Source organism: Mycolicibacterium pyrenivorans, from assembly GCF_025821625.1.
In the GTDB taxonomy this organism is placed as follows: Bacteria; Actinomycetota; Actinomycetes; order Mycobacteriales; family Mycobacteriaceae; genus Mycobacterium; species Mycobacterium pyrenivorans.
The window spans coordinates 1-57197 of record NZ_JACKSH010000046.1 but is presented as its reverse complement, the minus strand read 5'-3'; the positions used below and the strand labels follow the sequence as shown (position 1 = coordinate 57197).

Here is a 57197-nt window from a genome sequence, read left to right as displayed (position 1 = left end):
ACGACACCAGACCTTCGACATGGTCGTCGAGGTTGGCTCCCACTCCCGGGGCGTCGACGCGCACCGGGATCCCGATCTCGCGCAGATGTGCGGTCGGCCCGATCCCCGACAGCATCAACAGCTTCGGGGTGTCGATCGCCCCGGCGGTGAGGATCACCTCGCGGCGGGCCCCCACGGTGTCGTATCCGGTCAGGTCGGGCCGCTGGTGACGAACCCCGGTGGCCCGCAGCGAGTCGTCGAAGAGGATCTCCGAGACCCACGCATCGGTGCGAACCTCCAAGTTCTTGCGAGACCCCATGATCGGGTGCAGAAACGCATGTGACGTCGACAGCCTGGTGAGGCGGTCCTTTTCCACCGCCGCGTTGATCTGGAACCACCCCGCCCCGTTGCGCACCGTCTCACCGCGGTTGAACGCCACCGTCGGCAGGCCCACCATCGCTGCTGCCTCCAGAACCGCTGCACCACAGGGGTCTTCGGGCGGAACGTCGCGCAGCAGCACCGTTTGTGTCAGCCGCTCGACGAGCGGGAGCACATCTGCTGCGCCCCAGCCGACGGCACCCATGCGGACCCATTCGTCCAGAGCTTCGGCGGGCGGCCAGAACGCGATGCACGAGTTGTGCGACGAGCAGCCGCCGAGCACTTTGGCTCTGGCGTGCCGCATGAACGAGTTGCCACGCTCCTGCGGTTCGACCGGATAGTCCCAGTCGTAACCGGAGTCGAGCAGATGCATCCATGCGGACAAGTCGAGGATCGCGTCGTCGCCGACATCGGATGGTCCGGCTTCGATCAGGCACACGGTGACGCCGGGGTCCTCCGACAGCCGGGCGGCGAGCACGCACCCGGCGGTGCCGCCGCCGGCGATCACATAATCGAACTCCGCGGTGCCGAACTCACGTTGCTCAGCCATCAGCGCCCACCTCGGCGACCGTCTCGGCGACATGCGAGTTCAGTGTGCCGATGTGGTTGCGGCCCTTGACGAAATACCACCCCAGCCCGGACCCGAGGATGATCCCGATGTAGACGAAGGCCCCCCAGGTGTTGTACCAGGGGTCGCCGTAGACCGCAGAACGCGGCCACGCGAGATTCAGCGCCATGCTCACACCCCAGACGACGGCCACGATGTTCACCGGCAGTCCCCAGCGACCCATCGTGAAGTAGCCCCCCTCCTCGAGATCCTTCGGCGGCCACTGGTGTCCCGGGTCTCGAGCGACGCCAACCGCTCTTTGTCGCGTTGCAGCAGATCGGCCACCCGATCCAGGAGTTCCGAACGCTCGGTCACCGGCGTGGCCCGCCAGGCGCCGTCGTCGAAGGCCGACCGTGCTGCTGCCACCGCGGCGGTTGCGTCGTCGGGGGTGGCCTCGTCGACGACGGCGGCGACACTCCCGTTGGCAGGGTTGATGATGTCGCGGGTGCCGCCGTCGGACGAATGGCGCCAGGTGCCACCGATCCAGAGGTCAGGCTCGCCGTCCATCCGAATCTCCCGTCGCTTCGCTCGCCCCCATCCGAATCTCCCGTCGCTTCGCTCGCCCCCGGCCGATCTCCCGTCGCTTCGCTCGCCCCCGGCCGATCTCCCCTTACTCGTCAGCCGAGACGGGACACTACCCACTCATGGAACTCCGCGATGTGGTGTTCGGTGGGGACGAGGACGCCGCCCTGCCGGTAGGCCCGCGACGACATGGCGGGTTGAGTTCGCTCGCACGCGGCGAAATCCTGCTCGTTGACCCGCTGGAACAGCTCGACCGAGTGGGACAGGTCCTGGTCGGATCCGAGAACCTCACCGGTGTAGAGCCAGTCGCATTCCACGACCGTGCGCTCCGCCGACATCGGGTACATGCGATGGAAGATGACGTGATCGGGCACCAGGTTGATGAAGACCGTCGGTTTCACCGTGATGGCGTAATAACGCCGGTCCTGCTCGTCGGTGATACCCGGCAGCCGGTCGAACCCGGCTGCGCCGTCGATCGTGAATCCGGCTACCTGCGGGCCGAATTCGGCGCCGACACCGACGTTGGCCTGTGCGGCCACGCCGCGCGCGAACTCGGGAAGCACCCCGACCAACTCGGGGTGGATGGAGCTGCAGTGGTAGCACTCCATGAAGTTCTCGACGATCAGCTTCCAGTTCGCCGCGACGTCGTAGACGATCCGGTGGCCCACATCAAGGCCGCCGATCCCGTACCGGTTGATGGCGTCCGCGTCGCCGAGCGTCCTGGTCGCCTCCACCACCACCTCCTCGAAGGGCGGTGGGGTTTCGGCCAGGCACACCCAGGCGTAGCCGAGCCATTCGGTCAGCGCCACCGGCACCAAGCCGAACTCGTACCGGTCGATCAGCGCGCCCGCATCGTCGGTCAGCGCCCCGATGTTGGGCGCGGCCGTGAGCCTGCCGTCCAGCGCGTACGTCCAGGAGTGATACGGGCAGCGCAGGCTGCGCCTCACCTGTCCCTCGGCCTCGGTGCACAACTGGGCTCCACGGTGTCGACAGATGTTCAGGAACGCCCGGAGTAGTCCGTCACGCCCGCGTACCAGCAACACGCTCTCGCTGCCGATCTGGACCTTCTTGAACCTGCCGGGTAACGCGAGGTCCGATGACCTGGTCGCACAGAACCACATGGCCTCGAAGATGCGCTCCTGTTCAGCGGCGAACACGTCGGGGCTGGCGTAGTAGGCGCCGCCGAGGGTGGCACGAAGAGCCGAGGGCGGCTGGACCAGCGGTGGAGGATCCGCTGTCATGTGGTCACCAACCTGCGGGGGTCGAACAACGAGATCGGGTGCGCCGTCGAACCCGTGATCGCGAGGTCGGCGAGGATCTCCCCCACCACCGGGACGAACTTGAAGCCGTGACCGGAGAACCCGCACGCGACGGTGACGTTCTCGCTGCCGGGATGCCGGGCGATCACAAAATGCTGATCGGGGGTGTTCGAGTACATGCACGTCGCCGAGTGCAGGCACGGCCCGTCCAGCACGGGAAGCAGTTCTGCTGTGCGCTCACGCATTTCGCGGATCTCGCGGTCGTACACGGTGCGGTCGATGGTGTCGGGGGTGCACACCACGCCCTTGCGGAAGAATGCGACCTTGACGCCGCCCCGCGCGCCGTCGATGGCGGGGAACCCGTAGATCTGCATACCGTCGGCACTCTCGTCGATGAAGATCGGGTGATCGACGAACGGCGCGGTGCCCCCTGCGGGGTCCAGCCAGTAGAGCACCTGGCGCTCGACGGTGATCGGGATGCCGAACTCGGCCAGCAGCTGCGGCGCCCACGCGCCGGGACAGATGACCAGCTGACCCGCCGTATAGGTGCCCCGGTCGGTCTGGACGGTGACACCGGCTGCGGTCTCGGCCCATTCGAGAACCTGCTCGCCGAATTGCAGTGTAGCGCCGGCCTGTTCGGCCAGCGCGAGGTGAGCCTGAACGGTCAGCTCCGGACGGGCGAAACCCGCCTTGTCCTCATAGAGCGCGATGTCACCAGAATCGGGGGTGAAGTTCGGGAAGCGGGAACGGATTTCGGCGGCATCGAGGACCTCGTGCGGCAGTTCCCACTGGCAGCTGGCCTTGAGGCTGCCCGCCACGGTCAGGCAGTCCGGCGGGCCGATGAACAACCCACCCGTGATGCGGTACACCTCTTGCTGCGAGTCGGCGGCCAACGCTGCCCACAGCTCGTAGGCCCGCAACAGCAGCGGCACATAGGCGGGGTCCTCGAAGTAGGACTGCCGGATGATGCGCGAACCGCCATGGCTGGAGCCCCTGTCGTGGGCCGGCGAGAACTTCTCCAGCCCGAGCACCCGCTGGCCGCGCGCGGCGAGGTGATACGCCGCGGCACTGCCCATGCCGCCGAGCCCGATGACGATGACGTCGTGAACCATCGGCGCTACCTCTTGATCCGCAGCATCTCGGGGTCCACCACCGGGTCGGCGTGCACCACTGCGTGGTGGGTGGCACCGAAGTAGTCGACCGTGACGGCGTCGCCGACACCGACGTGCGCAGGCAGCCACGCGTAGGCGATGGTGCGGCCCACGGTCGACGAGTAACCGGCACTGGTCACATAGCCGACACAGGCCCCGTCGACGGACACCGGCTCCTTGCCCAGCACTGCGGCGTTCGGGTCGTCGAACACGATGCTGCGCAGCATAAGTTCGGGCGCCGGCGCGCGCCGCAGCGCCGCCTTGCCGACGAAGTCGACGTCCTTGTCCATCCGCACCGCGAAGCCCACGCCGGCCGCGGCGGGACGGTGCTCGGCCGTCATGTCGGCCCCCCAGCTGCGGTAGCCCTTCTCGATGCGCAGGCTGTTGAACGCGATCCTGCCTGCCGGAATGATCCCGTGCGGTCGGCCCGCCCGCGCGAGCAGATCCCACAGCGCCGCTCCGTATTCGGCGCTGGTGTAGATCTCCCACCCGAGTTCGCCGACGTAGGACATCCGCATCATGGTCACGGGGATGGCGTCCAGGTAGGTGCGGATAGCGCGGAAGTACCGGAAACCCCGGTGGGACAGGTCGTCTGGGCACAGCGGTGCGACCACCTCGCGGGCCGACGGGCCCCAGACGCCGACACAGCAGGTGCCGCCGGTGGTGTCGCGCAGCACGACGTCGGCGGGCCGATGGCGCGACAGCCAATCGAAGTCCATCGGCGAGTTCGCGCCGACCTGAAAAACCTCGGGCGCCAGCCGGGCGACGGTGAGATCGCTTCGAATTCCCCCGGTTTCGTCCAGAAGCAGGGTGTAGGTGACCGAGCCGACACTCTTGTCCACGTTGTTGGAGGTCATCCGTTGCAGGAACGCGAGCGCACCGCGGCCGGACACCTCGTAGCGCGTCAGCGGCGTCATGTCGTACATGGCGACTCGCCGGCGGGTCCAGTGTGCTTCGGCGACGGAGATCGGTGACCAGAACCGCGCCGCCCACTCGTCACGCTCGGGAAGGACCAGACCGTCGGCTGCGAGCTGTTGCAGCACTGCGTCGTTGGCTTCGAACCAGGCCGGGCGTTCCCAGCCGCCCCCTTCGTAGAAGAATGCCCCCGCCTCGACCTGTCGCGCATGGAACGGGCTGGTGCGCAGGCCGCGCGGCGCGGAGCGGTACTGGTGTGGGTGGATGACGTCGTAGACCTCGACGAACGCCTGGGAGCTGGTCTGCATGACGAACGACGGGCTGCGCGCGACGTCCTCGAAGCGGTACAGGTCACACTCGTGGGTGTCGATCGAGGGTGTGCCGTCGATGATCCACTCCGCTGTCGCCCGTGCGACGCCTGCCGAGTGGGTCACCCAGACCGCCTCGGCGACCCAGAATCCGGGCAGCTCGCGATGCTCACCGATGATCGAGAATCCGTCCGGGGTGAACGAGAAGATGCCGTTGAAGGCCTCTTCGAGTTTCGAATCCTCCAGCGCGGGAATCAGTTCGGCCGCTGCCTGCCATGCGGGCGCGAAGTCGTCCTCGGTGAACGGCATCATCGACGGCATCGGTTCACCTGCGGTGTCGGCCAGCAGCGTGGACATGTCGACGGGCATCGGCCTATGGCTGTAGGAGCCGATGCCGAGACGGTCCACGTGCTCACGGAAGTACAGGTCGGCGTCCTGGTGGCGCAGGATCGGCAGGCCGGCCTCGGCGAGTTCGGTGTTGCGTCCCACGAGTGACTCGAGTTGTCCGGTCCGCGCATATTGATGCGCCATCGGCACGAGTGGCAGCACCAGCCCGACCTGCCGGGCGAAATGCGCGCCCCAGAAGCCGGCCGCGCACACCACGATGTCGGCGTCGATGATGCCGTCGGCGGTGCGCACACCGGTGACGCGAGTTCCGTTGTCGACGATGCCGAGCACCTCGGTGTGCGGACGCAGCGTGGCGCCCCTGCCCTCGGCTCGGCGGGCCTGCGCCTCCGCGGCCCGTAGCGCCTTGGCCAGGCCGTCGGCCGGGGTGTGGAACCCGCCGAGGACGCGGTCCTTGTCGATGAGGGGGTGCAGGGTGACGCATTCGCCGGCCGTCAGCAGGCGCCCCTCGATCCCCCACGCCTGAGCCCACCCGGCTTTGCGGTGGAGGTCGGCCCACCGTTGGGGGGTGGTGGCCACCTCGAGGCCGCCGACCGGGTTGAACGCCCACCCCTGCGGATGCTCCAGCGAGCCGAACTTCTCGACCGTGTACTTGGCGAATGCGCTCATGGTCTTCGACGGGTTGGTCTGGAACACCAGCCCCGGGGCGTGTGAGGTGGAGCCTCCGGTGGCGAACAACGGCCCACGGTCGACGACGGTGACCTCGGTCCAGCCGCGCGCGGTGAGCTCATCGGCCAGGGACGTGCCGACGATGCCGGCACCGATCACGACGACCTTGGGCATGCGCGGCCGCTCCGATTTCACACTGATCCGCAGATGGGTTGCGTATTGCGCAACATTGCGCGCTATACGCAACAGATCATCCATCCTCGGCGACACATCGTCAACCCGGACACGCCTGTGGATTCGCGTCGGGACTGCAGTGAGGGCGAGAAATTGCGAGTGATCTGCGCCCTGAGCGCAGTCTCAGCGCTGGTTAGGAGTCTGGAGTATCGCCGGACTCGGCCGAGTCGGCCGCCTCGGTCGAATCCGCCGAATCCCCTTGGGGCAGCACCGTTTCGAGCGCTGCGCCGGTGATCCGACGGAAGGCCCGCCGCGGCCGGTTGGCGTCGAGGATCGCCACCTCCAGGGTGGCGGGCCCCAAAATACGCTTCTCGTTGGCGTTGCCGCCCGCGCTGAGCGCGCCCACCGCGATGGACACCGCGTCGGCGAGGCTCGCGTTCTCGGCGTAGGTCTCGTTGAGCGCCGTCGAGATGGGCTCGGTGGTACCACCCATCACAACGAAGTGCGGTTCGTCGGCGATCGACCCGTCGTAGGTGATGCGGTACAGCTCAGGGGCTTTGGTCTCACCGAAGTGGGCGACCTCGGCCACGCACAATTCCACCTCGTACGGCTTGGCCTGCTCGGTGAAGATGGTGCCCAGCGTCTGGGCGTAGACGTTGGCCAACTGACGACCGGTCACATCGCGGCGTGAGTAGGCGTAGCCCTGGGTGTCGGCGAACCGGATGCCACCGCTGCGCAGGTTGTTGAACTCGTTGAAGCGCCCGACGGCGGCGAAGCCGACCCGGTCGTAGAGTTCGCTGACCTTCTGCAGGGACCGCGACGGGTTCTCCGCGACGAACAGCACGCCATCGGCGTAGGCCAGCACGACGACGCTGCGCCCCCTGGCGATGCCCTTGCGCGCCAACTCCGAGCGCTCACGCATCGCCTGCTCAGGCGAGATGAAATAGGGAAAGCTCACGAATCCTCACCTCGAGGCTCGGCGTCGGGGCCGAATGTGTCTGCCCGCGAACGACTCTCGATTATCTCACGGCATACCGCGGCGATCTGCTGCTCGGCGATGTCGACGGCGCCGTCGGCGCCGATCACCACGGCGGTCGGATAGATGCCGCGCACCAGATCGGGCCCGCCGGTCGCGGAGTCGTCGTCGGCGGCGTCGTAGAGCGCCTCGATCGCGACCCGCAGCGCGGAGTCCACGTCGGTGACCTGCGAGTAGAGCTTCTTCATCGAGGACTTCGCGAAGATCGACCCGGAGCCGACCGACTGGTAACCCTCTTCCTCGATGTTCCACCCGCCTGCGGCATCGAACGACACGATGCGACCTGCGCCCTCGGGGTTCGGATCGTCGAGGTCGTATCCGGCCAGCAACGGCAGCGCGACGAACCCCTGCAGCGCGGCGCCCAGATTGCCGCGGACCATGGTGGCCAACCGGTTGACCTTGCCGGGGAACGTCAACGCGACGCCCTCGATCTTCTCGTAGTGCTCGAGTTCCACGGCGTACAGCCGGGCGAATTCCACGGCGATCGCCGCGGTCCCCGCGATGCCTGTGACGGTGTAGTCGTCGGTGATGTAGACCTTCTGCACGTCACGGCTGGCAATCATGTGTCCCTGGGTGGCCCGCCGGTCACCGGCCATCACCACGCCACCCGGGTACTTCAATGCCACGATCGTGGTCCCGTGCGGCAGCGCGTCCGTCGGCAGCGGCCCGGCACCCGGCAACAGATGGGGCGCCTGGTGGCGCAGGAAATCGGAGAACGACGACAGGTTAACGCCGCCGTTGGACAGGCCATGTGGCAACGAGTTGAACGCTCCGGATGTTGAGGACGGAAAAGCCGATTGTTCGCGGTGCGGCCAGGTCACTGGCCGCCCTTCTGGACGTACGCACGTACGAAGTCCTCGGCGTTCTCCTCCAGGACGTCGTCGATCTCGTCGAGCAGGTCGTCGGTGTCTTCGGCGAGCTTCTCGCGGCGCTCCTGCCCGGCGGCCGTGCTGCCGGTGGAGTCGTCGTCTTCCCCGCCCCCGCCGCCACGCTTGGTCTGCTCCTGAGCCATCGCTGCCTCCTGCGTATGTTCTGTTCCGTTACGGGCGTTCCCTGACCTGCCCGCCGGTCCCCCCACACTACCGGTCGGCAGCGAGATTGCTGGGGATAGCTCGATCAGGTCGTGAGCTGTTCGACGAGTTCCGCGGCGCTGTCCACGGAGTCCAGCAGGGCCCCGACGTGGGCCTTGCTGCCCCGCAACGGCTCCAGCGTGGGAATCCGCACCAGCGAGTCGCCGCCCAGGTCGAAGATCACCGAATCCCAGCTGGCGGCGGCGATGTCCGCCCCGAATCGCCGCAGGCACTCCCCCCGGAAGTACGCCCGGGTGTCGGTCGGCGGGTTGTCCACGGCATCGAGCACCTGTTGTTCGGTGACCAACCGCTTCATCGAGCCGCGGGCGACGAGCCGGTTGTACAGTCCCTTGTCCAGGCGCACATCGGAGTACTGCAGGTCGACGAGGTGCAACCGCGGCGCCGACCACCCGAGGTTCTCGCGGTGCCGGAAACCGTCGAGCAGCCGCAGCTTGGCGGGCCAGTCCAGCAGGTCGGCGCACTCCATCGGATCACGCTCGAGCAGGTCGAGGACGTTGGCCCAGGTCTCGACGACGTGCGAGGCGCGCGGATCGGGATCGCGGCTGTCGACCAGCTTGGCGACGCGGTCCAGGTAGATCCGCTGCAGCGCAAGACCAGTCAGTTCGCGGCCGTCGGCCAGCGCGACGGTGGCACGCAACGACGGATCCCGGCTGATGACGTGCACGGCGTGCACCGGCCGGGCCAGGACCAGGTCGGAGAGATCCATCCCCTCCTCGATGAGGTCGAGGACCAGCGCCGTCGTGCCGACCTTCAGATAGGTCGAGGTCTCGGCGAGGTTCGCATCGCCGATGATGACGTGCAGCCGGCGGTACTTGTCGGCGTCGGCGTGGGGTTCGTCGCGGGTGTTGATGATCCCGCGCTTGAGCGTGGTCTCCAGGCCGACCTCGACCTCGATGTAATCGGCGCGCTGACAGAGCTGGAAGCCGGGTTCGTCGCCGGAGGGGCCGATACCGACGCGACCGGACCCGGTGACCACCGAACGGGACACCAGGAACGGCGTCAGTCCGGCGATCACCGCCGAGAACGGCGTCTGGCGCGACATCAGATAGTTCTCGTGAGAGCCGTACGACGCGCCCTTGCCGTCGACGTTGTTCTTGTAGAGCTGCAGCTTGGCGGCGCCGGGAACGCTGGCGACGTGGCGCGCCGCGGCCTCCATCACCCGCTCGCCGGCCTTGTCCCAGATCACGGCATCCATCGGATCGGTGCACTCGGGCGCGGAGTACTCGGGATGGGCATGATCGACGTAGAGACGGGCGCCGTTGGTCAGGATCATGTTGGCGGCGCCGACCTCGTCGGCGTCCACCACGGGCGGGGGGCCCGACGCGCGGCTCAGGTCGAATCCCCGGGCGTCTCGCAGCGGGGATTCCACCTCGTAGTCCCAGCGGGTGCGCTTGGCCCGCTGGATTCCCGCGGCCGCCGCGTACGCCAGCACAGCCTGAGTTGAAGTGAGGATCGGATTCGCGGTCGGGTCGGACGGCGATGAGATGCCGTACTCGACCTCCGTTCCGATGATCCGTTGCATACAGGCCAGCGTAGAGGTCATGAATGCGGCAAGGTCACGAGGCTGCGCGGAATGCGGGCACCGAGCGCGACCTCGTGATGAGATTGGCCGACGATGACAGCGCACTACTTCGGCGGCAGGCACGTCAGGTGCAGTGTCCGGTGAACCCGGCCTCCGAGCAACGCCTCGCTGCCGAGCGCTGGTTTCTCCAGCACGGCCTGCCCGCCGTGCTGCGCCCGGGCACCCTGGTGCGACGGGTCTGGTACAGGTCCGTGCCCGCCCTCGCGGCGTTCGCCGTGACGATGGCGTTCTCGATCGTCGTCGTCAGCGTCACCGGCAAGCACACGATCGACATCGACGGATCCCCGACCCGAACCGAATGGTTCATCCTGGGGATCGTCGTGCTGGTGCTCCCGGCCGCCGCGGTCGTCGGTTGGCTGGTCTCGCGTGCCGAAAACCCCCGGGTCCGCGCTGCGATATCGGCGGTCGCCCTCGCGGTGGCGGCACTGAGCACCGTCTTCGGCGGACCGAGCGCCTTCATCGTCGTCGACGTGATCGTCGAGGGCGTGGTCATCGTGGCGATATTGCTGTGCACTGCAACGGGAATCGGCTCGATCCTGGGGTGGGCGGTGCGCGTCACACTCGCCAACCTCGCGTCGGCGGGCAGCATGCTGCTTCGAGCCCTCCCGGTGATGCTGCTGACCGTGCTGGTCTTCTTCAACGGGCCTGTCTGGACGATGGCGTCGACGGTGAGCCGTGCCCGGCTGTGGATGGCGCTGCTGTTCCTGTTCCTCATCGCCGCGGCATTCCTGGTGTCCAGCACGCTGGGCCGGGTCCGGCCGATCCTGCAACCTGAGGCCAAGCAGCCCGAGGACGCCGAGAAGCTGACCGGGACGCCGTTCGAGACGCTTCCCGACCGGCCGCGCCGCGTGCCCCTGTCGAAGGCCGAACAGGCCAACGTGGTGTTCGTGGTAGCGCTCTCCCAGATCGTCCAGGTGCTGACGGTCGCGGTGGTGACGGGCCTGTTGTTCCTCACGCTGGGTCTGATCCTGGTCAGTCCGGAAATGCTGGCCGGCCTGACCGGTAACGGGTCCTCCGATGGCCAGTTGCTGGGCATGACGCTGCCGATCCCCGATGCCCTCATCCAGGTGACGATGTTCCTGACGTCGCTGACCTTCATGTACCTGGCGGCCCGCGCGGTCGGCGACAAGGAGTACCGCGGGCAGTATCTCGATCCTCTGATCGACGATCTCCGGCTCACCTTGGTCGCACGCGACCGCTACCGCACCGCGACGGCGGCACGGTGAGCGCGACCGCATCGGAGACACAGCTGATCCACGACTGGTTTCTGCACCGCGGGCTGCCGTTGGTGCTCACTCGACGGGTGCGCTCGCGCGCGTTGATGGCCCGCTCCGCGCCGATGGTGGCCGGGGTCGGCGCGCTGACCGCGGTGACGATGCTGCTCGCCGACTGGACGGGTGACGACCCGGATTACGGCTATATCGTTCGGCTGGCCGTCGTCGCCGCCGTCCTGGCCGCCGCCCCCTTCGCGCTCTTCGTGCTGCACCGGCGCGGCACCGCGGCCTCCGAAGCGGGCAGGCGCACGGCCGCCCTGGCGGTGATGGCGATCTTCGTGCTCTTGATGCCGTTGATCGCATCCGGCTGGTCCGCGGCCGCGCTGGCCGAGGTGCCCGCGTTCCTGTTGGTGTCGCTGCTGGCGGTGTGGTCCACCTATCTCGGTTTCGGCGCGATTCTGTTGTGGGCGTTCCGGTTCGCGTGGATTCAGCTGGGTGCGCTCGGCACCCTGATGAGCCGGGCGTTACCACTGCTGATGCTCACCGTCGTCGTGTACTTCACCGGCGAGCTGTGGCAGCTGGCCGCCCGGATGACTCGGGAAAGGCTCTGGCAGACAATCGGTTTCCTCGCCCTGGTGGCCGTGCTGTTCATGATCGCCACCATCCGCGACGAGGTGGACGCGCTGCGCGAGGACCGGGCCGGGCCGTCCGATCCGGTGGCCCTGCTCACCGGAACGCCTCTACAGCCCGCGGCTGGAGAGCCGCCTGCGCGCACCCCGCTGTCGCTTGCCGAGCAGGTGAACGTGGTGGCCGTCATGGTTGTCGCACAGGCGATTCAGGTGGTCTTGTTCACCGCGGGCCTGTTCGCGTTCTTCCTGGCCCTCGGCATCATCGCGATACCCGACGACGTGACGGTGCTGTGGTCGAGCGAGGAGACGTGCGCGGTCGGGACACCGCCCTGCGCCGGAACGTGGTTCGGCATCCACATCCCGATACCTCAGACCGTCGTGCACACTTCACTGTTCGTCGCGGTGCTGTCGGGCCTGTACTTCACCGTCAGCACCAGCGTCGACCCGCTGTACCGGCAGCGGTTCTTCGACCCACTGGTCGCCGATGTCGCGGTCAGCCTCGCCGGCCGCGACGCCTACCTCGAACTGGAACGCTGATCTCACTGCCCGCCACGCAGCAGAATGTGACGGGTCGCCTCGGTGCGTGAGGACACCCCAAGCTTGCGATACGCGCGATAGAGATGGTTGGCGACGGTCTTGGTACTCAGGTGCAGCCGCCGCCCGATCTGCGCATTGGTCAGTCCGCGCGCGACCTCCTCCAGCACTCGGCGCTCGGCATCGGTCAGCCTGCCGATCTCCTCGGAGTGCACCGACGGTTGCAGACGCGCAGCCCAGGCGGAGGCCCCGATCCGGCGGAAGCCGTAGCGGGCCTCGGTGCGGGCATGCTCACGCTCGGCCTGATCTGCGGCCACCGTCGCCTTGTCCATGAAGGCCCGGGCACGGTCGAAGGCGTCGATCTCGGGATCGAAGATCGACACGGCGTCGTCGAGTAATTGCTGCGCCTGCGCCGGGTCCACGTGCGCGCACGACAATGCTCGCGCGCGCTGAGCGGTCGCCCTGGTCCATCTGCTTGCCCCGGGTGCGGCGGCGACGGCGGTGAGGTGAGCGACGAGTGGTTCGGCATCGCCGGGTCGTCCCAGCTCGGCGTAGGCCTGGACGAGGTCGACGTGCCAACGCGCCAGCTGCGGCGCCAGCAGCCCTGTCACCTGCTCGAATGCCCAGCATTCGCCGAGGTAGCCGACGACATCGTCATATCTGCCCTCCGTGAGAGCGGCCAGACCCGCGTTGGCGAGAAGGAAGTAGCGCGCGCCGAAGGTCGACTGTTCATCCGAGATCGCGAACCCGAGTTCCAGATCCGCCGCCGCGGCCTGATCGTCGCCTCTGATGGCCGCTACGCGGGCGCGCAGCGACAGCCAGAACGGTCCGAACGCCCGTTGCCCTGTGGCCAGGCACAGCGCGACGGCCTCGTCGAGACACACCAGCGCGTCGTCGAACCGCGATGCACGGACATAGGTTTCGCCCAGTGCGCCGTACGCCATCGCCAGCGATGCCCGCGCCCCTTCGGAGCGCAACGCGCCGATCAGCCGGGTCAGTTGGGAGACACTCTGGTCGTAGCGCTCGGCGATCGACAACGCCCTGCCGACGTGCAGCCCGACGAGGGGATCGTGCCGGATCGCGGCCATCAGATCCCGCGTCTCGAGCGTACCGACCAGGTCGTCGGCCCGGCCTTCGTCAGCCGCACTCGCGGCATGGGCGAGGACCACCGTCGCGACGTCTGATTCCACCGATTCAGGCTTGGTCTGTTCGACCGCGGCCTCGGCGGTCGTGACGATCTGTGCGACGAGACCGAGCATCCCCAGTGGGACCGCCATCCGCGCGAGCACTGCACCGGCCCGCTCCGGCGACGCGACCGTCAGGCATTCCGTGAGCCGCTGCTGGGCGACCGCGGGCGCGCCGTCCATCGCCTCCAGTGTGGCCAGCGACAACGTCGCCGCAACGTGCAACTCACCCGACGCCGGATCGTCCAGGACCACCTCGAGCCGGTGTCGCGCGGCCTCGGCCTCTCCGGCAGCCCCGAGCAGTTCGGCTGCCTCGAGTCGCAGCCGGCCCCGCCGCGTGTCGCTGGCGGTCAGTCCCGCGGCGAGGTCGAGCATCCGGGCCGCCGCCTCGATCCCACGGCCGGCGCGCATCCCCCTTGCGGCAGCGACGAGCGCATCGGTCAGGGGCTCGTCCGGCCCGATCACACCCTTGGCACGATGAGCCAACCGGAGTTCGTCGGGCACCGATGGGTTCTCCGCAACTCCATGTTGAGTTCGCGACGCCGCTGTTCGGTCATCCCTCCGAGCACCGCATTGCGCAGCAGCGGGTGCCGCAACGTCAGACGGCCGTTGGCCAGGGTGTCCGCAATTGCCACCCATGAGCCGTCGGCAGAGACGGCGACGCGGTCGAGCAGCTCTCGCGCCGCACTGTCCGGCGGCGGAAGCTGATGGGTGAAGACGGCGGCCAGGTTTCCGGCGAGTGGGATCTCCTGCGGCAGTGGCCGCACACCGAGCAGTTGGTCCCGCGTCAGCGCCTGAGGCAACTCGCTCAACGCGAGGGGATTCCCGCAAGCCTCCTCGACGAGGCGCCGTGCGACCGACGGATGAATGGCAGCGTCGGTGGCGCCGCTGAGCATCTCCATGGCGTCGCCGGGGGGTAACCCATGGAGTTCGTGAACGCGGAATCCCTCGGCGAATGCCGATGTCGGCCGAACGCGACGGCCCGTGACGACCACAAGCACCCTGCTGAGCACTGCTCGCCGGAGCGCAAGGTTCAGCGCCGTGCGACTGGAAGGGTCCGCGTCGTGGATGTCGTCGATGAGCAGCGCAACGTCGCTGGACTTCTCCAACGCAGAACACAGTACATCGGCACCCCTCATCGGGTCCGGGTCCGACGAACACCAATCGAGCGATGTCGAAACCTTTAGCAGGGAAGCGATCTCGATTACGGCGGACATCGGTGTCCCCAACTCGCCACCCCGACAGGTGATGACGCGTGCCGCTGAACCGATGTGATCGGCCAGCCACGACAGGGTGGTGGACTTGCCTATCCCGGCATCACCGAGCAGGACGTGTACCTGACCACCGCCATGCCGGATTTGCGCCCACGCGTGTGTCAGGCGGTCGCCGAGTTCGGTGCGCCACGCCAAGCCTGCCATTGGCAGGCAGGCTATCTCAGATGTCGTGGCTGCGGCGCCCGCTCAGCGCCCCCCGATGACTTCCCAGGTGTCTTCACCGTCCGGGCCGGCTGCAGTGACTCTCACCGGCCTGGTGTCCCCTCGGCGATCGGCGGCCTCGCAGTCGAACGATTGACCCACGGCCACGACCTTGAGCCCGTTGCCGCAGCGGACGGTGACGTCGAAGCCGTAATCCTTCGAGACCTCCTCGGACAAGCCCTTTTCCGTCTCGGCGAGGTCATAGACCGAGTCGAGCGTGGCGAAGTCGACGTTGTAGTCGTCGTCGGTGAACTTGACCTCCACGCGGACGTCGTTGCCGTCGAGGTCGGCGATGCAGTTGAAGCTCGCCCCCGCTTTCGGCGGGCTCGACGGACGAGGACACTCGACGGCCGACACCTGGCGGGATATGGCGGAGTACTGCGTGTTGAGCTCGTCGGCGATCGCGGTCTCGAGCTTTTCGTAGTCCGGGCCGCCGGAGGAGAACGAGAACTGGCAGCCTGCCGCCATCGGGGCCAGGATGAGCAGGGCCAGAAAGGGGCGCTTCGCCGTCACGTCTTGACTGTAAACCTCCTCCCTTCCGCCGGAAATGGGCAAAATTCCTCAACTCCGCGCGCGGATCCGCACGACGCGAACGTCGCGAGCGCTAGATTCACTGCCGTGGACGACCTGCGCGGCAAGCGTTACGGCGAGGTGTTGCTGATCAGCGTCGGGGCAGGCGGCCCGCGAGCCACCGTGTACAACACGTTTCCGCTCAACGACTGCCCCGCCGAGTTGTGGTCGCAACTCGACGCCGACTCCCTGGCCGAGGAGCACGGAGCGGCAGCGGCGCTGCTCAACGGGCCACGGTACTGGCTGATGGACAGCATCGAGAAGGACATGTCCGGCCAGCCGGAGACCGCGGCGTTCGGCGGCATCGACATGATCCGGCAGGCGGCCGTCGAGTTGACGTCGATGAACCCGGCGCCCTACCTGTCCAATGAGGTCAGCCGCAACGCGGTGTTCGTGTTCGACTCGGGTGAACCCGTCTTCGAGCTCACCGATCCGGGCGGTGGCCGTTGGGTGATGCAGACGTGGAGCCAGGTCGTCGACCCCGCACTGGCCTACGAGGACCTTCCTGGGCTCGCGACCCGCCTCGACCTGCCCCAGGGTTGGTCGTACCGCATGCGCGTCCTCGACGACGACCTGCGGATCGATACCAGCAGTCAGGCCGCCCAGGTTCTGCAGGACGACCTGACCAACAGTTATTCGCTGGTGCGCTAGAGGTACTGCCCCAGGTTCGACTCGGTATCAATGGCCCTGCTCGCACTCGAACTCTTGCCGGTGACGAGCGTGCGGATGTACACGATCCGCTCGCCCTTCTTGCCCGAGATACGGGCCCAGTCGTCGGGATTGGTGGTGTTGGGCAGGTCCTCGTTCTCGGCGAATTCGTCGACGATCGAGTCGAGGAGATGCTGGATGCGCAGGCCTCGCTGGCCGGTCTCCAGCACCGACTTGATCGCGTTCTTCTTCGCCCGGTCGACGACGTTCTGGATCATCGCCCCGGAGTTGAAGTCCTTGAAGTACATGACTTCCTTGTCACCGTTGGCATAGGTGACCTCCAGGAACCGGTTGTCGTCGATCTCGGCGTACATGCGGTCGACGACCTTCTCGATCATCGCCTTGATGGTCAGCGACCGGTCGCCGCTGAACTCGGCGAGGTCGTCGTCGTTGATCGGGAGTTGCTCGGTGAGGTACTTGCTGAAGATGTCCTGCGCCGACTCGGCGTCCGGCCGCTCGATCTTGATCTTGACGTCCAGGCGGCCGGGCCGCAGGATCGCCGGGTCGATCATGTCCTCGCGGTTGGAGGCGCCGATCACGATGACGTTCTCCAGGCCTTCCACGCCGTCGATCTCACTGAGAAGCTGTGGGACGACGGTGGTTTCGACGTCGGAGCTGACCCCGGTGCCGCGGGTGCGGAAGATGGAGTCCATCTCGTCGAAGAACACGATGACCGGGGTGCCCTCCGACGCCTTCTCCCGTGCCCGCTGGAAGATGAGCCGGATGTGGCGTTCGGTCTCGCCGACGAACTTGTTGAGCAGTTCGGGGCCCTTGATGTTGAGGAAGTACGACTTCGCCTCGCGGGCGTCGTCGCCGCGCACCTCGGCCATCTTCTTGGCCAGCGAGTTGGCCACGGCCTTGGCGATCAGCGTCTTGCCGCAGCCGGGCGGACCGTAGAGCAGCACGCCTTTGGGTGGGCGCAGCGAGTACTCCCGGTAGAGCTCCTTGTGCAGGAACGGCAACTCGACCGCGTCGCGGATCTGCTCGATCTGACGACCCAGGCCGCCGATGTCGTTGTAGCTGACGTCGGGCACCTCTTCGAGCACGAGATCCTCGACCTCGGCCTTCGGGATGCGCTCGAACGCGTAGCCGGCCTTGGTGTCGACGAGCAGCGAGTCACCCGGGCGCAGCTTGCGCGGCCGGTCGTCAGTCAGATCGTCTTCATCGGCGTACGAACCGTCGGGCAGGTGCTCGGCGGCCACCAGCGGCTCGGCGAGCCACACGATGCGCTCCTCGTCCGCGTGACCGATGACCAGCGCCCGATGCCCGTCGGAGAGGATCTCCCGCAGCGTGCAGATCTCGCCGACGGCCTCGAAGTGGCCCGCTTCCACGACGGTCAGCGCCTCGTTGAGACGGACCGTCTGCCCCTGCTTGAGTTCCTTGGTGTCGATGTTCGGCGAGCAGGTGAGCCGCATCTTGCGACCCGAGGTGAACACGTCGACGGTGTCGTCCTCCTGGACCGACAGCAGCACGCCGTAGCCGCTGGGCGGCTGGCCGAGCCGGTCGACCTCCTCGCGGAGGGCCAGCAACTGCTGGCGCGCTTCCTTGAGGGTGTCCATGAGCTTGGCGTTGCGGGCGGCGAGCGAGTCGATCCGCGCCTCGAGCTGGTGGACGTCACGCGCACTGCGGAGTCCACTCTGTGGGCCTACCGCATTTTCGAGCTGCTCACGAAGGAGCGCAGCCTCGCGGCGCAGCTGTTCCAGTTCTGCAGCATCCTCTGGGGACAGCTCGCTATCGGGAGATGTCCCAAAGACGTCAGAGGCCTCAGAACGTTCGGACTCACTCATGCTGAGCTCCTTTCCCACACCGGATGTTGGTGCGGTAACAACTTCAACGCTACCGGCGATTCAGTCTTTGTGTGCGGTGTAGGAATTCGACACACCAGCAACACTGTTAGCCTCAGATGATCAGTCGGCCGAACGGAAGGACAGCCGTGACCCTGAAAACCCTCGTTACCAGCTTGACAGCTGGAGCAGCAGCAGCCGTAGTGGTGGGCGCTGCCGCAGCGGGTGTGACCTCGATTGCAGCAGGCTCTGGAGCCGTGGGCGCCCCAGCGCAGCCCGCGGTGCAGCCGGTGGTCTTCGACGTGCCGCTGCCTGCCGCACCGGCTCCCGACCTCCAGGGACCGCTGGTGTCGACGCTGAGCGCGCTGGCGGGACCGGGCTCGTTCTCCGCAGGCAAGGCCAGCTACGTGCAGGGCGGCCTCGGGCGGATCGAGGCCAGAGTGGCCGACAGCGGGTACAACAACGCCGCGGCCAAGGGCTACTTCCCGCTGAGCTTCTCCATCACCGACATCGACCAGAACGGCCCCGTCGTCACGGCCAACGTCACCGCATCGGCCCCGTCCGGCGCGGTCGCGACCCAGCCGTTGACGTTCATCGCGGGTCCGAGCCCGACCGGCTGGCAGCTTTCGAAGCAGTCGGCGATGGCCCTGATGTCGTCTGTGGGCTGATCTCCGGTTCTTACCGAATCATGACGCGGGTGCGTCGCACTGCTTTGGCCCTGAGCGCCGCCACATTCGTGGCGGCGTTCGGGCTGAGCGGGTGTGGTCAGTCGGGTCAACCCGAGCATCCGGCGGCGTCGCCGTCCGTCGAGACGTCACCCGCGCCCTCCGTCGGGATGCCCCCACCGGCGCCGCCCGCCCCCGGCGGCCCTCCGCTGCCACGTGACAGTGCGCTGATCGATGTGATGAGCAGGTTGGCCGATCCGGCCGTCCCCGGCTCCCAGAAGGTCGACCTCATCGAAGAGGGCACGGCCGACGAGGCCGCCGGTCTCGACCGCTTCGGTATCGCGCTGCGTGACAACGGCTCGCTGCCCCTGACGTTCGAGGCACGAGACCTGGCCTGGTCACAGGCCAATCCGGGCAACGTCGTCGCGACGGTGGTGGTCAGGACCGCCAACCCTCAGGGTGGCGAGTTCAGCTATCCGATGGAGTTCGTCCCGGCCGCAGGTTCGTGGCAGCTGACACGGCAGACCGCCGACCTGCTGCTGCAACTCGACGACGGGCAGAACCCGCCGCCTGCCCCACCGCCGCCACCGACGCCGCCGCGCTGAGCGCATGTGGATCGGCTGGCTGGAGTTCGACATCCTGCTCGGTGACGTGCGATCGCTGAAGCAGAAGCGCTCGGTCGTCCGGCCGCTGATCGCCGAGCTCACCCGCCGGTTCTCCGTGTCGGCCGCCGAGACCGGATCCCAGGACCTGCATCGAAGGGCCGGGGTCGGAGTCGCCCTGGTGGCCGCCGACCGCGCACACGCGGTGGCCGTGCTCGACGCCGCCGAACGGCTGGTGGCCGCCCGGCCCGAGCTCGAACTCCTGTCGGCGCGGCGCGGGCTGCGGCGGAGCACCGACGACTAGGGCTGAGTCCCGGTCGCGTCTTCGCGTCCCTGTTCTTCGCGTGCCTGTTCTTCGCGTCTCTGTTCCTCGCGTCTCTGTTCCTCGCGTCCGCGGTTCTTCTTGCGCAGCGGGACCGGCGCCACAGCGCCCGGCGCCAGTCTGCGGGCGCTGATCAGGAATGCGGTGTGCCCGCGCATCGAGTGCTCCGGGCGCACCGCCAGCCCGACGACGTGCCAACCGCGCTGCATGCTCTCCCACGCCCTCGGCTCGGTCCAGCACTGCTGTTCGCGCAGCGCCTCCACCGTCCTGGACAGCTGGGTGACGGTGGCGACGTAGACGATCAGCACCCCGCCGGGTATCAGCGCGGCTCCGACCGCGGGGAGCACCTCCCACGGCGCGAGCATGTCCAGAACGACGCGGTCCACCTCGGGGCCGGCGTACTGCTTGACGTCGGCGATCACCAACTCCCAGTTCTGAGGTCGGTCCCCGAAGAACGTTGTGACGTTGCGCACCGCGTGCTCGGCATGATCCTCGCGCACCTCGTAGGACGTCACCTTCCCTTCGGGCCCGACAGCTCGCAGCAGCGAGCACGTCAACGCGCCCGAACCGGCGCCGGCCTCGAGCACCCGCGCCCCGGGGAAGATGTCACCCTCGTGCACGATCTGGGCGGCGTCCTTCGGGTAGACAACCTGGGCGCCGCGGGGCATCGACATCACGTAGTCGACGAGCAGCGGCCGCAGCACCAGGAACTGATCGCCGTTGGTGGAGCGGATGACGCTACCTTCCGGCAGCCCGACGACGTCGTTCAGCGCGATGATGCCGCGGTGGGTGTGGAACTCCCCGCCCGGCTTGAGCAACATCGTGTACCGCCTGCCCTTCGCGTCGGTGAGCTGCACGCGATCACCGACGGCGAACGGACCGGTCGGGGCTTTCTCTGGCACAGCGCATCAGCCTGCCAGTAGACGCGCCGCGGCGGGTGCGCGGGGTTGCCGGGATTTGTCTCACCTCGGTCATACGCTGGTTTCATGAGCGAGCAGACGGGACGGCCGGCGCGGCGTCCGGCGCTGTCTCCGTCGCGCGCCAGTGATTTCAAGCAATGTCCGCTGCTGTACCGCTTCCGGGCGATCGACCGGTTGCCGGAGCCCTCGTCCTCCGCACAGGTGCGCGGGTCGGTGGTGCATGCCGCGCTCGAACAGCTGTATGCCCTTCCCGCCGCCGAGCGCGGCCCCGAGGCAGCGGTGTCGCTGGTGACGCCAGCATGGGAGCGCGTCCTCGCCGAGCAGCCGTCGGTGCTCGCCGACATCGATCCGGCGCTGCAGACCGAACTCCTCGAGCAGGCGCGGGCGCTGCTGTCGGGGTACTACCGATTGGAAGACCCCACCCGCTTCGATCCGCAGAGCTGCGAGCAACGCGTCGAGGTCGAACTGGTGGACGGCACCCTGCTGCGCGGCTTCGTCGACCGCATCGACGTCGCGCCGACGGGCGAGTTGCGGGTGGTCGACTACAAGACGGGTAAGGCGCCGCCGGAGGCTCGGGCTCTCGCCGAATTCAAGGCCATGTTCCAGATGAAGTTCTACGCGGTGGCCCTGTTTCGCTCGCGGGGCGTGATGCCGGCCCGGTTGCGGCTGCTGTACCTCGCCGACAGCCAGGTGCTGGACTACACGCCCGACCTCGATGAGCTGCTGCGCTTCGAAAAGACGTTGATGGCGATCTGGCGGGCGATCCAATCTGCGGGCGTGACAGGTGATTTCCGGCCGCGTCCGTCACGGTTGTGCGACTGGTGCGCGCACCGCGCCCACTGCCCGGCCTTCGGTGGCACTCCCCCGCCGTATCCGGGCTGGCCCGAAGCCCTCGACGAGGGTGACCCGGACGCGGTGCTGCAGGCCGCGGAGCCCGCTGCGTGATCGAATGCCTGTTCCGTCGGCTGCCCGCTGACGGTGAGTACGCGGTCTTCACCTCGACCGACGGCACCCGCAGCAACTGGGATCCCGAGATTCAGCACGGATCCCCGCCGCTGGCGTTGTTGACCAGGGCGATCGAGGACCTCAGCGGCCGCACCGCCGGTGCCGGACTTCGGATCGGCCGGCTGACGCTGGACATCCTGGGTGCCATACCCGTGACGACCGTGCGGGTCCGGGCGTGGGTGGACCGGCCTGGCAGCCGGATCTCGATGATGGTGGCCGAGATGAGCGTCGACCGACCCGACGGCAGCCGGCGGGCTGTCGCCCGCGTGACCGCGTGGCTGCTCGCGCCGAGTGACACCCGAGACGCCGCCACCGACCGGTACCCCCCGCTCGTCGAAGGCGACGCGTCCGGGGTGGCGCACGCCTGGGACGGTGCGCCGGGCTACCTGGAGACGGTGAGTTGGCGCAGGCAGGCGACGGCCGAGGGTGCCGCCGCCGAGGCCTGGCTGAGTCCGTTGGTGCCGTTGGTGGATTCGGAGCCGACGACGCCGCTGCAACGTCTGGCCATGGTTGTCGACTCGGCCAACGGGATCGGTGCGGCGCTGGACCCGCAACGGTTCGTCTTCATGAACACCGACACCGTCGTACATCTCCATCGACTACCCGTGAGGGCCGATTTCGGGCTGCGTTCTCGCGGGTCGATCGGGCCGGACGGCATCGGCGTGACGAACGCGGAGATCTTCGACCGTGAGGGCTTCATCGGCACATGTGCGCAGACCTTGCTGGTGCAGCGCCGCTCGTGATCGTCGTGGCGCGCAGGCAGTTCGAGCTCGCCTGGTCGCTGGCAGAGCTTCATCTGTCGGCGCTCGTCGAGGGCGATTTCCTGTGGGAGCCGGCCGACCTGTGCTGGACGGTCCGTCCGGACGACGCCGGGATGTGGAGACCGGACTTCGCGGAGGTGGAGCCCGACCCGGTGCCGGTGCCGACGATCGCGTGGCTGACCTGGCATATCGACTACTGGTGGTCCGCGGCGATCAGCGCCATGGCCGGCGGCACTCCTGCGGACTGGTCCGATGTCCTGTGGCCCGGAGACGGCGCGGGATCGGTGTCGCGGCTCAGAGTGCTTGCCGCGCAGTGGCGGAATGTGTTGTCGGCCGTGTCCGATCAGGACCTCGCGGCTCCCGCGGTGTTTCCCTGGGCCGCCGACGTCGAACGCACTGCGGCCGACACCGTGCTGTGGGTGACCGTGGAGCTGACCAAGAACGTCGCCGAGATCGGTCAACTCCGGATGCTCCGTGCGGCCCGCCGCACGTCACTGTAAATTCTCTTGCATCTATATAGATGAGTTGCAATACTCACTGCTGTGGATGTTTTCGAAGCAGTGGCCGAGCCGAATAGGCGGATCCTTTTGGATGTCTTGGCCGAGGGCGAGCGGACCGCCGGAGAGTTGGTGGCGGCGCTGCCCGACGTGACCCAGCCGACCGTGTCGCGCCACCTGAGGGTGTTGCGGGAGGTCGGTCTCGTCGAGGTACGCCCGCAGGCGCAGCGCCGCATCTACGCGCTGCGCGCCGACGGCCTGGTGGCCATCGACGACTGGATCGAGCGCTACCGGCGCTACTGGACCGGTCACCTCGACGCCCTGGAACGCCACCTGGAGCGCAGGCACGGTGAGTCGGATGGGTGAGCGCGACGGGCGGGTGACGATCGACGGCGATCGCGCGGTGCTGAACTTCGAACGCCGACTGCCGTTTCCCATCGACGCGGTCTGGGCCGCCATCACCGATCCGGCCGAACGCCGGCACTGGTTCGGAGCGACCACCATCGATGCGCGCGAGGGCGGGCTCATCGACATGGTCGCTGACGGGCCGCCCCTTCCGCCGGAACGCAAACGGATGACGGGCCGCATCCTGGTGTGGGATCCCCCGCATGTGTTCGAGCACGAGTGGAAGCAGCCGATCGTCGAGGACGGCGTGGTGCGTTACGAACTGCAACCCGACGGTCCCGACGGATCGGCCACGCTGCTGCGCTTCAGCCATCGCGGACTCGGGGTTCGCAGCGCCGGCGGCTTCCTCGGCGGCACCCATGCCTTCCTCGACCGTCTCGAATCCCATCTCGCCGCACAACCGTTGCCGGACTGGCTCACCCGTCGCCTTGAAGTCATCGCCGAAGGAGGAACACCATGACCGCTGCCATCGCAGTCGCCTACCACTCGGGGTTCGGCCACACCGCGGTCCTCGCCGGTGCCGTCGCGGCGGGCGCCCGTGACGGCGGCGCGAAGGTCGACACGATCGCCGTCGACCAGATCACGGACAGGGACTGGCAGCTTCTCGACACCGCCGACGCCATCGTGTTCGGCAGCGCGACCTACATGGGCAACGTCTCGGCCGGGTTCCAGGCGTTCGCCGAGAAGACCGGCAGGCGCTGCATCGAGGGCACCTGGGGCGACAAGGTCGCGGCGGGCTTCACCAACTCGGGCGGCAAGAGCGGCGACAAACTGCAGACGCTGGTGTCACTCGCGGTGTTCGCCGCCCAGCATCACATGCACTGGGTCAACCTGGGCCTGGTCGCCGGGTGGAACCACTCGTCGGCCAGCGAGCACGACCTCAACCGTCTCGGCTTTTTCCTCGGCGCAGGTGCGGCCACCGATGTCGACGCCAACCCCGAGCAGGTCCATGCCGCCGACGTGGCGACCTGCCGTCATCTCGGGCAGCGGGTCGCCCAGGTCACCGGCGAACTCATCGCCGGACGGGCGGCTACTGCAGCGGCTTGAGGTCCTGGAGCATCGTGGGCACCAACTCGCTGACGGTCGGGTGGATGTGCATGGTGCGCGAGATCGCGGTGTAGGGCAGCTTGGCGGTCATCACGTCGAGGATGTCCTGCACGACCTCGTCACCGCCCACCCCGAGAATCGACGCCCCCAGGATCTGCTCGGTCTCGGCGTCGACGACCACCTTCATGAAGCCCTGGGTCTCGCCCTTTTCGACCGCCCGGCCCACCCTGGTCATCGGGCGCTTGCCCACCAACGCTTTTCGGCCCGACCGGCGGACCTCGTCAGCGGTCATCCCGGCACGGCCGAGGGGCGGGTCGATGTAGAGCGCGTAGGTGGTGATGCGGTCGCTCACCTTGCGGGGATCGTCGTCGAGCAGGTTGGCCGCGACGATCTCGAAGTCGTTGTACGACGTGTGGGTGAATGCCCCGCGTCCGTTGCAGTCACCCATCGCCCAGATGTTCTCGGCGCTGGTGCGCAGTTGGTCGTCGACCACGATGTAGCCACGGCGGTCGGTCTCGACCCCGGCCGCGTCGAGCCCGAGGTCGTCGGTGTTGGGCTGCCGTCCCACCGCGACGAGCAGGTGACTGCCTGTGATCGGCGCCGCTCCGGCGCGGGGTGTGACGGTGAACCCTCCCGAGTCACCGTCCTGTTTGGCCAGGCTGATCGCGTCGGCGCCGAGCACGACGTCGATGCCCTCGTTTTCGAGGATGTCCTTGATCGCCGCCGAGACATCCTCGTCTTCGCGGGCGGTCAGACGCGGCCCGCGCTCGACGACGGTCACCGCGGCGCCGAAACGCCGGTACATCTGGGCGAACTCCAGCGCGATGTAGCTGCCGCCGATGACCACGAGATGCTCGGGCACGGTGTCGAGTTCGAGGATGCCGACATTGGTGAGGTAGTCGATGTCGGCCAGACCCGGCATGTCCGGCGCCACCGCCCGGCCGCCGACGTTGAGGAAGATCCGGTCGGCCTGCAGGAGGTCATCGCCGACACGCACGGTCTGCGGGCTCTCGAACCGCGCGTGGCCACGAATCAGCGTGCAGCCCTTCATACCGTCGAGCCAGGACTCGACGCCTTCGCGGTCACCGATGCTGATGCGGTCCTTGCGCGCCTTGACCTTCGCCATGTCGACGGTGACCGGCCCGGTGCCGATCCCGTACTCGGCGCCGCGCCGCGCCAGGTGCGCCGCGTGAGCGCTGGCCACCAGCGTCTTGGTGGGGATGCAGCCGTAGTTCACGCACGTCCCGCCGACGAGCTTTCGTTCGATGACCGCAACGGTCTGCCCGGCGCCGGTCAGCCGCCCGGCCAGCGGCGGGCCGGCCTGGCCCGCGCCGATGATGATCGCATCGAATTTCTGGACCATCCCGCCGTCCTACACGAAGCTGACGAGGAACGCGACGAGGAATCCGCCGCCGACGGCGAGAACGTCCTCGCCGAATGCCCCGGGGCGGTCGTTACCGCCCTTGGCGGCCGCGACCCGACTGCGCAGTGCGGCCCCACCGAGGGTGCCCAGGACCGCTCCGATGACCCCTGCTCCGATGGCGCTGAAGGTGTGGAAGAACGCGCTGCCGATCACCGCACCGGCGAACGCTCCGGTGGTCAGGCGGGCAACGAACTGCGGCGGCACCTTGCGACTGGGCGTCTGCGGTAGCTGATCGGTGACCAGTTCACCGAGCAGCAGGATCGTGAGCACGGTGACGGTGATGGGGTGTGCCATCCACTCCGACCACTTGTCGCCGACGTCGATCCAGCCGAGCATCGCCCCCCAGGCCACCACGGCCGGAGCGGTCATGGCGCGCAGACCGGCGATCACACCGATCGACAGGGCCAGAAGCAGAACGAGAACCTGGGTCATCGGGCCTCCGGGCGGTGGACGGACCCCCGGACGCTAACACGCGCGACCGTGTCACGCGTCAAGATCAGAAGCGGCAGAACCTGATGTCGGAGGCCAGGATCGCCTTGGCGCCGATCGCCGCGATCTGGTCCATGATGGCGTTCACGTCGCGCCGCGGAACCAGGGCGCGCACCGCCACCCAGTCCGGGTCGGCCAGCGGCGCGATGGTCGGGGACTCCAGCCCGGGAGTGACCTCGGTGGCCCTGTCGAGCACCGCGCGCGGGCAGTCGTAATCCAGCATCAGGTACTGCTGGCCGAACACGACTCCCTGGACCCGGGCCGCCAACTGGTCGCGCGCAGCGGCCTTCTCGCCGGCGGCTTCCTCACCGGCCTCCCCCGCCGAGCCGTCGCGTTCGATCAGCACCGCTTCGGAATCACACAGCGACTCACCGAAGGCCGTGAGGTTGTGCAGTCCCAGCGTGCGACCGGAACCGACGACGTCGGCGATCGCATCGGCGACACCGAGTTGTACCGAGATCTCCACGGCGCCGTCGAGTCGGATCACCGTCGCGTCGATTCCCCTGGCTGCCAAGTCCTTTCCCACCAGGTTCGGGAAGGCGGTGGCGATCCGCTTGCCTTGGAGGTCTTCCACCCGCCACGACCGCCCGGCCGGCGCCGCGTACCGGAACGTCGACGACCCGAATCCCAACGCCAGCCGCTCTCGTACCGGCGCAACGGATTCCTGGGCCAGATCCCGACCGGTGATGCCGAGGTCGAGTTGCCCCGAGCCGACGTAGATCGCGATGTCCTTGGGACGCAGGAAGAAGAACTCCACCTGGTTGGCGGGATCGACGACGGTCAGATCCTTGGTGTCGGTGCGCCGGCGGTATCCGGCCTCGGACAGGATCTCGGCGGCCGATTCACTGAGTGTGCCTTTGTTGGGCACCGCGACTCTCAGCATGCGATCACAGCTTCCGGTACACGTCGTCGAGGGACAGCCCGCGCGACACCATCAAGACCTGCGTCCAGTACAGCAGCTGGCTGACCTCGTCGGCGAGGGCGTCGTCGCTCTCGTGTTCGGCGGCCAGCCACACCTCGCCGGCCTCTTCGAGGATCTTCTTGCCGATGGCGTGCACGCCCGCGTCGAGTGCCGCGACGGTGCCGCTGCCTGTCGGCCGGGTGCGCGCCCGCTCGCTCAATTCGGCGAACAGCGCATCGAAGGTCTTCACGGGTCGCGATTGTGTCACGTCGGGCCAGAAAGCCGCGATCGGCTTTAGTACGAGCGCGACTTTCGACCACCTGATATCGACACCAGCAAGGTCACAGGTGCGTGGACCACAGCAGACGGCCTGGTCTACGACCCGCGCAGTCCCCCGCAGCCCTAGCCGGCCGCGGTCTTGTCCTCGCGGAGGATCTCGCCGTGCATGTCCTCGAGCGACCTGCCCTTGGTCTCCATCACCCACCGCCAGACGAACAGGCCCGACAGGATCGCGCACATTCCGTAGAACCCGTAGGCCAGGCCGAGGTGCTCGCGCAGACCGGGGAACGTGATGGTGATCAGCCAGTTGGCCGCCCACTGTCCGGCGGCGGCGAGGCCGAGGGCGGCGGCGCGGATCCGGTTGGGGAACATCTCACCGAGAAGCACCCACACCACCGGACCCCAGGACATGCCGAACGCGACGACGAACAGGTTGGCGGCGACCAACGCGATCACCCCGGACGCGCCGGGCAGGCTCGGGTTGCCCTCCGCGTCGAGCGTCGCGTTGGCGAAGATGACGGCCATCGTGATGAGTGTCACGGCCATGCCCGACGAGCCGATCAGCAGCAGCGGCTTGCGCCCGATCTTGTCGATCAAAGCGATCGCGATCAGGGTGGTGAGCACGTTGATCACCGACGTGATGACGGTGTAGACGGCCGATTCGTCGGCGCTGAATCCAACGGCCTGCCAGAGCACGTTGGAGTAGTAGAAGATGACGTTGATGCCGACGAACTGCTGGAAGATCGACAGTCCGAGGCCCACCCACACGATGCCGTACAGACCGCCCGTGGGTTTGCGCAGATCGCGCCACGACGGCTTGTCCTCGCGCTCCAGCGTCTCCCGGATGCGGGTGATGGTGATTTCCAGGTTCTTCTTCCCGAGCAGCATGGTCAGCACCCGGCGGGCTTCCGGAATCTTGTGACTGGCAACGAGATAGCGCGGAGATTCCGGGATCGTAAACGCCAGCGCCCCGTACAGCACCGCGGGGAATGCCATCGCGAGGAACATCCAGCGCCAGGCATCGATGCCGAACCACAGCGGCTCGTTGGGTCCGCCCGCCGCCCATTGAAGCAGCCAGTTGACGACGAAGGACAGGAAGATGCCGGACACGATGGCCAGCTGCTGCAGCGACCCGAGCCTGCCGCGAATACCCGGCGGCGAGGTCTCGGCGATGTAGGCGGGCGCGATCACCGAAGCCACACCGACGCCGATGCCGCCGACGATCCGGAAGAGCACGACCGCCCACACCTCGGGGGCGAACCCGGTCCCGAACGCACTGACCAGGAACAGCACGGCGGCGATCTTCATCACCGCGATACGGCCGATCTTGTCGGCGATGCGGCCCGCGGTCATGGCGCCCGCCGCGGCGCCCAGCAGCGCGGAGGCGACCGCGAAACCGAGTTCGGCGTTACCGATGCCGAAGTCCTCCTGGATCGAGTCCACCGCACCGTTGATCACCGCGCTGTCGTAACCGAACAGCAGACCGCCGAGGGCAGCGACCGAGGCGATCCGGATCGCGGTCTTGCCGGACGAGAAATCCTGGTCCTCGTCGAAAATCTCCGGGCCTTCCCCGACGGGACCACCTTGACCGGCCATCTGACGACCTTTCCGCACCGTTGCGTGATTCAGATCACATTCAATCACTCGAGACTTGCGGTCGGGAGAGTTCCCGAAACTGCACAGATTACGCGCGGTGTCAGGCGCTACGTTTGCGCGACTCCCGGTCCAACTCGAGGTGGATCCTGCGGAGATCGGAGACCTCGAGTTCGGCCAGCGAGCCGACGTGGCGGCGGCGGCGACCGCCGGGAACCGGGACGTCGTTGGGAACCACGAGCACCGCACACCCCGCCGTCTCCGCGGCAGCTGTGCCGGTCACCGAGTCCTCCACTGCGAGACAATCAGCAGGTGCCAGTCCGAGCAGCTCCGCCGCACGCAGATACGGGTCCGGAGCGGGTTTGCCGCTCGGCACCTCGTCACCACAGACGGTGACCGAAAAGTAGTGCCGACCAATGCTGTTGAGTGCCCGCTCGGCGAGTCCTCGTTGAGTATTGGTCACCAGCGCCATCGGAGTACGTTCCGCCGCAAGCGCTTCGAGCATCTCGCGGGCACCGTCACACCACGGCAGACCTCCGTCGAACAGGCCCGCGGTGTGGTCGTGCAGCCATCGGATCGATTCGGCCATCGCCTCCGGGTCCGGTTCGAGACCCAGCTCCGCGTATACGGTCACCATCGTCTCTTCGGCCGAGGCCCCGACCAGCAGCGCCCTGGTCTCGCGGCTCATCGAACCGCCGAACGAGTCATAGAGGGCGGAAAGTGACACGTCCCACAACTTCTCGGAGTCGACGAGCGTGCCGTCCATGTCCCACAGCACCGCTTGCACACGGCCATTGTGGCATGCGAAACGCCCGACATGCGAAGCGCCGGATTCTGGCCGATCCTTGGACCATGGTGGTGTCGCGGAGTCGATGAGATGACCGGTGATCGCCTCACTGCCCTGTCCAACCACGACATGGACGACCACAATGGTGTGGTGATGGCCGGATCCCTCGATGTCGAAGAGTTCAACCGGTTGTCCGAACAAGAGCGGATGCGGCTGCTGTCGGGGGTGTGCGCATCGCCGGTCTGGGCCCGTCGGGTACTGGAAGGAGGTCCGTTCCCGGACGCGGACGCGCTGTTCGACCGCGCCGACCAAGTGCTCGCGGATCTGCCGGACACCGGGCTCGCCGCCGCGCTCGACGGTCACCCGCGCATCGGTGCCGACCCCGACAACCCCGCCTCGGAGCGGGAGCAGACGCTGGTGGCCGGCGCCGGCGACGCGGTGAAGGCCGAACTCGCCGCAGAAGGCGGCCGCTACGAGGACAAGTTCGGTTACGTGTACCTGGTCTGTGCCAGCGGGCGCACAGCAGAGGAACTGCTGGCCATCCTCACCGGCCGGCTCGACAACGACCCCGAGACCGAACGCCGAGTGGTGCGCTCGGAGCTGGCCAAGATCAATCGGCTCCGGTTGCAGCGCCTGATGTCGAAGGAGAACCCATGAGGGACGAGCACGCATGAGCACCCAGCGAGAAGCGGAGGCGGATCGCGCATGAGCACCCAGCGAGAAGCGGAGGCGGATCGCGCATGAGCACCGAGCGAGAAGCGGAGGCGGATCGCGCATGAGCACCCAGCGAGAAGCGGAGGCGGATCGCGCATGAGCACCGTCAGCATCCATGTGCTCGACGCGGTGACCGGCACGCCGGCCGCCGGCGTCGCGGTCACACTCACCGACGCCTCCGGAGTTGCAGTCGCCGCCGCGCAGACCGATCCCGACGGCCGGGTGGGCTCGCTGGCCGCCGACCTGACCCCGGGCATCTACCGGGTGCGTTTCGACACCGGAAATTATTTCGCCACAAGGGAAGTCACCGCGTTCTACCCCGAAGTGGTGATCGCCTTCGAGATCAGCGACGGCGACGGGCATTATCACGTTCCGTTGCTGTTGTCGCCATTCGCCTATTCGACGTACCGGGGAAGCTGAGGGGCCCGATGTGAAAGCGGTCATCATCGGCGCAGGCATGGGGGGCATGAGCGCGGCGATCGCGCTGCGGCAGAACGGCATCGACACCGAGGTCTACGAGAGGATCACCGAGAACAAGCCCGTCGGGGCGGCGATCTCGGTGTGGTCCAACGGCGTCAAATGCCTCAACTACCTGGGCCTGAAAGACCAGACCGCGCGGCTCGGCGGGATCGTCGACTCGATGAGCTACATCGATGGCCACACCGGCGAAACGATGTGCCGATTCTCGATGCGGCCCCTGATCGACCAGGTCGGCCAACGCCCCTACCCCATCGCCCGCGCGGAACTCCAGACGATGCTGATGCACGCGTACGGCCCCGACCAGATCAACTTCGGCTGCAAGATGGTGAGCGTGCACGACGGCCCCGACGCGGCGACGGCCCGATTCGCCGACGGGACCACGGTGTCGGCGGACGTCATCATCGGGGCTGACGGCGCCGGTTCGATCACCCGCGATTACGTGCTCGGGGCGCCGGTGTCCCGTCGCTACGCCGGGTACGTCAACTTCAACGGCCTCGTCGAGACCGACGACGCGATCGGCCCGGCCACCGAGTGGACCACCTACGTCGCTGACGGCAAGCGGGTGTCGGTGATGCCGGTGGCCGGCGGCCGGTTCTACTTCTTCTTCGATGTCGTGGAACCTCCGGGTGTGCCATATGAAAAGGGCAGCGCACGAGATGTCCTGCGCGCGCACTTCGCGGGCTGGGCTGCGGGGGTGCAGGCGCTGATCGACAAGCTGGACCCGGCGACCACCAACAGGGTCGAGATTTTCGACGTGGACCCGTTCCACACCTGGGTCAAAGGCAGGGTCGCGGTGCTGGGCGACGCCGCCCACAACACCACCCCCGACATCGGGCAGGGGGGCTGCTCGGCGATGGAGGACGCGGTCGCCCTGCAGTGGGCGTTCCGAGACCACCCCGATGACGTACCCGCGGCACTGACCGCCTATCAGGAGGCACGGGCCCCGCGCGCGGCCGACTTGGTGCTTCGGGCACGTAAGCGCTGCGACCTGACGCACGCCAAGGACCCCGAGAAGACCGCCCAATGGTATGACGAGCTCCGAAACGAGGACGGCACCAACATTATTCGCGGCATCGTCGGCAACATCATGGGCGGGCCCGTGACCCCGGTGCACTGACCCCATGGACCTGAACACCGTCGAGACGACGCGCATCCCCCGCAGCCGCGAGGAGCTGTGGCCGCTCGGTCCCGGCGATTCGATCCTCGCGGGCGGCACATGGCTGTTCTCCGAGCCCCAGCCACAGGTCCGCCGACTGGTCGACATCACCGGGCTGGGATGGCAGCCGATCACCGTCACCGATACCGGGATCGACCTCGCCGCGACCTGCACGGTGGCCGAGGTGTCCGCGCTGTCGTCGCGGTTGACCGTCGAGCGGCCCGAGTGGAGCGCCGCGCCGCTGTTGCACCAGTGCTGCACCGCCCTGCTGGCGTCGTTCAAGATCTGGGCCACGGCGACCGTCGGAGGAAACATCTGCCTGTCGTTGCCTGCCGGAGCGATGATCTCGCTCACCTCGGCGCTCGGCGGCGAGGTGACGATCTGGCGCGCCGACGGCACCGACCATCGACTGCCGGTCGCCGAGTTCGTCACGGGTTCGGGCACCAACACCCTTGGCCCCGCAGATGTGCTTCGGTCGGTGCGGCTGCCCGCCGCGGCGCTCCGCGCGACCACGGCCTACCGCAAGCTCGCTCCGTCACCGCTGGGCCGCTCGGGTATCGTGGTCATCGGCCGACGCGACACCGGCGCCGACGGCGGGCGCTTCGTGCTTTCGGTGACCGCGGCCACCGTCCGGCCGTACGTGTTCACCTTCCCCACCGTCCCGTCGGCGGCCGAGGTGCGGGAGGCGCACGCCACCATCGGCGAGGACGACTGGACCGACGACGCCCACGGTGACCCCGACTGGCGTCGCGCCGTGACCCTGGTCCTCGCCGAGCAGATCCGCAGGGAACTCGCGTGAGTTTTCGCGTGAACGGCACTGAGAAACAAGGCGTTCCGCGTCCCGGGCAGTGCCTGCGCACCTACCTGCGCGACCACGGCCACTTCGAGGTGAAGAAGGGCTGCGACTCCGGTGACTGCGGCGCATGCTCGGTGCTCGTCGACGGGCAGGCGGTGCACTCGTGTGTGTTCCCGGCGTTTCGCGCCGACGGCCGCGACGTCACCACCGTCGCCGGGCTCGGAACCCCGACCGACCTGCATCCGCTCCAACGCCGCTTCGTCGACGCCGGAGGTTTCCAGTGTGGGTTCTGCACCGCGGGGATGATCACGACGGCCTCGACGCTGTCCGAGGAACAGCTCGCCGACCCGGCGCAGGCGCTGAAGGGAAACCTTTGTCGGTGCACCGGATACCGCGCCATCACCGACGCGCTGGACGGCCGGATCAACGTCGAGAAGTCCGGCGGCGTCGGGCGTTCCGTCGGCGCGCCTGCCGCGATGGGCGTGGTGACGGGGCGCGAGCAGTACACGATGGACTTCGCGATGCCCGGCCTGCTGCATCTTGCGGTGCTCACGAGCCCGGTGGCGCACGCGCGGATCGTCGCGATCGACACCACCGCGGCCGAGGTGATCGACGGTGTGCACCTCGTGCTGACGCACCGCGACAGCCCCGGCGTCGCGTTCTCCACGGCGCGCCACCACAACCGCCACGACGACCCCGACGACACCGTGGTGCTGGACCACACCGTGCGATTCCTCGGACAGCGGGTGGCCGCCGTCGTGGCCGACACCGTGGCGATCGCCGAAACAGCCTGCCGCGCAATCGTGGTGACCTATGAGGAGCTGCCGTCGGTGTTCGACCCGGAGGTCGCCCGGTCGCCGGGCGCGCCGCTGCTGCATCCCGGAAAAGGCGCCGACACCCGGATCGCGGACGCCTCCCGCAATCTCGTCGCGGAGGTCCACGGCGGCGTCGGCGACGTCGCCGCCGGGATCGCCGCAGCGACGGCCGCAGGCGGCGCGGTGGTGCAGGGGCGGTACACCACGCAACGCGTTCAGCATGCGCACCTGGAGACCCACGGCTGCACGGGATGGCGCGACGAGGACGGCCGGCTGGTGCTGCGCACCAGTTCGCAGGTCCCGTTCCTGATCCGCGACGAGTTGTGTCACGTGTTCGGCCTCGATCGCGACGAGGTCCGCGTGTTCAGCCGCAGGATCGGTGGCGGCTTCGGCGCCAAGCAGGAGATGCTCACCGAGGACATCGTGACGCTGGCGGTGCTGCGGCTCGGCCGTCCGGTGCGCTACGAGTTCACCCGCGCCGACCAGTTCACGCTCGCGCCGTGCCGGCACCCCTACCGCATCGACGTCACCGCCGCCGCGACACCGGACGGGGCACTGACCGCGCTCGCCGTGGACGTTCTGGTCGACGCGGGCGCCTACGGCAACCACAGCACCGGCGTGATGTTCCACGGCTGCGCCGAATCGATCTCGGTGTACCGGTGCGAGAACAAACGCGTCGATGCCCAGGCCGTGTACACCAACAACCTGCCGTCCGGCGCGTTCCGCGGCTACGGGTTGAGCCAGATGACCTTCGCCGTCGAGTCCGCGCTCGACGAGCTGGCCCACCGGCTCGACGTCGACCCGTTCGGGTTGCGGCGACGCAGCGTCGTCGTCCCCGGTGACGTGTTCGTCGACTCCCACGTCGCCGACGACGATCTCGCGTTCGGCAGCTACGGGCTCGACCAGTGCCTCGACCTGACACAGCAGGCGCTCGCCGACGGTAACGGCGTGACCGGACCGGCCGGGTGGCCCGTCGGCGAGGGCATGGCCATCGCGATGATCGCGACGATCCCGCCGCGCGGGCACGTCGCCGAGGCGTCCGTCGCCGTCACCCCCGACGGCGACTACGTGTTGTCGGTCGGCACCGCCGAATTCGGCAACGGCACCACCACGGTGCACGCGCAGCTGGTCGCCACCGAGTTGAGCACCACCCCCGACAGGGTCCTGATCAATCAATCGGACACTCAGACAACAGGTTACGACACCGGAGCCTTCGGGTCGGCCGGCACGGTGGTGGCCGGGCAGGCGGTGATGGCGGCCTGCCGCAACCTGCGGACCGTCATGGTGAAAGCCGCCGCCGAGGTCACCGGGACCGCCGCGCGCGCGTGCACGCTGACTCCCCACGGCGTGCAGTGCGGGGCCCGGCTGGTCGAGTTCAGCGATCTGCCCGGGTCACTGGCCGGGCGCGGCCGCCACGACGGGACACCGCGCTCGGTGGCGTTCAACGTGCAGGGATTCCGGGTCGCGGTGAACCCCGAGACCGGCGAGGTCCGCATCCTGCAGTCGGTGCAGGCCGCCGACGCCGGCGTGGTGATCAACCCCCAGCAGTGCCGCGGTCAGGTGGAAGGCGGTGTGGCCCAGGCGATCGGGGGCGCGCTCTACGAGCAGATGCTGATCGGGCCCGACGGAGCGGTGCTCACCCAGGCGCTGCGCGACTACCACATCCCGCAACTGGCCGACGTGCCCGTCACCGAGGTGCTCTTCGCCGACACCTACGACCAGATCGGGCCGATGGGTGCGAAGTCGATGAGCGAATCACCGTACAACCCGGTGGCGCCTGCGCTGGCGAACGCGATCGCGCGCGCCTGTGGCGCCCGGGTGCGGGACCTGCCGATGACCCCCGCGCGGGTCTGGCGCACGCTGTCGGGCTGACGATTTCGGTGTAGTTGGTCACGCTGACGTCGGCCAACGACACCGAAATCGCAAGGGGGGCTCAGTCCTCCGGGTTGTAGCCGAGGTTGGGGGCGAGCCAGCGCTCAGCTTCCTTCAAGGTCCAGCCCTTGCGCTTTGCGTAGTCGGCAACCTGGTCCTGGGCGATCCGGCCAACCACGAAGTACTGCGACTGCGGGTGCGAGAAGTACAGACCGCTGACGGCGGCACCGGGCCACATCGCCATCGACTCGGTCAGCTCGATGCCGGTCCGCTCCTGGACGTCCATCAACCTCCACAGCGTCGCCTTCTCGGTGTGCTCCGGGCAAGCCGGGTAGCCAGGGGCAGGGCGGATTCCGCGGTACTTCTCACCGATGAGCGCCTCGTTGTCCAGCTGCTCGTCGGGCTGGTATCCCCAGAACTCCTTGCGGACCCGTTGGTGCAGCCGTTCGGCGAACGCCTCTGCCAGCCGGTCGGCGAGCGACTCCAGCAGGATCGCGTTGTAGTCGTCGTTGGCCGCCTTGAACTCGACGATCCGGTCCTGGCTGCCGAGCCCCGCGGTGACGGCGAAGGTACCGACGTAGTCCCGGTGACCCGTTTCTTTGGGGGCGACGAAGTCGCCGAGACTCCGGTTCGGGATGCCGTCGCGGTGTTCACCCTGCTGGCGCAGGTTGTGCAGCGTGGTCAGCACCTCGGTGCGGGTCTCGTCGGTGTAGACCTCGAGGTCGTCCCCGACCGCGTTCGCCGGGAAGAAGCCGATCACGCCGTTGGCGGTCAGCCACTTCTCCTTGATCAGGGTGTCGAGCATCTCCTGGGCGTCGTCGTACAGCTTGCGCGCGGTCTCGCCCGACGCCGGGTTGTTGAGGATGTCGGGGAAGCGCCCCTTCAACTCCCAGGCGTTGAAGAACGGCTGCCAGTCGATGTACTCGCGCAACTCGGCGAGGTCGTAATCGAGGAACTCCCGCACGCCGAGGCCCTGGGCGGGTACCGGCGGTGTGTAGCCGTCCCACTCGATCGGTGTCCGGTTCGCGCGGGCCTTCTCCAGAGTCAGCATCGGCCGCTCGTTCTTCTGGGCGTGCCGTTCGCGCAGGGATGCGTAGTCCTTCTCGGTGGCCTCCAGCAGGGCAGGCCGCTGCTTGTCGTCGAGCAGCGCGGCCGCGACCGGCACCGAGCGGGACGCGTCCTTGACCCAGACCACCGGACCGCTACGTCGCGGCGCCACCTTCACCGCGGTGTGAGCGCGCGAAGTGGTCGCGCCGCCGATCAGCAGCGGAATCTCCAGTCCTTGACGTTCCATCTCGACGGCGAAGTTGACCATCTCGTCCAGCGACGGGGTGATCAGCCCCGACAGCCCGACGATGTCGGCGTTGTGTTCCTTCACCGCGTCCAGGATCTTGCTCGCGGGCACCATCACGCCGAGGTCGATCACCTCGAAGTTGTTGCACTGCAGGACAACTCCGACGATGTTCTTGCCGATGTCGTGGACGTCGCCCTTCACGGTCGCCATCACGATGGTGCCGTTGGTGTCCTTCTCCGCAGTGGTGCCGGACGCCACCTTCTCCGCCTCGATGAACGGCAACAGGTACGCCACCGCTTTCTTCATCACCCGGGCCGACTTCACGACCTGGGGCAGGAACATCTTGCCGGAACCGAAGAGGTCGCCGACGACGTTCATGCCGTCCATCAGCGGGCCCTCGATCACCTCGATCGGACGGCCTCCGGCAGCCTCGATCTCGGCCCGCAGCTCCTCGGTGTCGTCGTCGACGTCGGCGTCGATGCCCTTGACCAGGGCGTGCGTGATCCGCTGGCGGATGGGGAGGCTGCGCCATTCGGCCGCCGCCTTGTCGTCGATCTTCTCGGATTTGTTGAACCGCTCGGCGATCTCCAGCAGCCTCTCGGCCGCATCCTCGCGCCGGTTCAGGACGACGTCCTCGATCCGGTCCCTCAGCTCGGTGTCGATCGAGTCGTAGGGCACCAGCGCACCGGCATTGACGATGCCCATGTCCAGGCCGGCCTTGATGGCGTGGAACAGGAACACGGCGTGGATCGCCTCGCGGACGGGGTTGTTGCCCCGGAACGAGAACGACACGTTCGAGATGCCGCCGGAGATGTGCACGCCGGGAAGGTTCTCCTTGATCCAGGCGCAGGCCTCGATGAAGTCGATCCCGTAGGTCGCGTGCTCCTCGATACCGGTAGCCAGCGCGAAGCAGTTCGGGTCGAAGATGATGTCCTCGGCCGGGAAGCCGACCTCTTCGGTCAGGATCCGGTACGCGCGCCCGCAGATCTGCTTGCGGCGCTCCAGGTTGTCGGCCTGCCCCTGCTCGTCGAAGGCCATCACGACGACGGCGGCGCCGTACTTGCGGCACAGCCGCGCCTCGCGGATGAACTTCTCCTCGCCCTCCTTCATGGAGATCGAGTTGACGATCGGCTTGCCCTGGACGTTCTTCAGGCCCGCCTCGATGACCTCGAACTTGGAGGAATCGATCATCACCGGCACGCGACTGATGTCCGGCTCGGCCGCGACCAGCTTGGTGAAGCGGTCCATCGCGGCGACGCCGTCGATCATGCCCTCGTCCATGTTGATGTCGATGACCTGCGCACCGACCTCGACCTGCTGTAGGGCGACCGACAGGGCGGTGTCGTAGTCCTCGGCCTTGATCAGGTTGCGGAACCGGGCGGAGCCGGTGATGTTGGTGCGCTCACCGATGTTGACGAACAGGGAGTCGTCGGTGATGTTGAGCGGCTCCAGGCCGGCAAGCCGGGTGGCCACCGGGATCTGCGGCACCTCGCGCGGCGGCTTGCCCTCGACGACCTTGGCGATCTCGGCGATGTGGGGCGGCGCCGTTCCGCAGCAACCGCCGACCAGGTTGACCAGTCCGGCCTCGGCGAACTCGGCGATGTAGCCGGCCTGACGCTCCGGGGACTCGTCGTACTCGCCGAAGGCGTTGGGCAGTCCGGCGTTCGGGTAGCAGGAGACGTAGGTGTCGGCGATCCTCGCCATCTCGGCGATGTAGGGCCTCATCTCCGGCGCGCCCAGGGCGCAGTTGAGGCCGACCGCGATCGGCTTGGCGTGCCTGATGGAGTTCCAGAATGCCTCGGTCACCTGGCCGGACAACGTCCGCCCGGACGCGTCGGTGATGGTGCCCGAGATGATCACCGGCCAACGGCGTCCGCGGTCCTCGAACAGCGTCTCGAGGGCGAACACCGCCGCCTTGGCGTTCAGCGAGTCGAAGATCGTCTCGACGATGATGAGGTCGGCACCACCGTCGACCAGGCCGTTGGCGGCTTCGAGGTAGGCGGCGACCAGCTGGTCGTAGGAGACGTTGCGGGCTCCGGGGTCGTTGACTTCCGGCGAGATCGACGCGGTTCGCGTCGTCGGCCCCAGCGCCCCGGCGACGTAGCGGGGCTTGTCCGGGGTGCTGAACTCGTCGGCGGCCGCGCGCGCGAGGGCAGCGCCGGCGTAGTTCAGTTCGTAGCTCAGCTCGGCCATGTCGTAGTCGCTGAGCGAGACCGCATTCGCGTTGAACGTGTTGGTCTCCAGGATGTCGGCGCCCGCCTCGAGGTACTCGCGGTGGATCCCCTCGATGATCTGCGGCTGCGTCAGGTTGAGCAGGTCGTTGTTGCCCTGGAGATCGCTCGGCCAGTCCTTGAACCGCTCGCCGCGGTATCCGGCCTCGTCCGGCCGGTCCCGCTGGATCGCCGTGCCCATCGCGCCGTCGATCACCATGATCCGCTGGTCGAGAGCAGCCTTCAGTTCGTCGCTGCAGTCGGGACGGATGTTCGGCTCCAAGGTGTTCGGCTCTGGGATGTTCGTCTTAGAGGCGCTCACGTAGGTTCCTTCCGTAACGGAAGGCGTCCTTGACTCTGCCGAGCGTGGCGGATACCGAGTGGGGACCCAGGCCCCCCAAGTAACCGTTGCAACGCCTCTCGACCAGAAAAGTCTACGTCGTCACCCGATCGACGTCCGGACGCCCATCTCTTCGCCGCGATCGACCCCGACCCGCTCGGCGATCGCGGTGCCCTCGAACGACAGCTCGCGGGTTTCGTCGGCAATGTGATCGTCAGCAAGGTTAACCAGATTGCAGCCGAACGTATTTCGTCTCGACGGCGCCGGCGGCGACACCGGCCGCGTGCCGCCGGGTGCCCATTGCTCCGTCGCCGACCGGGACCCGTGTCGACATCACGTCGAGCAGGTCGGTGCCATACTCACGGTCGTTTGCGCAAGTCACACAGCCAGGGTAGTAGGCCACACAAACGCGGGCGCGGGTCGATGCCCGTCATCCGGCCCATGCAGGGCTTACGCTGGCCTTGTGACCCCCTCGGATTTCAGCGGTCCGAAGCGATCCGACCTGCCCGATCTGCACGACACCATCATCGTCGCAGCGTTCGAGGGCTGGAATGACGCCGGTGACGCGGCCAGCGACGCGTTGGAGCACCTGGACGCGGTCTGGGAGGCCGAAACGCTCGTCGAGATCGACGACGAGGCGTACTACGACTACCAGGTCAACCGGCCGGTGATTCGCCAGGTCGACGGCGTCACCCGGGAGCTGGTGTGGCCGTCGATGCGGATCTCGCACTGCCGCCCCCCGGGCAGCGACCGCGACATCGTGCTGATGCACGGCGTGGAGCCCAACATGCGCTGGCGCACGTTCTGCGCGGAATTGCTGGCCATCGCGGACAAGCTCAACGTGCAGACGGTGGTGATCTTGGGCGCGCTACTGGCCGATACGCCCCATACCCGGCCGGTGCCGGTGTCCGGGGCGGCCTACTCCTCCGACTCGGCGAAGACGTTCGGGCTGGAGGAGACGCGCTACGAGGGGCCGACGGGCATCGCCGGCGTGTTCCAGGACGCCTGCGTGCAGGCCGGGATCCCGGCCGTCACGTTCTGGGCGGCGGTTCCGCACTACGTCTCGCAGCCGCCGAGCCCCAAGGCGACGGTCGCGCTGCTGCGACGCGTCGAGGACGTCCTCGACATCGAGGTACCGCTGGCCGATCTCCCCGCCCAGGCCGAGGAGTGGGAGCAGGCGGTCACCGAGATGACCTCCGAGGACGACGAGATCGCGGAGTACGTGCAGTCGCTGGAGGAACGCGGCGACGCCGAGGTCGACATGAACGAGGCGCTGGGCAAGATCGACGGGGATGCGCTGGCTGCGGAGTTCGAGCGCTACCTGCGGCGCCGAGGGCAGCGCCCGACAGAAGACACCGAGGGCGGTAGCGCCCGACAGAAGACACCGAGGGCGGTAGCGCCCGACAGAAGACACCGAGGGCGGTAGCGCCCGGGCGCGGTCAGCCTGCCCTGACCGGCAGCGGCGACTTCCAGGTGCCGTTCAGCGCGTCCGGCTTGGGCCAGTACAGCCGCAGCACCAGCATGAACGGCCCCTCGGGCGCCGGCAGCCAGTTGGCTTCCTTGTCGATGCCCGGTGAGCTGTTCTGGATGTAGAAGGTGTAGCTGCCGTCGGGGTCGGGCACCAGGCTGGGCAGCATCGGCGAGTTGATGAGATAACGGTTGATCGGGTTGGCGACCAGTCGGCTGGCGGGTAGCTCGTAGGCGGTCAGCGACCAGAACGCGTTGACGGGCGGTAGTTGGCCGGACGGGAACCGGAAGGTGTAGTCGTTCGCGCCGGTCAGTGTGGCGCCGTCGGCGTCGTTGGCGAAGCTCGGATAGATGGCCTCGGCGGCGGTGTTGCCGTAGATGCCGAGGGCCGCACCGGCCATCCGGTACAGGTAGTTGCCCTTGAGGTCGTCGCTGGTGCCGAACAGTTGCGCGGAGGTCACCCTGCCGGTGTCGATCTCGGCTTTCTTGAATGTGTCGAACTCCGCCCAGGCGTCGGCCATGCCTGCTTCGATCGCGGCCCGCATCTCGGGGGTCAGCGTGTCGGCGTCGAAGTTCCCGTCGGGTCCGATGCCGATCTCGGCGAATCGCTCTCGCATCTCCTGCTCGGCGGGCAGCGTCGGGGCGTGGCGCAGCACGAAGTCGAGGATCTCGAAGAACTGCGGCGAGGTCCGCTGCTGTTCCGGTGTCAGCGGCGGCACGAAGTCGATGGCCGGCGCGGCTTCGGGGGGCGGCTGGTTGAGGTACACCGACAGCGGTGTGACCTGGTAACCCGCCTGGATCTTCTTCACTTCCTCGATGTCGGAAGGACCGATGAGCTGGGTGCGGTACAGCACGAACGCGAGGTCGGTGTCCGAGCGGATCACCTCGTCGACGCCCTCGGGCTTCTCCCCCTGCCAGTTCGGCCCGGCGAGCAGGTACTTGCCGCCCCCGTTGCCGGTGGTGCGGCTACCGACGTAGGCGAAGTTGTAGGTGTAGCCGTCAACGAACTGCAGCGAGTAGTACCGGTCCTGCTGGATGGGAGGGACGGTGAGCACGAGCGGCTCGGTGCGCAGGTCGGCGCCGACAGCCGAGTACGGGGTGTCCGAGTTGGGGGTCTGGATGGCCGTGTCGTCGGGGGTGTAGACCCCGGCGGTGTTGTGGATCTCGTTCCACCCGCCCTTGTATTCCGGGTCCTGCTTGTCGACGAAGTAGGCGTACTGGACCCGGTAGTTGTCGACCATCGGGAACCCGTAGATGTAGGCCTCTTTGGCGATGGCGCGGGCCTGTTCCGGGGTGACGGCCGACGACTCCGTCGGGGGCGGGGCCGACGAGGTCGTCTGCGTGCCGTTCGTGGTGTCGGCGGCGCAGCCCGCGAGCAACGAAAGCGCCGCCAGGGCGACGGCGAGGCGGCGGATCACCGCTGTTCCAGCTCTGCGGCCCGCGAGCTCATCGACCTGCCGAGTGCGGCGACCTGGGCGTCCATCCGCGGCAGCAGGTCGGGGACGAACTTGACCACCTCCCGCTCGCCGACGGGCGTCGACAGCAGCGGTTTGAGCCATCGCAGCGCGCCGACCCAGCCGGGGCAGTTGACCTGCCGCCTGCGTCGCTCGATGCCGGTGACGAAGGCCTCGCCGCAGGCCTCGACGGACGTCGTCCTGTTCAGCGGGAACGGCAGCTTGCTCAACATCTCCGTGAAGGTCGGCAGGTCGGACTTGGTGTCGCGGACCAGCGGGGTGTCGATCCAGGACATGTGCGCGGAGCCGACGTCGACGCCGCGGTGGGCCACCTCCAGGCGAAGCGCGTTGGCGAAATGCTCGACCGCCGCCTTCGCCGCGTTGTACGGCGCCAGACCCGGCGCCGCGGCATAGGCGGCCAGTGACGAGACGACCAGCACGTACCCGCGGCGCTCGATCACCGACGGCAGCGTCGCCCTCACGGTGTGGAACACGCCCATCACGTTGACGTCCATCAACGTCCGGAAGGCCTGCGGATCGACCTGCAGGACCGAACCGTAGGTGGCGATGCCGGCGTTGGCCATGACGACGTCGATGCCGCCGAACCTCTCGACGGCAGCCGCCGCGGCGGCCTCCATGGCGTCCAGGTCCCGCACATCAGCGGTGATGGTGAGCACCCGGTCACCGCCAAGCGCGCCGCTGAGGTCTGCCAGCGGGGCGGCGTCGAGATCGGTGAGGACCAGCCGGGCCCCCTTGGCGTGCAGGCGACGTGCCACCTCCGCACCGACGCCGCGGGCGCCTCCGGTGATGAACACTGTCTTTCCGGCGACCGAACCCACTGAACCCACAGCCGAAACCTACTCCACCGCCGGTGGATTACAGCGCAATGCCCAGCAGCGCGTCGACCGCGGTGGCCACCGCCGGCCCCGCCGCGCTGTCATGCCCACCGTAGGTCAGTGCATCGGTCGCCCAACCATCAAGAGCAGCAAGCGCTTTCGGGGTGTCCAGATCGTCGGCGAGGTAGCGCCGCACCCGGGCGACGACGTCGGCGGCATCAGGTGCGGCGGGAAGCGCCGTCGCACTGCGCCACCGGTGCAACCGCGCCTGCGCCTCGTCGAGCACCGCGAGGCTCCAGAACCGGTCCTCGCGATAGTGCCCGGCGAACAGCCCGAGCCTCACGGCCGCGGGGTCAACGCCCTCGCGCCGCAGTCCCGACACCAGCACCAGGTTGCCGCGGCTCTTGGACATCTTGTGCCCGTCCCAGCCGATCATTCCGGCGTGCACGTAGTGCCGCGCGAAACGCCGCTCGCCGGTGACGGATTCGGCGTGTGCCGCCGAGAACTCGTGGTGCGGGAAGATCAGGTCGCTGCCGCCGCCCTGGATGTCCAGGTCGGTGCCGATGCGGCTCAGCGCGATCGCGGCGCACTCCACGTGCCAGCCCGGTCTGCCCGGCCCGAACGGCGACGCCCAGCTGGGTTCGCCGGGACGTTCCGCCTGCCACAGCAGCGCGTCGAGCGGGTCGCTCTTACCGGTCCGCTCGGGGTCTCCGCCGCGCTCGGAGAACAGTGTCAGCATCGTGTCGCGGTCGTAGCCCGACTCGTATCCGAACTGCGCGGTGGCACCGGCGTGGAAGTACACGTCGGGATATTGCGGGTCGTCGACGACGTAGGCGGCTCCGGAGGCCAGCAGCTTCTCGACGACCTCGATGACCTCGGCGATGGCTTCGGTGGCGGCGACGTAGTCGTGCGGCGGCAGCACTCTCATCGCCGCCATGTCCTCGCGGAACAGGTCGGTCTCCCGGTCGGCGAGCTCACGCCAGCCGATGCCGTCGCGCTGCGCGCGCTCGAACAGCGGATCGTCGACGTCGGTGATGTTCTGCACGTAGTGCACCCCGTGGCCGGCGTCCAGCCAGAGGCGGTGCACCAGATCGAAGGTCAGATACGTGGCCGCGTGACCCAGGTGGGTGGCGTCGTACGGGGTGATACCGCAGACGTACATGGTGGCGGTGTCACCCGGGGTGACGGGGCGCACCTGCCGGTCGGCGCTGTCGTAGAGCCGCAGCTGCGGTCCTCGCCCAGGCAGCACCGGCACGCGCGGCGCCGACCAGGATTGCATAGCCTCGACTCTAGACATCGCCGTGTCCGACAACGCCGACGGCCGTTTCATTCCCCGGTCGCTCCCGGCACACCCTGAACTCCTGGGTCCCGCTAGACAGCCAGGATCACGTCGAGGAGCGCCTCGGCCACCTCGGGACGGCACATCAGCAGGTCCGGGAGGTAGGGATCGCGACGGTTGTAGATCAGCGGGGAGCCGTCGAGCCGCGACGCGTGCATGCCCGCCGCCCACAACACCCCGGCGGGCGCGGCTGAGTCCCACTCCCATTGACCGCCGGCGTGCACGTAGGCGTCGACGTCACCGCGAACCACCGCCATCGCCTTGGCGCCCGCCGAGCCGATCCGGACCAGCTGGATGTCGAGTCGCTCACGCAGCCGCCACAACACCGCGGGCGGCCGGTTGGAGCTGGCGGTGATGCGGATCGGACCGTCGGTGCGCGGCGGCGGGGCGGTGACGGCGTCGGTGCGGTACACCTCGCCGCGCGCAGGCAGCGCGACCGCGGCGTCGGTGATGGCGCCGCCCGTCGACCCCGGAGAACGCTGCCACAACGCGATGTGCACCGCCCAGTCGGCACGGCCGGGCATCGAGTACTCGTGGGTGCCGTCGACGGGATCGACGATCCACACCCGGTCGGCGTCCACGCGCGACACGTCGTCGACGGCCTCCTCCGACATCACCGAATCATGCGGGCGGTGCCGGTGCAGGCGGTCGAGAATCAGCGTGTTGGCCCGTTTGTCGCCTGCGTCACCGAGATCGTAGGGGTCATAGAAGTCCCCGTGCCCGATCTGCTCGCGCATCGCCAGCAGCAGCTCGCCGGCCTCGGCGGCCACCTCGGCGGCCAGCGCGGCATCGGTGAGGGTCACCGCGCAAGTACACCACGTCAGAAGGCGGGCCACGGTATCGGCCGCCGTCGGTCGGGCGTCGGCATCACCGGGTTTCTCAGCAGGGCAACGACTCTGGCACGTAGCGCGGCGACTTCCCTGGGGGTGATATGGCAGCACAGCTCGGCGCCGAGCGCGTCGCCGAGGGCGTCGCTCAGCCGGGTGACGGCCCCGAGGGTGTCATCGTCGACGGGCTTGCCCGCCCAGCCCCACAGCACGGTGCGCAGCTTGTCCTCGACGTGCAGTGTGACGCCGTGGTCGACGCCGTAGACCTGCCCGTCCACCCCGGACAGGACATGCCCGCCCTTGCGGTCGGCGTTGTTGACCAGCACGTCGAACACCGCGACCCGGCGTAGCCGGTCGTCGTCGGCGTGCACCAGGGTGACCTCGGCACCGGCGTAGTCGTAGGCCTCCAGCACGGGCAGGAAGCCGGCCGGGATCCTGCCCGACGGCAGCAGGTCGATCAGGTCCGGGCCCGCGTCGGCGGTGTCGTCGGCCTCGGGGTCATCGGGGTCGGCAGGGGTGTCGGTGGGCTGGTCCACCCAGCGCTGCAGCATCCCGGGACCGGCGGGCCCGTCGCGAATGATGGTGTAGGGCACGATGTTCCAGCCCAGCGCGGCCGAAACGAGGTAGGACCCGAGCTCCCGGCCGGCCAGCGTGCCGTCGGGGAAGTCCCACAGCGGCGCCTCGCCACGGATCGGCTTGTACACGCAGTGCTGGGTGCGCTCCTCCAGAACCGCCTCGCACAGGAAGGTCGCGTTGCTCGCCGAGCGGATCCGTCCGATCACGGTCAGCTCACCGCGGCGCAGCACCTCCTGGGCATCGGCACCGTCGTCGGGACCGTCGAACTCAGGTGTCGTCGACATCGTCGGACCCACCCAGCGCTCCCCGCCGGTAGCCGTTGGTGCGGACGCAGATGTGGCCCTCGGGGTCCAGCGGCTCATCGCACAGCGGGCACGGAGGCCGCCCCGCCGAGATGACCCGGTTGGACCGCGTCGCGAACTCTCGGGCCGACTCGGGTGTGAGGAACACCCGCACCGCGTCGGGGCCCTCCTCGGCATCGTCGAGCACCACCGACGCATCGAACTCGGCGTCGGACACCGCCAGGAGTTCGACCACCACGGTCTGGGCCTCGGAATCCCAGCCCAGCCCCATGGTGCCGACGCGGAATTCGGCGTCCACCGGGGTGATCAACGGGCTCAGGTCCTCGACCTCGCCGGTGTCGGGGGGGATCGGCGTGCCGAAACGGCGGTTGATCTCGAGCAGCAGCGCGGCGATCCGTTCGGCGAGGACCGCCACCTGCTGTTTCTCCAGGATCACCGAGATCACCCGGTTGTCGTGGACGGCCTGCAGATAGAAGGTGCGATTTCCCGGTTGGCCGACCGTCCCGGCCACGAAGCGGTCGGGTGTTCGGAAGACGTGGATTTCGCGGGCCATGGCAGATTCCAAAATACCGGCAATGCCCGGTCAGCCGTAATTGCGCGAGAAGGCCGTCACTCGGTCGACCCCCCCACCACGGCCTCGCCGGTGGGCACTTGGCTGCCTTGGGAGCCATCCTGGGACGTCGTCTCGGTCGGTGTGGCGGACAACGCGGAGTTCAGCGCGGAGCCGGTGTGGTTGACGTGAATAACAAAGGGTCGGACGGCCGTATACCGGATCACGCTCACCGACGCCGGGTCGGCGTTGATGCGCTGGAAGCTGTCCAGGTGGGTGCCGAGCGCGTCGGCGAGCACCGCCTTGATCACGTCGCCGTGGGTGCAGGCGATCCACAGCACGTCGCCGTCGTGCCGGTCGGCCAGGACCCGGTCGTGCTCGCGCACGGCGGCCACCGCCCGCGCCTGGACACCGGCGAGACCCTCCCCCTCCGGGAACACCGCGGCGCTGGGCTGCTGCTGGACCACCGCCCACAACGGCTCCTTGACCAGCTCGCCGATCTTGCGGCCGGTCCAGGTGCCGTAGTCGACCTCGGAGATGCGTTCGTCGACGACCGGCTCCAACCCCAGTGCCGCGGCCAGCGGTTCGACCGTTCGCTCGCAGCGCAGCAGCGGGGACCGGACGATCGCGCGGATCGGCAGCGACCCGATCCGGTCGACGAGCGCCTCGGCCTGCTCGCGTCCCCGATCGTCGAGGTCGACACCCTCGGATCGGCCCGCCAGGGTGTGGGCCGTGTTCGACGTCGAACGGCCGTGGCGCAGCAGCAGGACGGTCATATCGTTTCCTCGCGCGAGCGCTCGTCAGTCATGTCGCCGCCACCACCCCGGTGCCGAGCAGGATCAGCACCACGACGCCAAGCGCGATCCGGTATCCGACGAACCAGTACATGCTGTGCCGGGCGAGGAATCGCAGGAACCACGACACCGCGGCGAACCCGACGACGAAGGCGATCACGGTGGAGACCAGCAGCTGGGCGCCGCTGGCGCTCATGCCCTCACCGACCGGGTCGAACGCGTCCGGCAGCGAGAACAGCCCGGAGGCGAACACCGCCGGGATCGCCAGCAGGAATCCGAAGCGGGCCGCGAGCTCACGTTCGAGGCCGAGGAACAGCCCGGCGCTGATCGTCGCACCCGAGCGTGACACCCCCGGCACCAGCGCGAGGCACTGCGCGAGGCCGACGGTGACGGCATCGCGCCAGGTGAGCTGTTCGACGCGGCGGGTCTGCTTGCCGTAGTACTCGGCGGCGGCGATGACCAGCGAGAAGACGATCAGGGCGGTCGCGACCAGCCAGAGATTGCGTGCGCCCGTTCGGATCTCGTCCTTGAAGAGCAGGCCGACCACGCCGATCGGGATCGAACCGATGATCACCCACCAGCCGAGCCAGTAGTCGGCGTTGCGGCGCGCGGCCTCGAAGAGGCCGCCGAACCACGCCTTGACGATCCGGACGATGTCGCGCGCGAAGTAGACGAGGACGGCAGCCTCGGTACCGAGCTGGCTGACCGCGGTGAACGACGCGCCCGCGTCGTCGTCGAAGAACACCCGGGAGGCGATCGCCAGGTGCCCCGACGAGGACACCGGCAGGAATTCGGTGAGACCCTGCAGCACCGACAGAACGACGACCTGCAACCACGACATCGCGGGCCCGTCCGTCACGACGACGACCGTACCGTGGCGGGGTCAGCGGTTGTCAGCGGCCGCTGCGAGGCACCGGCTGGGCCTCGGCGACGGCGTCCCGTACGGCCGCAGACACGCTGCGTTCGTCGGACAGGTCGATGTCGGTCAGCTTGCGGGTGGCGACCGCGACGACGTCCTCGGACTGCGGGACCGGACCGCGCAGCCGCGGTCGGTAGATCTCCACGACCAGCGCCTGGCGTTCGACGTGGAACGAGAAACTACGTCCGTCACCGACTTGCCCGAACCCGCTGGCGTGCACCCCTGTGGTGAGGTCCTCCACAGCGAAGTCTCGATCGATCATTTCCCTGTCCGTCGAGAGGGTCATGGTCCATACCATACCGTCGGGGCCGTCGGCCTGCGCACCGGGAGCGGCCGAACCGGCGCGGGACGGGTGCCTACACTGGCTGTTTGATCAAGATCCATCCGCACAATCGAGAGCTACCCATTGCCGCGTCGCATTAACCCACCAGTACTGCTGGTTCGTCTCGGTGTCGCAGTGTCGGCAATTCTGCTGACCGTGGGCTGCTCCTCGAACGCCGTGGACGCGCCCCCGCCGACCATCGATCCCGCCCGAGCCGCGGAATCCCCGCCGGCGGCCGCCACCCCCTCGGGCGAGGTGCGCCCGCTGGCCGGGGATGCGCAGGCCGCCCTGTTCGATGCCGACACTGGGTCGCTGGTGGTGCTGGCTGCCGGCACCGATGACCGCTCGGTCGTCACGGTCGTCCCCGCCACCGGTTCGGCCACGCCGGTGGAGCTCGCCGGCACCGCGACGGCGATGGCCGGCGACGGCGAAGGCCGGGTGTTCCTGTCGACGAAGGGCGGCTACTTCCGGTTCGACATCGCGACCGGCGAGGCGACGAAGGTCGGCGTGGAAGGCCAGGACGGATCCGACTTCACCGCCGTCGCCCGCCGCGCCGACGGCAACCTGGTTCTGGGCAGCGCCGACGGAACCGTCTACACGCTGGCGTCGGACACCACCGTCGGTGCCCGGCTCGAGATCTTCGCCCGGGTGGACGGCATTGTGACGCAAGGCAATACCGCGGTCGTGTTGGACAGGGGGCAGACCTCGGTCACCAGCCTGAACCCCGAGGGCACGAAATCGGAACAGGCGCTGAGGGCCGGCCGCGGCGCCACCACGATGGCCGCCGACACGGCGGGGCGGGTGCTGGTCGCCGATACCCGCGGCGGGGAACTGCTGGTGTACGGCGTCGACCCGCTCATGCTCCGGCAACGGTTCCCGGTGCCCGACTCGCCGTACGGTCTGGCCGTCTCCGCCGGCGACACGGGGCTGGCATGGGTCGCACAGACGGCGACGAACACCGTCGTTGGTTACGATCTGGCGACCGGGACCCCTGTCGAGAAGGTGCGATATCGAACCGTGCGGCAACCGAACTCGCTGGCGTTCGACGATGCGTCGGACACTTTGTACGTGGTGTCCGGCGTGGGCGCGGGCGTGCAGGTGATTCCCGCCGCCGGGGCGGGCAGATGAGCGCCGGTTCCCGCGGCCGGATGCCTGCGGCGTGGGACCAGGCCATCTCCGAGGGCTCGGGCGAGTACGAATGGATCCCGCTTCGGCTGCCGCCCGACGTCACCCGGGTCAGCGCCTCCGTCCGGTTGTCGATCGAGGCCGAGTACCGCGGCTGGGAGCTCACCCGCGTTCGGCTGTACACCGACGGAAGCAGGCGGGTACTCCTGCGCCGCAAGAAGCGCGCCGACCGACCGCACGCTCCGGACCAGCCGGCCCTGTAGATGGCCGCCTACCGAGCCCTGCGGCGGGCGCTGTTCCTGGTGCCGCCCGAGCGGATCCACACCTGGGTCTTCGCCGGCCTGCGCACCGCCACCACGCCGTCCGCGCTGCGTCGCCGCCTGATGCGCCGGCTCGCTCCTCAGGATCCGGCACTCGCCAGCATCGTGTTCGGCGTGCGGTTTCCGGGGCCGATGGGGCTCGCGGCCGGTTTCGACAAGGACGGCCTCGGCGTGCACACCTGGGGTGCGCTCGGTTTCGGCTACGCCGAGGTGGGCACGGTCACCGCGCAACCGCAGCCGGGCAACCCACCGCCGAGGATGTTCCGGCTGCCGGCCGACCGGGCGCTGTTGAACCGGATGGGATTCAACAACCACGGTGCGGCGGCGCTGGCGATGCGGCTCACCCGCCACATCCCCGACGTCCCGATCGGGGTGAACATCGGCAAGACCAAGGTCACCCCACCCGAGCAGGCCCCCGACGATTACGCAGAGAGTGCCCGGCTTCTCGGCCCGCTGGCGGCATACCTGGTGGTGAACGTGAGCTCACCGAACACCCCGGGTCTTCGTGACCTGCAGTCGGTGGAGTCGCTGCGCCCCATCCTGAGCGCGGTGCTGGCGGAGACGTCGACACCGGTGCTGGTCAAGATCGCCCCCGACCTCGCCGACGGCGACATCGACGCCATCGCGGATCTGGCGGTCGAACTCGGCGTCGCCGGGATCGTCGCCACCAACACGACCGTGTCCCGCGACGGGCTGAAGACACCGGGGGTCGAGGAGCTGGGCCCCGGCGGCATCTCCGGGCCGCCGGTGGCGCGGCGCTCCGCCGAGGTGCTGCGCCGGCTGTACCGGCGGGTGGGCGACCGACTGGTGCTGATCAGCGTCGGCGGCATCGAAACCGCCGACGACGCCTGGGAGCGCATCGTCTCGGGCGCCTCGCTGCTGCAGGGCTACACCGGGTTCGTGTACGGCGGCGGGCTGTGGGTCAAGACGGTCCACGACGGGATCGCGCGCCGCCTGCACGAGAACGGTTTCGCCCACCTCGCCGACGCCGTGGGTTCGGGCGCAGGCTGACGGTCGAGCTCAGTTCTGCTCGTAGGTCCCGTGGATGAGAGCGCGGGCGATGGCGTGGCTGAACAGGTTGAACCCCAGGTACGCCGGGGTGGCCTCGGCGGGCACATCGAGCTTCTCGACATCGACCGCGTGCACGGCGACGATGTACCGGTGCGGCCCGTGTCCCGGGGGCGGCGCCGCGCCGATGAACCGCTTCAGGCCGGCGTCGTTGGCCAAAGTGACCGCGTCACCGGGGAAGCCCTGGCTGCTACCGTCGCCGACTCCCGCGGGCAGGTCGGTGACCGTCGCAGGCAGGTTGAACACCGCCCAGTGCCAGAACCCGGACGCCGTCGGCGCATCGGGGTCGTAGACGGTGACTGCGAAGCTGCGGGTTTCCTCGGGGAAGCCCGACCAGCTCAGCTGGGGAGACACGTCCGAGCCACCCGCTCCCATGATGCCGCTGACCTGGTCGTTGGGCCATGGCTGCCCGTCGGTGAACGATTCCGACGTCAGCGTGAACGTCGGCAGCTCAGGGAGAAAGTCGTAGGGGTTGTAGTCAAACGCCATGAAGGGCAGTCCTTTCGATCGGTTGGTCAACTGTGCAACAGAAAGTGTTCCAGGACCTGCGTGCCGAAGGTCAACGCATCGACGGGTACCCGCTCGTCGACGCCGTGGAACAACGCGGCGAAATCGAGTTCCGGCGGCAACCTCAGGGGCGCGAACCCGAAGCAGCGAATTCCCAAGCGGGCGAAGTGTTTTGCGTCGGTGCCGCCGGAGAGCATGTAGGGAACGGTGCGCGCTTCGGGGTCGGCGGCCAGGATCGCCGCGTTCATCGCCTCCAGCAGTTCACCGTCGAAGGGGGTCTCATACGACGGCAGTTCGGTGATCCACTCGCGGGTGACGTCGGGTCCGATGATCTCGTCGACCTCGCGTTCGAACTCGGCCATCCGGCCCGGCAACACCCGGCAATCGACGACCGCCTCGGCGGTCCCCGGGATCACGTTGGCCTTGTACCCGGCCTTGAGCATCGTCGGGTTCGCGGTGTCGCGCAGGGTGGCGCCGACGATCTTGGCGATCGATCCGAGCTTGGCGACCGCACCGTCGATGTCGGGCGAGGCGGGGTCGAAGGTGTATCCCGTCTCCTCGCTCACCGCCGCCAGGAACTGCTCCACCGATTCGGTCAGCACGATCGGGAACCGATGCCTGCCCAGTCGGGCGACCGCTTCGGCGACCGCGGTGACGGCGTTGTCGTCGTGCACCATCGACCCGTGACCGGCACGGCCGCGTGCCGTCAGCCGCATCCACATCATCGCTTTCTCGGCGGTCTCGATCAGGTAGAGGCGGCGCTCGCCGCCCTCGCGGCGCGGCACCGTCAGCGAGAACCCGCCGACCTCACCGACCGCCTCGGTGACCCCGTCGAACAGGTCCGGCCGGTTCTCCACGAGCCATTTGCAGCCGTAGTTACCGCCGGCCTCCTCGTCGGAGACGAACGCGAACACCAGGTCGCGGGGCGGCACGATGCCCGACCGTTGGAAGTGCCGGGCGACCGCGAGGATCATCCCGACCATGTCCTTCATGTCGACCGCGCCGCGGCCCCACACGTAGCCGTTCTCGACCGCCCCGGAGAACGGGTGCACGCTCCAGTCGGACGCCTCGGCGGGGACCACGTCGAGGTGGCCGTGCAACATCAGGGCCCCGCGCGCCGGGTCGGCACCTTTGAGCCGGGCGAACACGTTTCCGCGGCCCGGTGCGCCGGCCTCGATGTACTCGGTCTGCAGGCCGACTTCCTCCAACTGCTCGGCCACCCAGCGCGCGCATTCGGCCTCCCCCTTGGTGGTGGCGGGGTCACCGGTGTTGGACGTGTCGAACCGGATGAGCGCACTCACCAGGTCGACGACCTCGTCGCTGGGGGACCGATGACCATCTGCAAGACCACTCACAGTCCCTTTCCTACCATCCTTTTCCGCGGGTCCCCCGCCCCGTGGTTTGGGTCAGGGGCCGCTGATCCGATAACCTAAGCTGCCTTCGAACTGGTCCGAGTGGCGGAATGGCAGACGCGCTAGCTTGAGGTGCTAGTGCCCTATTAACGGGCGTGGGGGTTCAAGTCCCCCCTCGGACACATCCGGCGACACGACTCAAGTCGGCCGTCGCCTGGACTCGTCGCAGATGGGGATCGTAATCAAGACGCAGCCCCAGGCTCGCGTACACCTCAGCGCGCTCCGCCCCGGTCGCTGCACCAAGCACGGCTGACAGCCCACCCAATTCCTCGACCAATTCGTTGATCTGTGCGGCAGACATGACACGTGGTCGCTCCACTTGCTCAAGACGGGCCTTCAGCTCGTCGCGCTCGGCGGTGCGGCGACGCAATGCAGCAGTCAAATCCTCAACGGCCACACCAGACTCCACGGCGGTAACCAAAGCAGCAACCTTGGCATTCGCCTCGCTGAGCTGGCGCTGTAAGGCGGCGTAGCCACTACCGGCTGCCGGGTCCACGTCCTGCCCCCGTGCGAGGTCTTAAGGATCAGCCAGAGTGGCGATCCATTCGTCAAGCCGCGCTGTCACCTCGTCTTCACGGAGATAGACGGTGCGCGGGTGATCACTCAGGTCCGTCGGTACCGAACGCGACTTACCTAGTTCACAACGGTAGAGGATGCGGGTTGTTCGTTTCCCGACGCGAGCGGCGCCCTGCATCCGCCGTCCGCACGAACGCGACTTACCTAGTTCACAACGGTAGAGGATGCGGGTTGTTCGTTTCCCGACGCGAGCGGCGCCCTGCATCCGCCGTCCGCACGCGGCGCAGAACAGCAGCCCGCGCAGCGCGTACGGCATCGTCGATTCTCTGCTGCAGACGAGACCGGGACCACGCCGCGCCTGCGCGCGGAGACGAACAGCCTCGGCCAAACCGTCAGGGATCAGCGCTTCATCTGTGCGGTGGTCCGGTGCGATCCAGTCCGACTCATCACGCCACCGCATGCGTGTCTCATACCCGGCGGCGACATCGTCAGGGTTGACCAGAACTTCGTACTTCTCCTGCTTGCCCCACACACGGATGCCACGGTAAGTCGGGTTGTCGAGTATGGCCCGGATCGCGGAATGAGACCAACCTCGCGGGTCACGGTGACGATTCCGCGCCGGGTCGTACTGGCTCGGTGATGGCACGCCATCGTCGGTGAGCTGTTGCGCTATGTAGCGCAGGCCCGCTCCGTCGGTGTACATGCGGTAGATCCGCTCGACGACCGAAGATGTCGCGAGGTCAGGTTCGAGGCGGTGAAGCCGCTGCCCAAGATTGGCCTTGGCCGGGTTTGGGTGCGGGCCGGCATCGACGAGCCGGTAACCGTAGGGTGGTCGACCACCGAGATATCTGGCGGTGTCCTGCGCGAGTGCTGACATCGCCGTACGGACGCGCACCTGGATTCGTGCGCGTTCTCCCTTGCTCATGCCGCCGAACAGAGTCATCACCAGGTCGTGTGCCTCGAAGCCGGGGTCGACCGCTCCACCGACCTCGGGTACCCACAGGCCGACTCCGTAGTGCGTGAGGACAGGGAAGGTGAGCGCGAACTGCGGCCCGTAGAACGCACGGGCGGGTTCCCCGATCACCACAGCATCGAAGCTACGGTCCCGAGAAGCGACATCAGCAAGCAGACGTGACGCCTCTGGCCTGCGCTTCCACGGCAGCGAACGGCTCTGCCCCACATCGAAGTAGTCAGCGGCGATGGCATTCCCCCGAGACCGTGGAGGCATCAGCTATAAGCCGGCTGTCCTGCGGGGACGCCTTGCAGGCGTGAAAATGGGGTTTGGGTCGCCTTGTCGACGCCGACTATCCCTTGGGGTTCGATCCCGTCTATAAGCCTGGTGTTGGGGCTCGGCCCTTGAAGGGTCACGCACTGTTGCTTCGAGCACGCCGGTCAGACTTTCGGTTTCCCGACCGATGCCCCCAAGGCGGCCCGCCTGTTGTGTTGGCATGAATATGGTTGGAGGGCAGTAGGAATGAGTGTAGGTCGTGAGGAGATACCTGATGCAGATCACGAGTCGGTGATCGAGAGGGTATGTGCAGTCGATGTCGCCAAGGCGACGGGCAAGGTGTGCCTGCGGGTGCCACATCCGGTCGCTGATGGCCGGCGGGTGAGCCGGGTATGGGACGTGCCGGCGACGTTGGCGGCGGTCACGGGGCTGGCTGCTGAACTGGTGGGCGCCAGGGTGGAGCGGGTCACCGTGGAGTCGACGTCGGACTACTGGCGTATCTGGTTTTATGTACTCGAGGCTGCGGGTCTGCGGGGAGCAATGATCAGAACCTGTGGATGAGCCTCGGCGAGGCGGCGTGAGTTGGGCGCACCTTCCCGAGGATGATCTGAAAGTTCACGTAGGTCTGCTCAAGAGCCGGCGTTTGGCGCGCTGGTTCGGGAAGGTACGCCCATGCTTACGGTAGTTCACGACTCCGATTTGGCATTCCCCCGAGACCGTGGAGGCATCAGCTATAAGGAGTAGCGATGTCAGAGAAACGGAAGAAGTACGACCGGGAGTTCCGTGAGGGGGCTGTTAAGGAGTAGCGATGTCAGAGAAACGGAAGAAGTACGACCGGGAGTTCCGTGAGGGGGCTGTTCGGATCGTTCGTGAGACGGGTAAGTCGATCGCCGCGGTCGCGCGGGACCTGGGGATCCACGAGGGCACGCTGGGCAATTGGGTTGCCCAGGACCGCGAGGCCCGGGAGGGCCGTGGGGAGTTGACCCGCGACGATCTCGAGGAGCTCAAACGCCTGCGCAGCGAGGTCGCCGAGTTGCGGATGGAGCGCGATGTCCTCAAGCGATCAGTGGTCCTGTGGGTGAAGGAGGCGACGAAGTGAGCGTGGCACGTTTCATCGCCGACCAGAGGACCNTATACCGGGTGCCGCATACGATTACGTGCATGCTGTTGGGTGTCAGCGTGTCGTGGTTCTACAAGTGGATCACCCGTGCTGATAGCACCGATGGGTTGCATACCGACACCGATCGGCGCCGCGCGCAGCTCGATACCGCAGTCGCCGCGGCGTTCAAGGCGGCCAAGGGGCTGCATGGTTCGCCGCGGCTGATCGCTGACCTGCGCGATCTGGGGTGGGANGTGTCGGAGAAGACGGTGGCCGACTCGATGCGCCGCCAGGGTTTGGTGGCGCGCCGCATCAAGCGCCGCAATGGGCTCACCAGACAGGACAAGACCGCGCCGAAGTTTCCTGACCTGGTCAAACGAGACTTCACCGCGGCCGAGCCGAACCAAAAATGGGTGGGTGACATGACCGAGATCCCCACCGATTCCGGGCCGAAGCTGTACTTGGCGACGGTGATCGACCTCTATAGCCGCCGGCTGCTGGACCAAAAATGGGTGGGTGACATGACCGAGATCCCCACCGATTCCGGGCCGAAGCTGTACTTGGCGACGGTGATCGACCTCTATAGCCGCCGGCNGCTGGGAGCGGCCATGGGCCTGCACCCGGACGCCGAGTTGGCATGTGCGGCCATCAAAATGGCGGTGGCTGCCCGTGGTGGCCGCCAAGCGATCTGGCGTGATGAGGAGTCTGAGCGGGNCATTTTCCATACCGACCGCGGCAGCACCTATACCGCCAACGCGTTCACCAAGTTGTGCCGGCAGTTGGGCATTCGGCAGTCGATGGGCCGGGTCGGGTCGTGCTTCGATAATGCTGCCGCGGAGGCGTTCTTCTCGTCGCTGGAATGGGAAGTGTTGTCCCGCAATCGTTTCCATGATACCATCCAGGCGCAGGCTGTGGTAATCGACTGGTGTTACACCTTCTACAACCACCAACGACGACACAGTGCCGCAGACGGGCTATCGCCCGTCAACTACGAGATCAGGGAATCCAAGACCAAGCCGGAAGCGGCATAGGAAACCCTCCACGATTTC

The 57197-nt window shown here is 67.9% G+C and carries 54 protein-coding genes, 1 tRNA gene and 5 pseudogenes (1 of these 60 running past the window's edge); 25 read left to right on the top strand and 35 right to left on the bottom strand.

The window, feature by feature from the left end:
• From H7I57_RS06675 to dop, 10 genes and pseudogenes are all read right to left on the bottom strand, one after another.
• On the bottom strand, positions 1 to 907 hold the 5' portion of the coding sequence (locus tag H7I57_RS06675) for a GMC family oxidoreductase (protein WP_264022582.1). 641 nt of this gene lie to the left of the window's left edge; 907 of the gene's 1548 nt are visible here — the first part of the coding sequence; its start codon is at positions 905 to 907; its stop codon lies beyond the left edge, outside the window.
• Positions 900 to 1190, bottom strand: a pseudogene (locus tag H7I57_RS06670) (amino acid permease); the annotation flags it as partial. The pseudogene H7I57_RS06670 and the gene H7I57_RS06675, both read right to left, overlap by 8 nt.
• Positions 1190 to 1471: pseudogene (locus tag H7I57_RS06665) on the bottom strand (aldehyde dehydrogenase family protein); the annotation flags it as partial. The pseudogenes H7I57_RS06665 and H7I57_RS06670, both read right to left, overlap by 1 nt.
• Positions 1472 to 1581: 110 nt before the next feature.
• On the bottom strand, positions 1582 to 2727 hold the full coding sequence (locus H7I57_RS06660; protein ID WP_264022581.1) for an aromatic ring-hydroxylating oxygenase subunit alpha: 1146 nt from the start codon (positions 2725 to 2727) through the stop codon (positions 1582 to 1584).
• Positions 2724 to 3857, bottom strand: coding sequence for an N-methyl-L-tryptophan oxidase (gene solA / locus H7I57_RS06655; RefSeq protein ID WP_264022580.1), 1134 nt, complete (start codon positions 3855 to 3857; stop codon positions 2724 to 2726). The genes H7I57_RS06660 and solA overlap by 4 nt, the downstream gene beginning before the upstream one ends.
• 5 nt (positions 3858 to 3862) lie before the next feature.
• The gene (locus tag H7I57_RS06650; RefSeq protein WP_264022579.1) at positions 3863 to 6307 is read right to left on the bottom strand and encodes a GcvT family protein; all 2445 of its coding nucleotides are present in this window, start codon (positions 6305 to 6307) and stop codon (positions 3863 to 3865) included.
• A gap of 193 nt (positions 6308 to 6500) precedes the next feature.
• Positions 6501 to 7265 carry a proteasome subunit alpha gene (gene prcA, locus H7I57_RS06645; RefSeq protein ID WP_264022578.1) on the bottom strand — a complete coding sequence of 255 codons (765 nt, stop codon included), beginning with the start codon at positions 7263 to 7265 and terminating at the stop codon, positions 6501 to 6503.
• A complete protein-coding gene (gene prcB, locus H7I57_RS06640; protein ID WP_308204320.1) occupies positions 7262 to 8164 on the bottom strand; it encodes a proteasome subunit beta in 903 nt (300 codons plus the stop codon). Before prcB ends, prcA begins: the two co-directional genes overlap by 4 nt.
• Complete coding sequence (locus H7I57_RS06635) at positions 8161 to 8355, bottom strand: ubiquitin-like protein Pup (protein WP_264022575.1); 195 nt, start codon at positions 8353 to 8355, stop codon at positions 8161 to 8163. The genes prcB and H7I57_RS06635 overlap by 4 nt, the downstream gene beginning before the upstream one ends.
• Positions 8356 to 8459: 104 nt before the next feature.
• Positions 8460 to 9956 carry a depupylase/deamidase Dop gene (dop, locus tag H7I57_RS06630; protein WP_264022574.1) on the bottom strand — a complete coding sequence of 499 codons (1497 nt, stop codon included), beginning with the start codon at positions 9954 to 9956 and terminating at the stop codon, positions 8460 to 8462.
• Positions 9957 to 10096: 140 nt separating this feature from the next.
• Here dop and H7I57_RS06625 point away from each other — a divergent pair, with 140 nt between their 5' ends.
• Both H7I57_RS06625 and H7I57_RS06620 read left to right on the top strand, forming a co-directional pair.
• On the top strand, positions 10097 to 11242 hold the full coding sequence (locus H7I57_RS06625; RefSeq protein WP_264022612.1) for a phosphatidylglycerol lysyltransferase domain-containing protein: 1146 nt from the start codon (positions 10097 to 10099) through the stop codon (positions 11240 to 11242).
• Positions 11239 to 12396 (top strand): hypothetical protein, encoded by a 1158-nt coding sequence (locus tag H7I57_RS06620; protein WP_264022573.1) that lies wholly within the window; start codon positions 11239 to 11241, stop codon positions 12394 to 12396. The genes H7I57_RS06625 and H7I57_RS06620 overlap by 4 nt, the downstream gene beginning before the upstream one ends.
• A 2-nt stretch (positions 12397 to 12398) precedes the next feature.
• Here the strand turns inward: H7I57_RS06620 and H7I57_RS33440 are convergent, their stop codons facing one another.
• Genes H7I57_RS33440 through H7I57_RS06605 form a run of 3 tightly spaced genes read right to left on the bottom strand, consistent with a single transcriptional unit; the run spans position 12399 to position 15565 of the window.
• Entirely contained in the window at positions 12399 to 14081 is a 1683-nt protein-coding gene (locus H7I57_RS33440; RefSeq protein WP_264022572.1) for a helix-turn-helix domain-containing protein, read from the bottom strand.
• On the bottom strand, positions 14039 to 14995 hold the full coding sequence (locus H7I57_RS06610; RefSeq protein ID WP_264022571.1) for an AAA family ATPase: 957 nt from the start codon (positions 14993 to 14995) through the stop codon (positions 14039 to 14041). The genes H7I57_RS33440 and H7I57_RS06610 overlap by 43 nt, the downstream gene beginning before the upstream one ends.
• A gap of 42 nt (positions 14996 to 15037) precedes the next feature.
• Entirely contained in the window at positions 15038 to 15565 is a 528-nt protein-coding gene (locus H7I57_RS06605; protein WP_264022570.1) for a DUF4333 domain-containing protein, read from the bottom strand.
• Between the two features lie 105 nt (positions 15566 to 15670).
• On the opposite strand from H7I57_RS06605, the gene H7I57_RS06600 reads away from it, so the two are divergent.
• Complete coding sequence (locus H7I57_RS06600) at positions 15671 to 16273, top strand: hypothetical protein (protein ID WP_264022569.1); 603 nt, start codon at positions 15671 to 15673, stop codon at positions 16271 to 16273.
• Here H7I57_RS06600 and arc read toward each other — a convergent pair.
• Positions 16270 to 18117 carry a proteasome ATPase gene (gene arc / locus H7I57_RS06595; RefSeq protein WP_264022568.1) on the bottom strand — a complete coding sequence of 616 codons (1848 nt, stop codon included), beginning with the start codon at positions 18115 to 18117 and terminating at the stop codon, positions 16270 to 16272. The two genes, H7I57_RS06600 and arc, sit on opposite strands and share 4 nt — an antisense overlap.
• Before the next feature lie 146 nt (positions 18118 to 18263).
• Here arc and H7I57_RS06590 point away from each other — a divergent pair, with 146 nt between their 5' ends.
• From H7I57_RS06590 to H7I57_RS06580, 3 genes are read left to right on the top strand one after another with little or no spacing between them, the layout of a single operon-like run.
• On the top strand, positions 18264 to 18782 hold the full coding sequence (locus H7I57_RS06590) for an MTB12 family secreted protein (RefSeq protein ID WP_264022567.1): 519 nt from the start codon (positions 18264 to 18266) through the stop codon (positions 18780 to 18782).
• Positions 18783 to 18802: 20 nt separating this feature from the next.
• Positions 18803 to 19384 (top strand): lipoprotein LppK, encoded by a 582-nt coding sequence (gene lppK, locus H7I57_RS06585; RefSeq protein ID WP_372510133.1) that lies wholly within the window; start codon positions 18803 to 18805, stop codon positions 19382 to 19384.
• A 4-nt stretch (positions 19385 to 19388) separates the two neighbouring features.
• Positions 19389 to 19685 carry a DUF503 domain-containing protein gene (locus tag H7I57_RS06580; RefSeq protein ID WP_264022565.1) on the top strand — a complete coding sequence of 99 codons (297 nt, stop codon included), beginning with the start codon at positions 19389 to 19391 and terminating at the stop codon, positions 19683 to 19685.
• 80 nt (positions 19686 to 19765) lie between these two features.
• Here H7I57_RS06580 and H7I57_RS06575 read toward each other — a convergent pair.
• Positions 19766 to 20605: pseudogene (locus H7I57_RS06575) on the bottom strand (tRNA (adenine-N1)-methyltransferase); the annotation flags it as partial.
• A gap of 84 nt (positions 20606 to 20689) precedes the next feature.
• Between H7I57_RS06575 and H7I57_RS06570 the strand changes: the two are divergent.
• From H7I57_RS06570 to H7I57_RS06545, 6 genes are read left to right on the top strand one after another with little or no spacing between them, the layout of a single operon-like run.
• Entirely contained in the window at positions 20690 to 21568 is an 879-nt protein-coding gene (locus H7I57_RS06570) for a RecB family exonuclease (RefSeq protein ID WP_264022564.1), read from the top strand.
• A complete protein-coding gene (locus H7I57_RS06565) occupies positions 21565 to 22371 on the top strand; it encodes a thioesterase family protein (RefSeq protein WP_264022563.1) in 807 nt (268 codons plus the stop codon). The genes H7I57_RS06570 and H7I57_RS06565 overlap by 4 nt, the downstream gene beginning before the upstream one ends.
• Positions 22368 to 22889, top strand: coding sequence for a DinB family protein (locus H7I57_RS06560; protein WP_264022562.1), 522 nt, complete (start codon positions 22368 to 22370; stop codon positions 22887 to 22889). Before H7I57_RS06565 ends, H7I57_RS06560 begins: the two co-directional genes overlap by 4 nt.
• A gap of 42 nt (positions 22890 to 22931) precedes the next feature.
• Complete coding sequence (locus H7I57_RS06555; protein WP_264022561.1) at positions 22932 to 23252, top strand: ArsR/SmtB family transcription factor; 321 nt, start codon at positions 22932 to 22934, stop codon at positions 23250 to 23252.
• Positions 23245 to 23751 carry an SRPBCC family protein gene (locus H7I57_RS06550; protein ID WP_264022560.1) on the top strand — a complete coding sequence of 169 codons (507 nt, stop codon included), beginning with the start codon at positions 23245 to 23247 and terminating at the stop codon, positions 23749 to 23751. Before H7I57_RS06555 ends, H7I57_RS06550 begins: the two co-directional genes overlap by 8 nt.
• Positions 23748 to 24338, top strand: coding sequence for a flavodoxin family protein (locus H7I57_RS06545; RefSeq protein ID WP_264022559.1), 591 nt, complete (start codon positions 23748 to 23750; stop codon positions 24336 to 24338). Before H7I57_RS06550 ends, H7I57_RS06545 begins: the two co-directional genes overlap by 4 nt.
• Here the strand turns inward: H7I57_RS06545 and H7I57_RS06540 are convergent.
• The 6 genes from H7I57_RS06540 to H7I57_RS06515 all read right to left on the bottom strand — a co-directional run bounded on the left by H7I57_RS06540 (position 24322) and on the right by H7I57_RS06515 (position 29810).
• Positions 24322 to 25701, bottom strand: coding sequence for an FAD-containing oxidoreductase (locus tag H7I57_RS06540; RefSeq protein WP_264022558.1), 1380 nt, complete (start codon positions 25699 to 25701; stop codon positions 24322 to 24324). The genes H7I57_RS06545 and H7I57_RS06540 overlap by 17 nt on opposite strands.
• Before the next feature lie 9 nt (positions 25702 to 25710).
• Positions 25711 to 26193, bottom strand: coding sequence for a DUF4126 family protein (locus H7I57_RS06535; RefSeq protein ID WP_264022557.1), 483 nt, complete (start codon positions 26191 to 26193; stop codon positions 25711 to 25713).
• Between the two features lie 64 nt (positions 26194 to 26257).
• Entirely contained in the window at positions 26258 to 27133 is an 876-nt protein-coding gene (gene hisG, locus H7I57_RS06530) for an ATP phosphoribosyltransferase (RefSeq protein ID WP_264022556.1), read from the bottom strand.
• Between the two features lie 4 nt (positions 27134 to 27137).
• Entirely contained in the window at positions 27138 to 27419 is a 282-nt protein-coding gene (locus tag H7I57_RS06525; protein WP_264022555.1) for a phosphoribosyl-ATP diphosphatase, read from the bottom strand.
• Between the two features lie 134 nt (positions 27420 to 27553).
• Positions 27554 to 29026: a sugar porter family MFS transporter gene (locus H7I57_RS06520; RefSeq protein ID WP_264022554.1), complete on the bottom strand. Its 1473-nt coding sequence runs from the start codon at positions 29024 to 29026 to the stop codon at positions 27554 to 27556.
• Between the two features lie 100 nt (positions 29027 to 29126).
• Positions 29127 to 29810: an HAD family hydrolase gene (locus H7I57_RS06515; RefSeq protein ID WP_264022553.1), complete on the bottom strand. Its 684-nt coding sequence runs from the start codon at positions 29808 to 29810 to the stop codon at positions 29127 to 29129.
• Between the two features lie 153 nt (positions 29811 to 29963).
• On the opposite strand from H7I57_RS06515, the gene uraD reads away from it, so the two are divergent.
• From uraD to H7I57_RS06490, 5 genes are all read left to right on the top strand, one after another.
• On the top strand, positions 29964 to 30467 hold the full coding sequence (gene uraD, locus H7I57_RS06510) for a 2-oxo-4-hydroxy-4-carboxy-5-ureidoimidazoline decarboxylase (RefSeq protein WP_264022611.1): 504 nt from the start codon (positions 29964 to 29966) through the stop codon (positions 30465 to 30467).
• Positions 30468 to 30620: 153 nt separating this feature from the next.
• Positions 30621 to 30944, top strand: coding sequence for a hydroxyisourate hydrolase (uraH, locus tag H7I57_RS06505; protein WP_264022552.1), 324 nt, complete (start codon positions 30621 to 30623; stop codon positions 30942 to 30944).
• Between the two features lie 10 nt (positions 30945 to 30954).
• Positions 30955 to 32121, top strand: coding sequence for an FAD-dependent urate hydroxylase HpxO (gene hpxO, locus H7I57_RS06500; protein WP_264022550.1), 1167 nt, complete (start codon positions 30955 to 30957; stop codon positions 32119 to 32121).
• Positions 32122 to 32125: 4 nt separating this feature from the next.
• Positions 32126 to 32959, top strand: coding sequence for an FAD binding domain-containing protein (locus tag H7I57_RS06495; RefSeq protein ID WP_264022549.1), 834 nt, complete (start codon positions 32126 to 32128; stop codon positions 32957 to 32959).
• Complete coding sequence (locus H7I57_RS06490) at positions 32956 to 35643, top strand: molybdopterin-dependent oxidoreductase (RefSeq protein ID WP_264022547.1); 2688 nt, start codon at positions 32956 to 32958, stop codon at positions 35641 to 35643. Before H7I57_RS06495 ends, H7I57_RS06490 begins: the two co-directional genes overlap by 4 nt.
• 61 nt (positions 35644 to 35704) lie before the next feature.
• Here the strand turns inward: H7I57_RS06490 and metH are convergent, their stop codons facing one another.
• On the bottom strand, positions 35705 to 39367 hold the full coding sequence (gene metH, locus H7I57_RS06485) for a methionine synthase (protein ID WP_264022610.1): 3663 nt from the start codon (positions 39365 to 39367) through the stop codon (positions 35705 to 35707).
• A gap of 222 nt (positions 39368 to 39589) precedes the next feature.
• The gene (locus H7I57_RS06480; protein WP_264022546.1) at positions 39590 to 39763 is read right to left on the bottom strand and encodes a hypothetical protein; all 174 of its coding nucleotides are present in this window, start codon (positions 39761 to 39763) and stop codon (positions 39590 to 39592) included.
• 187 nt (positions 39764 to 39950) lie between these two features.
• On the opposite strand from H7I57_RS06480, the pseudogene H7I57_RS06475 reads away from it, so the two are divergent.
• Positions 39951 to 40826 (top strand): annotated as a pseudogene (locus H7I57_RS06475) (PAC2 family protein); the annotation flags it as partial.
• A 100-nt stretch (positions 40827 to 40926) separates the two neighbouring features.
• Here the strand turns inward: H7I57_RS06475 and H7I57_RS06470 are convergent.
• The 9 genes from H7I57_RS06470 to H7I57_RS06430 form a co-directional block, all read right to left on the bottom strand.
• Complete coding sequence (locus tag H7I57_RS06470; protein WP_264022545.1) at positions 40927 to 42372, bottom strand: DUF1254 domain-containing protein; 1446 nt, start codon at positions 42370 to 42372, stop codon at positions 40927 to 40929.
• On the bottom strand, positions 42369 to 43247 hold the full coding sequence (locus H7I57_RS06465) for an SDR family oxidoreductase (protein ID WP_264022609.1): 879 nt from the start codon (positions 43245 to 43247) through the stop codon (positions 42369 to 42371). The genes H7I57_RS06470 and H7I57_RS06465 overlap by 4 nt, the downstream gene beginning before the upstream one ends.
• 37 nt (positions 43248 to 43284) lie before the next feature.
• Positions 43285 to 44523: a cysteine--1-D-myo-inosityl 2-amino-2-deoxy-alpha-D-glucopyranoside ligase gene (gene mshC, locus H7I57_RS06460; protein WP_264022544.1), complete on the bottom strand. Its 1239-nt coding sequence runs from the start codon at positions 44521 to 44523 to the stop codon at positions 43285 to 43287.
• Between the two features lie 92 nt (positions 44524 to 44615).
• Positions 44616 to 45386, bottom strand: a complete 771-nt coding sequence (locus H7I57_RS06455) for a 3'(2'),5'-bisphosphate nucleotidase CysQ (RefSeq protein ID WP_264022543.1) — start codon at positions 45384 to 45386, stop codon at positions 44616 to 44618.
• Between the two features lie 17 nt (positions 45387 to 45403).
• A complete protein-coding gene (locus tag H7I57_RS06450; RefSeq protein ID WP_264022542.1) occupies positions 45404 to 46270 on the bottom strand; it encodes an Rv2133c family protein in 867 nt (288 codons plus the stop codon).
• Positions 46254 to 46841: an Rv2134c family protein gene (locus H7I57_RS06445; RefSeq protein WP_264022541.1), complete on the bottom strand. Its 588-nt coding sequence runs from the start codon at positions 46839 to 46841 to the stop codon at positions 46254 to 46256. The genes H7I57_RS06450 and H7I57_RS06445 overlap by 17 nt, the downstream gene beginning before the upstream one ends.
• 56 nt (positions 46842 to 46897) lie before the next feature.
• A complete protein-coding gene (locus tag H7I57_RS06440) occupies positions 46898 to 47614 on the bottom strand; it encodes a histidine phosphatase family protein (protein ID WP_264022540.1) in 717 nt (238 codons plus the stop codon).
• 28 nt (positions 47615 to 47642) lie between these two features.
• Positions 47643 to 48473: an undecaprenyl-diphosphate phosphatase gene (locus H7I57_RS06435; protein ID WP_264022608.1), complete on the bottom strand. Its 831-nt coding sequence runs from the start codon at positions 48471 to 48473 to the stop codon at positions 47643 to 47645.
• 52 nt (positions 48474 to 48525) lie between these two features.
• On the bottom strand, positions 48526 to 48837 hold the full coding sequence (locus H7I57_RS06430; RefSeq protein WP_264022539.1) for a hypothetical protein: 312 nt from the start codon (positions 48835 to 48837) through the stop codon (positions 48526 to 48528).
• A gap of 120 nt (positions 48838 to 48957) precedes the next feature.
• On the opposite strand from H7I57_RS06430, the gene H7I57_RS06425 reads away from it, so the two are divergent.
• Genes H7I57_RS06425 through H7I57_RS06415 form a run of 3 tightly spaced genes read left to right on the top strand, consistent with a single transcriptional unit; the run spans position 48958 to position 51329 of the window.
• Positions 48958 to 50001, top strand: coding sequence for a YncE family protein (locus tag H7I57_RS06425; RefSeq protein ID WP_372510132.1), 1044 nt, complete (start codon positions 48958 to 48960; stop codon positions 49999 to 50001).
• Positions 49998 to 50261, top strand: coding sequence for a DUF5703 family protein (locus H7I57_RS06420; RefSeq protein WP_264022537.1), 264 nt, complete (start codon positions 49998 to 50000; stop codon positions 50259 to 50261). The genes H7I57_RS06425 and H7I57_RS06420 overlap by 4 nt, the downstream gene beginning before the upstream one ends.
• On the top strand, positions 50262 to 51329 hold the full coding sequence (locus tag H7I57_RS06415) for a quinone-dependent dihydroorotate dehydrogenase (protein ID WP_264022536.1): 1068 nt from the start codon (positions 50262 to 50264) through the stop codon (positions 51327 to 51329).
• Positions 51330 to 51338: 9 nt separating this feature from the next.
• Here the strand turns inward: H7I57_RS06415 and H7I57_RS06410 are convergent, their stop codons facing one another.
• A complete protein-coding gene (locus H7I57_RS06410; protein WP_264022535.1) occupies positions 51339 to 51875 on the bottom strand; it encodes a YbhB/YbcL family Raf kinase inhibitor-like protein in 537 nt (178 codons plus the stop codon).
• Positions 51876 to 51901: 26 nt separating this feature from the next.
• Positions 51902 to 53248, bottom strand: coding sequence for a M20/M25/M40 family metallo-hydrolase (locus H7I57_RS06405; RefSeq protein WP_264022534.1), 1347 nt, complete (start codon positions 53246 to 53248; stop codon positions 51902 to 51904).
• 93 nt (positions 53249 to 53341) lie between these two features.
• On the opposite strand from H7I57_RS06405, the gene H7I57_RS06400 reads away from it, so the two are divergent.
• Positions 53342 to 53427: transfer RNA gene (locus H7I57_RS06400), tRNA-Leu, on the top strand.
• Here the strand turns inward: H7I57_RS06400 and H7I57_RS33435 are convergent.
• Positions 53409 to 55016: pseudogene (locus H7I57_RS33435) on the bottom strand (recombinase family protein); the annotation flags it as partial. The gene H7I57_RS06400 and the pseudogene H7I57_RS33435 sit on opposite strands and share 19 nt — an antisense overlap.
• A 279-nt stretch (positions 55017 to 55295) precedes the next feature.
• On the opposite strand from H7I57_RS33435, the gene H7I57_RS06385 reads away from it, so the two are divergent.
• The 3 genes from H7I57_RS06385 to H7I57_RS06375 all read left to right on the top strand — a co-directional run bounded on the left by H7I57_RS06385 (position 55296) and on the right by H7I57_RS06375 (position 57179).
• Entirely contained in the window at positions 55296 to 55610 is a 315-nt protein-coding gene (locus H7I57_RS06385) for a hypothetical protein (RefSeq protein WP_264022531.1), read from the top strand.
• A gap of 247 nt (positions 55611 to 55857) precedes the next feature.
• Positions 55858 to 56148, top strand: coding sequence for a transposase (locus H7I57_RS06380; RefSeq protein ID WP_264022530.1), 291 nt, complete (start codon positions 55858 to 55860; stop codon positions 56146 to 56148).
• Positions 56145 to 57179 (top strand): IS3 family transposase, encoded by a 1035-nt coding sequence (locus tag H7I57_RS06375; RefSeq protein ID WP_264022529.1) that lies wholly within the window; start codon positions 56145 to 56147, stop codon positions 57177 to 57179. The genes H7I57_RS06380 and H7I57_RS06375 overlap by 4 nt, the downstream gene beginning before the upstream one ends.
• Positions 57180 to 57197: the final 18 nt, after the last annotated feature.

Bases quoted from the DNA above. Each gene is read 5' to 3' on its own strand.
- H7I57_RS06660 (WP_264022581.1), bottom strand. From the start codon at position 2,727: ATGACAGCGGATCCTCCACCGCTGGTCCAGCCGCCCTCGGCTCTTCGT.
- solA (WP_264022580.1), bottom strand. From the start codon at position 3,857: ATGGTTCACGACGTCATCGTCATCGGGCTCGGCGGCATGGGCAGTGCC.
- H7I57_RS06650 (WP_264022579.1), bottom strand. From the start codon at position 6,307: ATGCCCAAGGTCGTCGTGATCGGTGCCGGCATCGTCGGCACGTCCCTG.
- H7I57_RS06635 (WP_264022575.1), bottom strand. From the start codon at position 8,355: ATGGCTCAGGAGCAGACCAAGCGTGGCGGCGGGGGCGGGGAAGACGAC.
- dop (WP_264022574.1), bottom strand. From the start codon at position 9,956: ATGCAACGGATCATCGGAACGGAGGTCGAGTACGGCATCTCATCGCCG.
- H7I57_RS06610 (WP_264022571.1), bottom strand. From the start codon at position 14,995: ATGGCAGGCTTGGCGTGGCGCACCGAACTCGGCGACCGCCTGACACAC.
- arc (WP_264022568.1), bottom strand. From the start codon at position 18,117: ATGAGTGAGTCCGAACGTTCTGAGGCCTCTGACGTCTTTGGGACATCT.
- lppK (WP_372510133.1), top strand. From the start codon at position 18,803: ATGACGCGGGTGCGTCGCACTGCTTTGGCCCTGAGCGCCGCCACATTC.
- H7I57_RS06580 (WP_264022565.1), top strand. From the start codon at position 19,389: ATGTGGATCGGCTGGCTGGAGTTCGACATCCTGCTCGGTGACGTGCGA.
- H7I57_RS06570 (WP_264022564.1), top strand. From the start codon at position 20,690: ATGAGCGAGCAGACGGGACGGCCGGCGCGGCGTCCGGCGCTGTCTCCG.
- H7I57_RS06550 (WP_264022560.1), top strand. From the start codon at position 23,245: ATGGGTGAGCGCGACGGGCGGGTGACGATCGACGGCGATCGCGCGGTG.
- H7I57_RS06545 (WP_264022559.1), top strand. From the start codon at position 23,748: ATGACCGCTGCCATCGCAGTCGCCTACCACTCGGGGTTCGGCCACACC.
- H7I57_RS06540 (WP_264022558.1), bottom strand. From the start codon at position 25,701: ATGGTCCAGAAATTCGATGCGATCATCATCGGCGCGGGCCAGGCCGGC.
- H7I57_RS06535 (WP_264022557.1), bottom strand. From the start codon at position 26,193: ATGACCCAGGTTCTCGTTCTGCTTCTGGCCCTGTCGATCGGTGTGATC.
- hisG (WP_264022556.1), bottom strand. From the start codon at position 27,133: ATGCTGAGAGTCGCGGTGCCCAACAAAGGCACACTCAGTGAATCGGCC.
- H7I57_RS06520 (WP_264022554.1), bottom strand. From the start codon at position 29,026: ATGGCCGGTCAAGGTGGTCCCGTCGGGGAAGGCCCGGAGATTTTCGAC.
- uraD (WP_264022611.1), top strand. From the start codon at position 29,964: ATGGCCGGATCCCTCGATGTCGAAGAGTTCAACCGGTTGTCCGAACAA.
- uraH (WP_264022552.1), top strand. From the start codon at position 30,621: ATGAGCACCGTCAGCATCCATGTGCTCGACGCGGTGACCGGCACGCCG.
- H7I57_RS06495 (WP_264022549.1), top strand. From the start codon at position 32,126: ATGGACCTGAACACCGTCGAGACGACGCGCATCCCCCGCAGCCGCGAG.
- metH (WP_264022610.1), bottom strand. From the start codon at position 39,367: ATGGTGATCGACGGCGCGATGGGCACGGCGATCCAGCGGGACCGGCCG.
- mshC (WP_264022544.1), bottom strand. From the start codon at position 44,523: ATGCAATCCTGGTCGGCGCCGCGCGTGCCGGTGCTGCCTGGGCGAGGA.
- H7I57_RS06450 (WP_264022542.1), bottom strand. From the start codon at position 46,270: ATGTCGACGACACCTGAGTTCGACGGTCCCGACGACGGTGCCGATGCC.
- H7I57_RS06445 (WP_264022541.1), bottom strand. From the start codon at position 46,841: ATGGCCCGCGAAATCCACGTCTTCCGAACACCCGACCGCTTCGTGGCC.
- H7I57_RS06440 (WP_264022540.1), bottom strand. From the start codon at position 47,614: ATGACCGTCCTGCTGCTGCGCCACGGCCGTTCGACGTCGAACACGGCC.
- H7I57_RS06435 (WP_264022608.1), bottom strand. From the start codon at position 48,473: ATGTCGTGGTTGCAGGTCGTCGTTCTGTCGGTGCTGCAGGGTCTCACC.
- H7I57_RS06430 (WP_264022539.1), bottom strand. From the start codon at position 48,837: ATGACCCTCTCGACGGACAGGGAAATGATCGATCGAGACTTCGCTGTG.
- H7I57_RS06420 (WP_264022537.1), top strand. From the start codon at position 49,998: ATGAGCGCCGGTTCCCGCGGCCGGATGCCTGCGGCGTGGGACCAGGCC.
- H7I57_RS06415 (WP_264022536.1), top strand. From the start codon at position 50,262: ATGGCCGCCTACCGAGCCCTGCGGCGGGCGCTGTTCCTGGTGCCGCCC.
- H7I57_RS06410 (WP_264022535.1), bottom strand. From the start codon at position 51,875: ATGGCGTTTGACTACAACCCCTACGACTTTCTCCCTGAGCTGCCGACG.
- H7I57_RS06385 (WP_264022531.1), top strand. From the start codon at position 55,296: ATGAGTGTAGGTCGTGAGGAGATACCTGATGCAGATCACGAGTCGGTG.
- H7I57_RS06380 (WP_264022530.1), top strand. From the start codon at position 55,858: ATGTCAGAGAAACGGAAGAAGTACGACCGGGAGTTCCGTGAGGGGGCT.